Raw genomic sequence first — 57,671 nt, 5'->3', positions numbered from 1 at the left:
CAGCCACCGCACGGAAATCCCCCGGGCAGCCGTGCGCCGTTGCCTGCACACCCTCATGAAGCTGGGCTACGCCACCACCAATGGGCGTACCTACTCGTTGTTGCCCAAGGTGCTCACCTTGGGCCATGCCTACCTGTCGTCCACGCCGTTGGCGATTTCTGCTCAGCCCTACCTTGACCGGATCAGCGATCAACTGCATGAAGCCGCGAACATGGCCACCCTTGAAGGTGACGACATCCTCTACATCGCGCGGTCAGCCACGGTGGAGCGGCTGATTTCGGTCGACCTGTCCGTGGGCGGTCGCTTGCCAGCCTACTGCACGTCGATGGGGCGTATTCTGCTGGCAGCAATGGACGACACCAGCCTTCGTGAGTACCTGGAGCGCGCTGACCTCAAGCCCCGCACCACGCGCACCTTGCATGATGCCGAATCGCTGTTCGCCTGCATCCAGCAGGTGCGTGCCCAGGGGTGGTGCGTGGTCGATCAGGAGCTTGAGCAGGGCCTGCGTTCGATAGCCGTGCCGGTCTACGACGCTTCCGGGCAGGTGCTCGCGGCATTGAACGTAAGTACCCATGTGGGGCGGGTCACGCGCAGTGAACTGGAGCAGCGCTTTCTGCCGATTCTACTAGGGGCAAGCCGTGACCTCTGCCATCAGTTGTTTGGCTGAGCCTGCGTTTGTTGTGCGATAAACGCACAATCTCGCCGGCAGTGAATTGCGCCACCCCGGTTTGCTGATTAATGTCTCTCGCAACGGTCGGCTAAGCCGACCGAACAACAAAAATACAAGAGGCACCTCCCATGCACACTGCCCCCAGGCTGCAACGGGCCTACCCGTACGCAGTGCCGTTGTCCCCAGGCTGACACAGCGCCCTCCTTTCGCAACTAACGCACTCTGCGCCGAATGCTCGCGTGCAGTGGCCTGGCTGTGCCTCCTTCTGGATAACAACAATGAATCAAGCGCAAACCGGTGTCGGTAAAAGCCTCGACGTCCAGTCACTGATCAATGAGCAACCCCTGTCCCGCTACCAGTGGCGGGTCGTGTTGCTGTGTTTCCTCATCGTCTTCCTTGATGGCCTGGACACCGCTGCCATGGGCTTTATCGCCCCGGCGCTGTCCCAGGACTGGGGTATCGACCGCGCCAGCCTCGGGCCAGTGATGAGTGCCGCGTTGATCGGCATGGTATTTGGCGCCCTGGGTTCCGGGCCGTTGGCCGACCGCTTTGGCCGCAAGGGCGTGCTGGTGGGTGCCGTGCTGCTGTTCGGCGGTTTCAGCCTGGCTTCGGCCTATGCCACCGACGTCAATCAACTGCTGGTGCTGCGCTTCCTGACTGGCCTGGGGTTGGGTGCAGGCATGCCGAACGCCACAACGCTGCTGTCTGAATACACCCCTGAGCGGCTCAAGTCGCTGTTGGTGACCAGCATGTTCTGTGGTTTCAACCTGGGCATGGCGGGGGGCGGTTTCATCTCCGCCAAGCTGATCCCGGCCTATGGGTGGCACAGCTTGCTGGTCATCGGCGGTGTACTGCCGCTACTGCTGGCCGTGGTGCTGATGGTGTGGTTGCCGGAATCGGCGCGTTTTCTGGTGGTGCGCAACCGCGGTACGGAGAAGGTGCGCAAAACCCTGGCCCCCATCGCGCCGCGCATCGTGGCCGAAGCGGGCAGTTTCAGCGTGCCGGAGCAGAAGGCCGTGGCGGCGCGCAACGTGTTTGCCGTGATCTTTTCCGGTAGCTACGGGCTGGGTACTGTCCTGCTGTGGATGACCTACTTCATGGGCCTGGTAATCGTGTACCTGCTGACCAGTTGGTTGCCCACACTGATGCGCGACAGTGGTGCCAGCATGGAGCAGGCCGCGTTCATCGGCGCGCTGTTCCAGTTTGGCGGTGTGCTGAGCGCAGTGGCGGTGGGCTGGGCCATGGACCGCTTCAACCCGCACAAGGTGATTGGCCTCTTCTACCTGCTGGCAGGGGTGTTTGCCTACGCCGTGGGTCAGAGCCTGGGCAATATCACGCTGCTGGCCGTACTGGTGCTGGTTGCCGGTATGTGCGTCAACGGTGCGCAGTCGGCGATGCCATCCCTGGCGGCACGCTTCTACCCGACCCAGGGCCGTGCCACGGGGGTGTCGTGGATGCTGGGTATCGGCCGTCTCGGAGCGATTCTGGGGGCGTGGAGCGGGGCGACCCTGTTGGGCCTCGGCTGGACGTTCGAGCAAGTGCTGACTGCACTGCTGGTGCCTGCGGCACTGGCAGCCGTTGCCGTCGTCATCAAAGGCATCGTCAGCCACGCCGACGCCACCTGACAGGCCCAGGGCGGCATCGCAGCCGCCTTTTGGGAGAGATGAACAGAAAGTTAACAAATGGTTCGATAACCGCCCCAATAGTCGATTATCGGATTGTAAGCCCCGGGTCATTCTCCCTAATCTGAACCCCATAGAAACACCCTGACCAGGAGCCTCCAATGGCTACAATTCTCTCGCTCAACGAGGCCGTGAAGCAGTTCGTCCGCGACCTTGAAGCCCGTACCGCTGCGGCCCACGGCCAAGCAGCAGGAGCAGTCTGATGCGCGACGTATACATCTGCGATGCCATTCGCACCCCTATTGGCCGTTTTGGCGGCGCTCTGGCCGCCGTGCGTGCGGACGACCTGGCTGCTGTGCCCCTCAAGGCGCTGATCGAGCGCAACCCTGGCGTGCAGTGGGACCAGTTGGACGAAGTGTTTTTCGGCTGTGCCAACCAGGCCGGTGAAGACAACCGCAACGTGGCGCGCATGGCGCTGCTGCTGGCCGGCCTGCCCGAGAGCATTCCCGGCGTCACCCTGAACCGCCTGTGCGCTTCGGGCATGGATGCCATCGGTACAGCGTTCCGTGCCATTGCCAGCGGCGAGATGGAACTGGCCATTGCCGGCGGCGTGGAGTCGATGTCGCGCGCCCCCTTCGTAATGGGCAAGGCCGAGAGCGGCTACTCGCGCAGCATGAAGCTTGAAGACACCACCATCGGCTGGCGCTTCGTCAACCCGCTGATGAAAAGCCAGTACGGGGTGGACGCCATGCCCGAAACGGCCGACAACGTGGCAGACGATTACCAGGTTTCCCGCGCTGACCAGGATGCCTTCGCCGTGCGCAGCCAGCAGAAGGCTGCAGCTGCCCAGGCCGCCGGGTTCTTCGCCGAAGAGATTGTGCCGGTGCGCATTGCTGGCAGAAAGGGTGAAACCGTGGTCGAGCAGGACGAGCACCTGCGCCCGGACACCACCCTGGAAACCCTGGCCCGCTTGAAACCGGTCAACGGCCCGGACAAAACCGTCACGGCAGGCAACGCTTCGGGGGTCAACGATGGTGCGGCGGCGTTGATCCTGGCATCGGCAGAGGCGGTCGAGAAGCATGGCCTTACCCCACGTGCCCGGGTACTGGGCATGGCCAGTGCCGGTGTGGCGCCGCGTGTCATGGGTATCGGCCCGGTGCCTGCAGTTCGCAAGCTGACCGAGCGGCTGGGTGTGGCGGTGAGCGATTTCGACGTCATTGAGCTCAATGAAGCCTTTGCCAGCCAGGGCCTGGCGGTGTTGCGCGAGTTGGGGGTAGCGGACGATGCCCCGCAGGTAAACCCCAACGGTGGCGCGATTGCCCTGGGCCACCCGCTGGGCATGAGTGGTGCACGGCTGGTACTCACGGCATTGCACCAGCTGGAGAAAAGCGGCGGGCGCAAGGGCCTGGCGACCATGTGCGTAGGCGTAGGGCAAGGCCTGGCGTTGGCCATCGAGCGCGTGTGAACGGTAGGGGCCTGCTCGCGCACTGTGCGCTGACAGGCCCTTGCTGTTAGACACAACGCCTATTGGCGGCCACTTGGTGGAACATGTGTGTTACTAGGTATGTCTAGACTTACCTTGTACCCTCCAGGAGCAAAACCCTCATGACCTCAAGCTATTACACCGGTGAAGAGCGCAGCAAGCGCATCTTTGCCATCGTCGGTGCCTCATCAGGCAACCTGGTGGAATGGTTCGACTTCTATGTCTACGCCTTCTGTGCGATCTATTTTGCTCCGGCCTTCTTCCCCTCTGACGACCCTACCGTGCAGTTGCTGAACACTGCTGGTGTATTCGCCGCCGGGTTCCTGATGCGCCCGATCGGCGGCTGGATTTTCGGCCGCCTGGCCGACCGGCATGGCCGCAAGAACTCCCTGATGATCTCGGTGCTGATGATGTGCTTCGGTTCCCTGATGATCGCCTGCCTGCCCACCTACGCCAGCATCGGCACATGGGCGCCGGCGCTGCTGTTGCTGGCGCGGCTTATCCAGGGGCTTTCGGTGGGTGGCGAATATGGCACCACGGCCACCTACATGAGCGAGGTGGCCTTGCGCGGGCAGCGTGGTTTCTTCGCCTCGTTCCAGTACGTGACCCTGATCGGCGGCCAGTTGCTGGCTGTGCTGGTGGTGGTGGTCCTGCAGCAGGTGCTGACCGAGGACGAACTGCGCGCCTGGGGCTGGCGCATCCCCTTCGTGGTGGGCTCCATCGCCGCGGTGATTTCGTTGATGCTGCGCCGCTCGCTGCATGAAACCAGCAGCGCCGAAACCCGGCAGGACAAGGACGCAGGCAGTATTCGCGGCCTGTTTGGCAACCACCTGGCGGCATTCATTACCGTGCTGGGCTACACCGCCGGTGGCTCGCTGATCTTCTATACCTTCACCACCTACATGCAGAAATACCTGGTGAACACGGCCGGCATGACCGCGAAGAACGCCAGCTACGTGATGACCGGCGCGCTGTTCCTGTTCATGGTGCTGCAGCCGTTCTTCGGCATGCTTTCCGACCGTATCGGGCGGCGCAATTCCATGCTGCTGTTCGGCGCGTTGGGCACGCTGTTCACGGTGCCGTTGCTGATGGCACTGAAAACCGTGAGCAGCCCGTTCATGGCCTTCGTATTGGTCAGCCTGGCGCTGTGCATCGTCAGTTTCTACACCTCGATCAGCGGCCTGGTTAAGGCCGAGATGTTCCCGCCACAGGTGCGGGCATTGGGTGTGGGGCTGGCCTATGCGGTGGCCAACGCTGCCTTTGGCGGGTCGGCTGAATACGTGGCCCTGGGCCTGAAGACCCTGGGCATGGAAAACACCTTCTACTGGTATGTCACGGCCATGATGGCAATCGCCTTCCTGTTCAGCCTGCGCCTGCCCAAGCAAGCGGAATACTTGCACCACGATCATTAAGGACGTTGCATGACCAACCAGTTGTTCGATGCCTACTTCACCGCGCCGGCCATGCGCGAGGTGTTCTCCGACCGCGGTCGCCTGCAGGGCATGCTCGACTTCGAAGCCGCCCTGGCGCGGGCCGAGGCGGCGGCAGGGCTGGTGCCGCAAAGTGCGGTGGCTGCGATTGAGGCGGCCTGCAAGGCCGAACGCTATGACGTGGGGGCGCTTGCCGAGGCGATCGCCACGGCTGGCAATTCGGCCATCCCACTTGTGAAGGCGCTGGGCAAGGTGATCGCCACGGGTGTACCGGAAGCTGAACGCTACGTGCACCTTGGCGCCACCAGCCAGGACGCCATGGACACTGGCCTGGTGCTGCAGCTGCGCGATGCGTTGGCGCTTGTCGAGGCTGACCTGGCTGCACTGGCCGACACGCTGGCCCGCCAGGCGCTGCTGCACGCCGATACGCCGCTGGTGGGCCGCACCTGGTTGCAGCATGCAACCCCGGTTACCCTCGGCATGAAACTGGCTGGCGTGCTGGGTGCGCTCACACGCCACCGCCAGCGCCTGCAACAGTTACGGCCGCGGTTGCTGGTGCTGCAGTTAGGGGGTGCCTCTGGCAGCCTGGCGGCGTTGGGCAGCAAGGCACTGCCGGTGGCCGAAGGCCTGGCCGAACAGTTGCAGCTGACGCTGCCGGAGCAGCCCTGGCACACCCAGCGTGACCGCCTGGTGGAGTTCGCCTCGGTGCTGGGGCTGATCGCCGGTAGCCTGGGCAAGTTCGGGCGTGACGTCAGCCTGCTGATGCAGACCGAGGCGGGGGAGGTGTTCGAGCCTTCCGCACCGGGCAAGGGCGGCTCGTCGACCATGCCGCACAAACGTAACCCGGTGGGCGCCGCTGTGCTGATTGGCGCGGCTACGCGGGTACCGGGCCTGGTTTCGACGCTGTTTGCGGCCATGCCGCAGGAGCACGAACGCAGCTTGGGGCTGTGGCATGCAGAATGGGAAACCCTGCCTGAGATCTGCTGTTTGGTTTCCGGGGCGCTGCGCCAGGCCCAGATCATTGCCCAGGGCATGGAAGTGGACGCCCCGCGCATGCGCCGTAACCTGGACCTGACCCAAGGGCTGGTACTGGCCGAGGCTGTAAGCATCGTGCTGGCCCAGCGGCTTGGCCGCGACAGTGCCCACCATTTGCTGGAGCAGTGCTGCCGCCGTGCGGTCGCCGAGCAGCGCCATTTGCGCGCGGTGCTGGGCGATGAACCGCAGGTCACGGCGCAGTTGTCTGCCGAAGAACTGGACCGCCTGCTCGACCCCGCGCATTACCTGGGCCAGGCCCGGGTGTGGGTAGCGCGTGCTGTGTCCGAACATCAACATTTCACTGCCTGAAGGAGACCGCTGTGGCGCACGTGCAACTGGCCGATGGCGTTTTGAATTACCAGATCGATGGCCCCGAAGCGGCGCCGGTGCTGGTCTTGTCCAACTCGTTGGGTACCGACCTCGGCATGTGGGAGACCCAATTGCCGCTGTGGAGCCAACACTTTCGTGTGCTGCGCTACGACACCCGGGGGCATGGCGCATCGTTGGTCACGGCCGGCCCGTACAGTATCGAGCAACTGGGCCGTGACGTACTGGCTCTGCTGGATGCCCTGGATATCCAGCAAGCGCATTTTGTCGGCCTTTCGATGGGCGGCCTGATCGGGCAGTGGCTGGGCATCAATGCCGGCCAGCGCCTGCGCAGCCTCACCTTGTGCAACACCGCCGCCCAGATCGGCACTGCCGAGGTGTGGAACAGCCGCATCGACACCGTGCTCAAGGGCGGGCAACAGGCGATGGTCGAGTTGCGTGATGCCTCCATCGCCCGCTGGTTCACCCCGGGCTTTGCCCAGGCCCAGCCACAACAGGCGCAGCGCATCTGCCAGATGCTGGCGCAGACCAGCCCGCAAGGCTACGCAGCCAACTGTGCGGCGGTACGTGATGCGGACTTCCGCGAGCAAGTAGGCGGTATTCAGGTGCCTACCCTGATTGTTGCCGGTACCGAGGACGTGGTGACCACGCCGGTTCACGGCCGCTTTATGCAGGCTGCCATCCAGGGTGCCGACTATGCCGAGTTCCCGGCGGCGCACTTGTCCAACGTGGAGATCGGCGAAGCGTTCAGCCGCCGCGTGCTCGACTTTCTGCAGGCTCACTGAGTACTTGACCATGGACGAGAAACAACGTTACGACGCCGGCATGCAGGTACGCCGTGCGGTACTGGGTGATGCCCACGTGGACCGCAGCCTGGAGAAGCTGAACGACTTCAATGGCGAGTTCCAGGAAATGATCACCCGCCATGCCTGGGGCGACATCTGGACCCGCCCGGGCCTGCCACGCCACACCCGCAGCCTGATCACCATCGCCATGCTGATCGGCATGAACCGCAACGACGAGCTGAAACTGCACTTGCGCGCGGCTGCCAACAATGGCGTAACCCGTGAAGAAATCAAGGAGGTGCTGATGCAGAGCGCTATCTACTGCGGCATCCCGGCAGCCAATGCCACGTTCCACCTAGCTGAGTCGGTGTGGGATGAGCTGGGCGTCGAATCGCGCGGCTGACCCTTCGGCCGAACGCCGCAGCATGCGATATGCCATGTGGGGCTGAAGGGTGTTCGCCGTAACAGTGATTGCGCCTGTGAGGTCAAGCGCCGCCCGCGCGGCGCTCGATCTCACAGGCGAAAAAACCCTCAAGGCAGGCCCCTGGCGGCCCTCACGCTATCTCAATCCGTATCAATGCTGCGCTTTAGGGATGACCGCAGGCCCAGCAGGAACGCCGCTTCAGCCACCACGAACAGCGGGCCGATGATCAGGCCGCTGACGTCATCGACGAATGCCGGTTTACGCCCCTCGTAGTAATGCCCCACGAACTGGATCACCCAACCCACCACGAATGCACCCAGGCCGGCCATAAGCCACACTGCGGTAGCCTGCACCGCCAGCGCCTGGCCTACCCACAGGCACAGCCCCAGCAACAACCCCATCACCAGGCCGAACGGGATATCGAGCCGCAGGTAAAACCAGACAGCAGCCACCACCGCGAGCAGGGCAGGGGACAGCCATACACCGGCTACCTCCCAGCCAGGGCGCGACAGCAGGATGGCCACGGCCAGCACGATCATGGGGATGCCGATGAAATGGGTGGCGATGTTGCGCGGGTCGCGGTGGTAGCTGGCGTACTGGCTCAGGTGCTCGGCGAGGGTTTTCATTGTTGTGCCTCCTGTCGTGCCTGATCGGGATGTTGCTCCCGATATAGCTCAGGATAGCCCCAGGCTCCACCATCATCAGCCAGACGAATGGCGAGCCCGCACCCGGCAAGCGGGGCGGGCCTTATGCAGCCAGGCGCTTACAGCAGGTTGAGGGGGTAACTCACGATCAGCCGGTTCTCATCGAACGCGTTGGTGCTGAAGTCACGGCGCATGGTCGAATTTCGCCATTTAAGCGATAGGTCCTTGAAGGTGCCGGCCTGGATCACGTAGGCGAGTTCCGTCTCACGGGCCCATTCCTTGCCGTCATCCACACGGCCCGCTGTGACGTTGTCACCCTTGATGTAGCGGTTCATCAGGGTCAGCCCCGGTACGCCGACAGTGGCGAAGTTGAAGTCATGGCGAACCTGCCACGAGCGCTCCTTGGCATTGTCGAAGCTTGAGTTGTAGCTGTCGTTGGCCAGTGTGCCGCCGCTGGTGCCGTTGACCCGCATCCAGGCGTTGTCGCCGCTGACCTTCTGCAGGCCGACGTAGAAGGTATGGCCTTGGTAGCGTGCCGAGAGCATGGCCGAGGCGGTGCGGTTGTCCAGCTTGCCGGCCCGCTCGGAGCCATCTTCCTTGCCGATGAAGTAGCCCAGGTTGGCACCCAGGGTCCAGTCGCCCAGCGGCTGGCTGTGCACCAGGTTGAGGTACTGCTGGCGGTAGATGTCCTTGAGCTGGGCATCCCACAGGCCGATCATGGTGCGCTTGTCGTTGAAGGTGTACTCACCACCGGCGAAGTTGAAGCGGTCGGAGGTGATGGCGGCGCGGCCGGTGAGCGACATGTCGTCCATGCTCGCATCGTTGCGCGGGCTGTTGCCGCGGAACTGCCCGGCGTACAGGGTCAGCCCGGCGATTTCCTTCGAGGTGAGCTGGCCGCCACGGAAGGTCTGGGGCAACGAGCGACCATCGTCCGAGCGCAGGATCGGCAGCACCGGCATCCACTCACCGACTTTCAGTTCCGTCTGGGACAGCTTGGCCTTCAGCGCTACCCCAAGCCTGCCGAAGTCGTCGGCCGGACGACCGTCATCGTGCACCGGCAGCAGTTGAGTGTTGGTGGTACCCCTACCACCGTCGAGCTTGACCGAGTACAGCCCCAGTACATCCACACCGAAGCCGACGGTGCCCTGAGTGAAACCGGAGCGGGCATCCAGAATGAAGCTTTGCGTCCATTCCTCGGCCTTGCCCTGAGCATGTGCCGGGTCGACGAAATTGCGGTTTATGTAGAAGTTGCGCAGGTTGAGAGTCGCCTTGGCGTCCTCCATGAACCCCCCTTCGGCGGCGTACAGAGGGAAAGCGCAGGACATGGCCAACAGGCCGGGCAGCAGCTGGCGTGCGGGTGGCAAAGTGCTCATGTGTCGTGGATCTCTTGTTTTTATGGGCGAATCGGTGCCTTGCAGGCGCAGGCCGGCTGAGGCGGTCGGTATTCCGTAAACCGGGGCAACGTTGCGTGGGGAAGATGGTGCGGGGTGGTGCGGGGGAGAGGCAATTCGCCGTAGACGGAATGGGGCGATAATCGAACGGAATGTTCCAGTTAGTTAATTGTTGTATGCAAGCGCGGCGGGCGCCACGCCTGCGTACAACAATGGCGTCAGCCTTGGGGCGTTTGCACCGCGGCTTGCTGGTTGGCCTGGCCGGTGCGCTCATACCAACCGCCGCCCAGGGCCTTGTACAGGTTGACCTCGCTGGTCAGCTGCGAAAGGCGGTCACCGATCAGCGCTTGCTGGGCACTGAACAGGTTGCGTTGGGCATCGAGGTAGGTCAGGTTGCTGTCGATGCCGATGCGGTAGCGGCGCTCGGCCAGGCGGTAGTAATCCTGGTTGGCCTGCACCAGGTCACGTTGCGCCTGCAACTGCTCTTCGAAGGTCTTGCGCGCCGCCAGGCCATCAGAGACTTCCTGGAAAGCGGTCTGGATGGTCTTTTCGTACTTGGCGACGTTGATGTCCTTCTGGATCTTCGAGTAATCCAGGCTGGCCCGGAGGCTGCCGGCGTTGAAGATCGGCAGGTTGATCTGTGGCTGGAACAACCAGGTGCCCGAACCGCCCTTGAACAGCCCGCCCATGTCAGGGCTGAGCGTGCCCGCGTTGGCGGTCAGGCTGATGCTCGGGAAGAACGCAGCCCGCGCGGCGCCGATGTTGGCGTTGGCGGCCTTGAGCAGGTGCTCGGCCTCCTGGATGTCCGGGCGCCGCTGCAGCAGGTCTGAAGGCAGGCCAGCCGGCACGTCGGCCAACTGATCGGCATCCAGCTTGAGCGGCTCAGGCAGGTTGTTCGGGATACCGGTGCCCAGCAGCACGGTGAGGCTGTTCACATCCTGGGCAACCAGGCGCTGGTACTGGGAATACTTCACCCGCGCGCCCTCGACGGCGGTGCGTGCCTGGCTCAGGTCCAGTGCTGATGCCACGCCCACTTCGTTGCTGCGACGCGTGAGGTTGAAGCTTTCCTGGTAGTTCTTGAGGGTATCCTCAGTCAGCTTGAACAGGGCCTGGTCGGCCTGCCAGGTGTAGTAGGCATTGGCCACGCTGGCCACCAGGCTGATCTGCGTGGAGCGGCGTGCCTGCTCGCTGGACAAGTACGTTTCCAGAGCCTGTTCGGAAAGGCTGCGAACACGGCCGAACAGGTCCAGTTCGTAGGCGCTCACACCCAGCGTGGCCGAGTACTGGCTGGTGATGGCCGACTGACCCGTCTGCGACATGTTGGCCGGCACGCGCTGGCGGTTACCGCTGCCGGTGGCCGACACCGCCGGGAACAGGTCGGCGCGCTGGATGCGGTATTGCGCACGGTAGGCGTCGATGTTCAGGGCTGCCACACGCAGGTCGCGGTTGTTCACCAGCGCGGTCTGGATCAACTGCTGCAGCGCTGGGTCGTTGAAGAACTGACGCCAGCCTTGTTCGGCGGCGGCAACGTTGGCCGACTGGGTTGGCGAGTACGCCGGACCTTGTGGCCACTGGGCAGCCACCGGCGCTTCCGGGGTTTTGTAATCGGGGATAAGCGAGCAGCCGCCAAGCACGAGAGCGGTAACTGCCAGGGACAACAAAGACTTGGTCATTGCCCAGCCTCATAACGTGGGGTTTCAGGGGTATCGTCCTTTTTCGGCTCTTTGCTGCCGAACAGCGACGACACTGCGACGAAGAATAGCGGTACCCAGAAGATTGCCAGTACGGTGGCGCTGATCATGCCGCCGATCACGCCAGTACCGATGGCGTGCTGGCTGCCGGCCCCGGCGCCGCTGGCGATGGTCAACGGTACCACGCCCAGAATGAACGCCAGCGAGGTCATGATGATCGGGCGCAGACGCATGCGGCAGGCCTCGATGGCTGCGTCATACAGGCTGCGGCCCTGTTCGTGCAGTTCCTTGGCGAACTCGACGATCAGAATGGCGTTTTTCGCCGCCAGACCGATGGTGGTCAACAGGCCCACCAGGAAGTACACGTCGTTGGACAGCCCGCGCAGGCTGGTGGCGATCAGCGCACCGATGATACCCAGCGGCACTACCAGCACCACCGCGATAGGGATCGACCAGCTTTCGTACAGCGCTGCCAGGCACAGGAACACGAACAGTACCGAGAGGGCGAACAAGGCCGGCATCTGCGAACCGGACAGTTTTTCCTCGTAGGACATGCCGGTCCAGGCGAAGCCGACACCGCTTGGCAGCTCGCCGGCAATCCGCTCGACCTCGGCCATGGCCTCACCCGTGCTGTAGCCAGGGGCCGGGGCACCGAGGATCTCCATGGCCTCTACACCGTTGTAGCGCGACAGCTTGGGCGAACCGTAGGTCCATTCACCCTTGGCGAACGAGGAGAACGGCACCATTTCGCCTGCGCCATTGCGCACGTACCACTTCTGCAGGTCTTCCGGGCTCATGCGGGCATTCGCCTCACCCTGGATGTACACCTTCTTGACCCGGCCGCGGTCGATGAAGTCGTTGACGTAGCTGGCGCCCAAGGCAATCGACAGGGTGTTGTTGATGTCGGAGATGGTCACGCCCAGGGCACTGGCACGTTCGTCATCGATGGTCAGCTGGTACTGCGGCTCATCGTTCAGGCCGTTGGGGCGCACGCCGGCGAGGATCTTGCTTTGCGACGCCTTGGCCAGGAACTGGTTACGCGCCTCCATCAGCTTGGCGTGGCCGACGCCACCACGGTCCTGCAGGAACACGTCGAAGCCGGTGGCGTTACCCAGCTCGAGCACGGCAGGCGGGGCGAAGGCGAACACCATCGCGTCACGGAAGCTGAAGAAGTGCTGCTGGGCACGCTGGGCCAGGCCGAACACGCTGTTTTCGGCCGAACGCTCACCCCACGGCTTGAGCATGATGAACGCCATGCCCGAGCTCTGGCCACGGCCGGCGAAGTTGAAGCCGTTGACGGTGAACACCGACGATACCGTGTCCGCTTCGTCCTTGAGCAGGTACTCGCGCATCTGGTCGACCACCGCCTGGGTGCGCTCGGCACTGGAACCGGCCGGGGTCTGTACCTGGGCAAACAGTACACCCTGGTCTTCTTCAGGCAGGAACGCCGTTGGAATGCGCGTGAACAGCCAGATCATGCCCACCACGATGAGTGCATAGGCCAGCAGGAACGGAATCTTGTTGCGCAGGATGGCGCCCACGCTGCGCTCGTAGCCGTTCACGCTACGGTCGAAGTTGCGGTTGAACCAGCCGAAGAAACCACCTTTGGCCACGTGGTGCTCGCCCTTTTTCAGCGGCTTGAGCATGGTGGCGCACAGGGCCGGGGTGAACACCAGCGCCACCAGCACCGACAGGCCCATGGCCGAGACGATGGTGATGGAGAACTGCCGGTAGATTACCCCGGTGGAGCCACCGAAGAAGGCCATGGGCAGCAGTACCGCCGACAGCACCAGGGCGATACCCACCAGGGCCCCCTGGATCTGCTCCATCGAGCGCTTGGTCGCCTCCTTGGGCGGCAAGCCTTCCTCGGACATGACCCGCTCGACGTTCTCGACCACGACGATGGCGTCGTCCACCAGCAGGCCGATAGCCAGCACCATGGCGAACATGGTCAGGGTGTTGATGCTGAAGCCCGCTGCTGCAAGGATGCCGAAGGTGCCCAGCAACACCACCGGTACCGTCATGGTGGTGATGATGGTGGCGCGGAAGTTCTGCAGGAACAGGTACATCACCAGGAACACCAGGACCACGGCTTCGATCAGGGTGTGGATAACCCCGCTGATCGATTCGGTGACCACCGGCGTGGTGTCATAGGGGAATACGGCCTTGACCCCCGGCGGGAAGAACGGCTCCAGGTCGGCAATGGTCTGGCGCAGTGCCTTGGCAGTGTCCAGGGCGTTGGCACCGGTGGCCAGCTTGACCGCAAGGCCCGACGCCGGCTTGCCGTTGAACTGGGCACTGACGGCGTAGTTTTCACCACCCAGGCCAACGTCTGCGACGTCGCCCAGGCGTACCTGAGAGCCGTCGCTGTTGACCTTGAGCAGAATCTTCTTGAACTGCTCGGCGGTTTGCAGGCGGGTCTTGCCGATGATGGTGGCGTTGAGCTGGGTACCCGGCATGGCCGGCAGGCCGCCGAGCTGGCCCGAGGAAACCTGCACGTTCTGTGCGGCCACGGCAGTTTTCACGTCCACCGGGGTCAGCTGGAACTTGTTCAGCTTGGCCGGATCCAGCCAGATACGCATGGCGTACTGCGCGCCGAACACCTGGAAGTCGCCCACACCTGCGGTACGCGAGATCGGGTCCTGCATGTTGGAGACGATGTAGTTGGCCAGGTCGTCCTTGGTCATGCTGCCGTCTTCGGACACCAGGCCGATCACCAGCAGGAAGTTCTTCACTGCCTTGGTGACGCGGATACCCTGCTGCTGCACTTCCTGCGGCAACAGGGGCGTGGCCAGGTTGAGCTTGTTCTGAACCTGAACCTGCGCGGTGTCAGCGTTGGTGCCCTGTTCGAAGGTGGCCGTGATGGTCATGCTGCCGTCTGAGTTGCTTTCAGACGACACGTACCGCAGGTTGTCGATACCGTTGAGCTGCTGCTCGATCACCTGCACCACGGTGTCCTGCACGGTCTGCGCCGAGGCGCCCGGGTAGGTCACGGCGATGGCGATGGCCGGTGGCGCGATACTGGGGTACTGGTTGATCGGCAGCTTCAGGATCGACAGGGCGCCGACCAGCATGATCACCAAGGCGATCACCCAGGCGAAGATCGGGCGATCAATAAAGAACTTCGACATGGTTTACTCCGCTTTGGCGTCAGCTGGCGCTGCGTTGCCCTGTTCAGGGCTACCCGGCTTCTTGACGTTGGTGGCGTCGCTGACCTTGACCTCGACGCCAGGGCGCACGTACTGCAGGCCTTCGGTGATCAGGCGGTCGCCCGGGTTCAGGCCTTCCTCGATCAGCCAGTCGCTGCCCAGGGTACGGTTGGCCTTGAGCTGGCGCAGCTCGACCTTATTGTCCTTGCCTACCACCAGCGCTGTGGGTGCGCCTTTGAGGTCGCGGGTTACACCCTGCTGCGGGGCAAGGATGGCATTGGCGTTGACGCCGGCCTTGAGCCGCGCGTGCACGAACATGCCTGGCAGCAGCGTGTGGTCAGGGTTGGCGAAGATGGCGCGCAGGGTCACCGAGCCGGTGGTTTCGTCCACGGCCACTTCCGAGAATTCCAGGCGGCCTTCCTGCTTGAACAGGCTGCCGTCCTCCAGCACCAGTTGCACCGAGGCGGCGTTGTCGCCGGCCTTCTGCAGTTGGCCGCTTTCAAGGTCACGGCGCAGCTTGAGCAGTTCGGCAGTGGACTGGGTGACGTCGACGTAGATCGGGTCCAGTTGCTGGATGGTGGCCATGGCGCTGGTCTGGCCATTGTTCACCAGCGCGCCCTCGGTTACCGCAGAACGGCCGATCCGGCCGCTGATCGGTGCCATGACCTTGGTGTAGCGCAAGTCGATCTGGGCGCTCTTGAGCGACGCTTCTGCCTGCAGGCGCTTGGCATTGGCGTCATCGTATTCCTGCCGGGAAACCGCCTGTTCATCGATCAGCTGCTTGTAGCGATCGGCCAGCGAGCGGGTCGCCTGAAGGTCGGCCTGGGCATTGGCCAGGTTCGCCTCGTAGACCGCAGGGTCGATCTGGTACAGCTGCTGGCCCTGCTTCACCTCGCTGCCTTCCTTGAACAGGCGCTTGAGGATGATGCCATTGACCTGCGGGCGCACTTCGGCAACCCGGTAGGCGGTGGTGCGCCCCGGCAGCTCGGTGGTCAAGGTGAAAGCCTGGGGCTGAAGGGTGACGACGCCGACCTGAGGAGCCTGCGCCGCGGGCGCTGACGCTTCTTCTTTCTTGCAGCCACTGAGCAGGGTTGCCAGGGCGACGGCGGAAACCAGAGCGGTAACGGCTGGCTTGAATTGCATGAGTATCCTCGGGGCGCTGGAGCAGGGAGACGCTCAAGAGTAGTGGAAGAGTCTTGATCCGGATAACAGGTTACCCGGTGGATAAATAGCTTGCTAAGGAATATACTTACATTCATGGTTGTTTGTAAATACCGCTGAGTTGTACTCCGTTACCACTACAGCCCTTGATTAGCTTGATCCGTGAGGCCCCCAGCAGAGGTGCCCCGGAGCCCCGCACGCAGTCTCACGTGTGGGCCAGATGAGGTTGTACTGCCATGGTCCGTCGAACCAAAGAGGAAGCCCAGGAAACTCGCGCCCAGATCATCGAGGCAGCGGAAAAGGCTTTCTACAAGCGCGGGGTCGCGCGAACCACCCTGGCTGACATCGCCGAACTGGCGGGTGTGACGCGCGGGGCGATCTACTGGCACTTCAATAATAAAGCCGAACTGGTGCAGGCGTTGCTCGATAGCCTGCACGAAACCCATGACCATCTTGCACGCGCCAGTGAGAGCGAAGACGAAATGGACCCGCTCGACTGCATGCGCAAGCTGTTGCTGCAGGTGTTCAACGAGCTCGTGCTCGACGCCAGAACCCGGCGTATCAATGAGATTCTGCATCACAAGTGCGAGTTCACCGATGATATGTGCGAAATCCGCCAGCAGCGCCAGGCGGCGGTACTGGATTGCCATAAAGGCATCACCCTGGCCCTTGCCAATGCCGTGCGCCGTGGCCAACTGCCCGAAAGGTTGGACGTCGCCCTCGGCCGAGTTCGTCGAAGGCGAACGTAGCGGGCACTATGTGCTCGGCAAGGACCACTTGCTGATCGGGGCCGACGGCAAAAGCTGGATTACCTTTGCCGATTATGCAATTGCCTTGCTCGATGAACTGGACACCCCCCGGCATTCGCGTCAGCGCTTCACGGCCGGGTACTGATCCGCAGGGTCAGTGCTGGCACAGGCCTGCAGCCACGCCAGCAACTCGACCAACCCAGGTGCCAGGCCCTTGGCCTGGCTGACCAGGTAGTAGCCCTTGCCGGTCATCACCCTCAAGGCGAACGGCGTACACAGGCGCCCTGCGCGCAGGTCTTCGCCGATCAGCGCCCAGTCACCGATGGCAACCCCCGTGCCTTGCGCAGCCATGGCCATGGCCATGTCCAGCGTCTCGAAATGCTGTTTGTGCCCTCGACCGCTCAGGGTCAGCCCGGCGGCCTGAAGCCAGGCATGCCAGTCCCGCTCGTCCCGCGACGGATGCAGCAGCATGTGCTCGCCCAGGTCCTGGGGCTGCAACAAAGGGGGTAGGCCTTCGCGTAGTGACGGCGCGCAGACCGGGGTGAGTTGCTCATCGAACAGCTTGTACGCCCGCAGCCCCTGGGGCGGTGCAGCGCCATAGACCACTGCGGCATCGAAGCCTTCCCGGTGCAGGTCCACGCCATGCTGCACGGTGGTGGTCAGTTCCACCGGCACCTCCGGGCGCAGGGCCTGCCATTGCATCAGGCGCGGCAGCAGCCAGCGCATCACACAGGTCGGCGCCTTGAGTTGCAGGGTGCTGCTGTGCCCAGCCACCTCACGTACACCCTGCTCGATGAGGGTAAACACCTGCTGTACCCGAGGCAGCCAGTCGAGGCCTTCGCGGGTCAGGCTCAGGCCTCTGGCCTGGCGCTGGAACAGCGGGTAACCCAGGTGTGCTTCCAGGGCCGCGATCTGGCGGCTCACAGCCCCTTGGGTGATATGCAGCTGCTGGCCAGCGCGGGTGAAATTGCAGTGCTGGGCAGTGACCAGAAACGTGTGCAGTGCAGGCAGGGGAGGTAAGCGATTCATTGGAAGCAGTCATGATCTCAGGACATGGCAAGTATGTGTATTTTTGCATTGTGCGGGTAGGCCATCGTTGCGTCCAATAAGCCCTTGTCCGATGCATGAACAGGGTGGAAGCGCATGGCAACTTGTGGCGAAGTGTTGGTGAAGTGGCTTGAGGCTTATGGCGTGGACCATGTCTTCGGCATTCCCGGTGTGCATACCGTCGAGCTATACCGTGGCCTGGCGGGTTCTGCCATCACGCACATTACGCCACGCCATGAGCAAGGCGCAGGCTTCATGGCCGACGGGTATGCACGTACCCGGGGTCAACCTGGGGTGTGTTTCATCATCACCGGGCCAGGCATGACCAATATCACCACGGCCATGGGCCAGGCCTATGCGGACTCCATTCCGATGCTGGTCATTTCCAGTGTGCAGGCCCAAAACCAACTGGGCGGTGGCCGTGGCAAGCTGCACGAGTTGCCCGATCAGGGCGCACTGGTCGCGGGCGTGGCTGCGTTTTCCCACACCTTGATGAGCGCGGGCGAGCTGCCCGCGGTGCTGGCGCGGGCGTTTGCGGTGTTCGAGGGCGCGCGGCCACGGCCTGTTCACATCGAGATCCCCTTGGACGTGCTGGTGGAGCCTGCCGACCACTTGCTGCCGGCAAGGCCGGTGCGTACCCACAGGGCGGGGCCCGCGCTACAACCCTTGCACCAGATGGCCGAGCGCCTGGCAGTGGCCAAGCGGCCACTGCTGCTGGTCGGCGGCGGTGCCCTGGCGGCGGGCGAAGCGCTGGCGCAGTTGGCCGAGCATCTGCAGGCGCCCGTGGCCTTGACCATCAACGCCAAGGGCCTGTTACCTGCGGCCCATCCGCTGCTGATCGGTTCGACACAGTCGCTGCAGGCGACCCGTGCACTGGTGGCGGAGGCCGATGTTGTGCTTGCCATCGGTACAGAGCTTGGCGAAACCGATTACGATGTGACCTTCCAGGGAGGCTTCGAGATCCCAGGCAGTCTGCTGCGCATTGATATCGACCCTGACCAGACCGTGCGTAACTACGTGCCAGCGCTTGCCCTGGTGGCAGACGCCAGGTTGGCCCTGGAGGGGCTGCTCGCTGCCCTGCGTGGCCGGCAGACTGTGCACCAGGCGGGGTGGGGTGCTGGCCGGGTGGCAGCACTGCGCCTGGCCGTGGCTCGGCAATGGGACCAGGCTACCCTGAGCCAGACGCGCTTGCTGACAGCCACGCTGCAAAGCCTGACGGATGCCATTCTGGTGGGCGATTCGACCCAGCCGGTGTACACCGGCAATTTCACCTTGGACATGGACCGACCACGGCGCTGGTTCAATGCATCGACCGGCTACGGCACCCTGGGTTATGCACTGCCTGCCGCGATGGGGGCGTGGCTGGGTAGTGCGGTCAAAAGCGAAGACCGCGCGCCAGCGGTGTGCCTGATTGGCGACGGCGGGTTGCAGTTCACGTTGCCGGAGCTGGCCAGTGCGGTGCAGGCGCAGGTGCCGCTGATCGTGCTGTTGTGGAATAACCAGGGCTATGAAGAGATCAAGAAGTACATGGTCAACCGGGCCATCGAGCCGGTCGGGGTAGACATTCATACCCCCGACTTCGTCGCCGTGGCTCAGGCGCTGGGTGCGGCGGCTGAACACGTGGCCGATGTGCCGCAATTGCACACAGCGCTGGCCCAGGCGGCCAGACGCAGCGGCCCGACCCTGCTGCACATCGACCAGCAGCAGTGGCAGCAGGCTGTGCCGGGCTGAAGGCCGGCCTAGCCGGCACTGGAGCGCAGGCGTGCCACGTCGCGGATCGGTGGCGCGCCATACAACCGGCTGTATTCGCGGCTGAACTGCGAGGGGCTTTCATAACCCACCCGATAGGCCGCCACGGCGGCTTCCAGCCCGTCATTGAGCATGAGCCTGCGGGCCTCCTGCAGGCGCAGCTGCTTCTGGTACTGCAGCGGGCTCATGGAGGTCACTGCCTTGAAGCGGTGGTGCAATGTAGAGGTGCTGAGGTTGACCTCGCGGGCCAGGTCCTCGATGCGCAGCGGCAGCTGGAAGTTTTCATTGAGCCAGCTGATTGCCTGGCACACCCGGTGGGTCTGGCTGTTGGCCAGGGCGATTTCGTACAGCCGATAGCCCTGGGGCCCACGCAGTAAACGGTAGAGGATTTCCCGCCGAAACAGCGGCGCCAGCATGCCGATGTCCCGTGGGCTGTCCAACAGGCGGATCAGCCGCAATAAGGCATCGAGCAATGCAGCGTCGGTCTTTTCCACGTACAAACCCCGCCCCGAAGGCCGGTTAGGCACCAGCATCGGCCCGCTTTCGGCGATCAGCTGGCTGATCTCGGCAGGGTCCAGGTCCATGCGCAGGCCCAGGCTGGGGTTCTGCGGGCTGGCATCGAGCTTTACCGCACTGAGCGGCAAGGTCACCGACACCACCATGTAGTGCAGCGGGTCGTAGGCATATTGCTCGTCGCCCAGAAACAGGCTTTTGCTGCCTTGCGCCAGGATGCACAGCGCAGGTTGGGCCAGCGTGGGCACCGAGCGGACGTTCTCGGTGTAGCGCACCAGGTACAGGTTGTCGATGGCCGAGGCGGGCCCGTGGGGATCGCCGGCATGGCGGCCGATCAGCGCGGCCAGCTCCTGGCGATGGGTTTCCAGATGCGGGTCTAGGGGCGGGGCGGTGGTCATGGTGGCATTCCTCTGCTGACCGACGCAGCATAGGTTTGGGCAACACATGAAGCTAGTCGAATACTGCACGCCGATTGCCTGATCCTGCAGCGCGGCAGGATCAGGCAATCGGCGTGCAGTATTGGCCTAACGTGAACGGCCGGTGGCGCTCTAACCTTGCCAGCCTGGCTTACCCGACCGCCGCTTCAGGGAGATGGTGCAATGACGCTCAAACAACCGGTCACCCACCTTGCTTTCATCCGCGCCAGTAACGGCCGCTCGGCCGAGCTGGGCGCCCGCTTGCGTGACTTGCTCGAACCTTCGCTGGGCGCCCCGGGTTGCCTGAGCTTTACCGTGCAGCGTTCCCAGGCCGATGCCGACCTGTGGTTGCTCAGCGGCAGCTGGCAGGACCAGCAGGCGATGAACGGCTACTTCGCCTCGCCTACCCTGCAGGTGTTCGGTGAGCTGGTGCAGGCCGAAGTGGTCAGCAGCCTCGACCTGCACACCTTTGGCTGACCGGTGGCACGCGACAGCCGCGTTGCCGGGCTGCTTGGCGTAACATGACGGCTCTTTCAACCACGCGGAAAGCACTATGGCACGTAGGGAGTTTGCACAATTCGAGGCAGTTTCGGCGATGGTGCCGGTGGACGGCGGGGGCTACCACGCGGCCATCGCGGTGAAGGCGCTGGGCATGGGCGGCGCACCGCGCTTCCACAAGGTGCTGGAGGGGCAGGTGTTCAAGGGCGCCGTGGCTGCCGATGAAGCGGCCACGGCCGAGTTGCAGCGCCTGCAAGGTGTAAGCGAAGCAGGCGAGCTGATCTGGTGATCAGGCCTGCGGCCTGGCCATCTTGAACAGGTTGCCCAGTTCGAAATAGTCCGCCGGGCCGCCGCCACGCAGGATGGGTTCGGCGGCAGCGGTGTCGTAGATGCCGTCCTTGAGCAGGTGCTCGGCAATATGCACGGCCACCACCTCGCCCAGGATCAGCCAGCTGGGCACCGGCTGCTGGTCAGCACGCTGCAGTTGCACGATCTGGGTTACCTTGCACTCGAAGGCCACCGGCGTTTCGCCTACCCGCGGCACCTTGACGATGCGCGACGGGGCGGCCGTGAGCCCGCTCAGTTCGAACTCGTTCACTTCCGGCAGTACTGCCGCACAGCTCTGGTTCATCTGCTCGGCCAACGGCCGGGTTGCCAGGTTCCAGACAAACTCCCCAGTCTGCTCGATGTTGTTCAGGCTGTCTTTACGCCCCACGCTACAGAAACCGATGATCGGCGGGATGTAGTTGAAGGCGTTGAAGAAGCTGTAGGGCGCCAGGTTCAGGCGGCCCTGGCGGTCCTGGGAGGAGATCCAGCCGATCGGGCGGGGGCCAACGATGGCGTTGAACGGGTCATGCGGCAGGCCGTGGCCTTGTGCGGGTTCGTAGTAGTACATCGGTGCTGGGCTTGCCGGCCCACCTCCTGGGTTGACGGGCCCCTAGTGTGCCAAGGCTGCGGCCGCCTGCAAATCATCAGGCAGCGCTGTAGCGTCAGCTGATGCGATGGCCATGGGTGCGATCGAAGCCATCTTCCGCGAAGCGCTGGGCACCGGTGCGGTCAAAGCCGTCTTCTGCGTAGCCGGACGCCTGTGCGTGGGGCGCTGCAAAACCGTGCGCCTTGGTACGGTCGAAACCGTCTTCGGCATAAGCGCCAGCAGCAGACAACGACAGAACGAGGGCAAGAAGGGTGTGGATTTTCATAAGGGTTACTCCAATGAACGGGTGACTGTGTAGGTATGCATCACATTTTACGCCCACAATATTGATTGTTAAGCGCATAAATCTGCGTTAAATAATCGTATAATTCGATATGTTGGTGTACTCAAGTGCCTGCCATCGCGTGAGCGGCGGCGATTCGCAAGATGCTGGGGCAAATGATTATTCAGCCTGGGCAGTATCTGGCTGTGGAATTAATCGAGTATTAAGGGGTAGGCACAACAAAAAGGGCGCTCCATCACTGGAGCGCCCTTTTTCGTTGTTACCGGCAGCGATCAGTCGGTGGTGATCCGGGAGTGCTGCTTGGTGTCCTTCATGGTGGCGTACACCAGCAGGGAGCAGGCGATGCACCCTGTGACGTACCAGTAGAACCCGCTTTCCATACCCGCGCTCTTGAACCACAGCGCCACGTATTCAGCGGTACCACCAAAGATCGACACCGTCAGGGCGTAGGGCAGGCCGACCCCCAGGGCGCGGATTTCGGTGGGGAACAGTTCGGCTTTTACCACCGCGTTGATCGAGGTGTAGCCGCTGACGATGATCAGCGCCGCCATGATCAGGAAGAACGCGCCCCACCAGGTCTGGATAGTGTGCAGGGTGCTGAGGATCGGTACGGTGAACAGCGTGCCCAGTACACCGAAGGCAATCAGGATGGGGCGGCGGCCGATCTTGTCGGACAACCCGCCAATCACCGGTTGCAGGCACATGAACAGGAACAGCGTGGCGGCCGAGATGGTGGTGGAGTCACTGATGCTCATGCCCACCGTATTCACCAGGTACTTCTGCATGTAGGTGGTGTAGGTGTAGAACGCCAGGGTGCCGCCCATGGTCAGGCCGACCACGGTCAGCAGTTCCTTGGGGTGGCGCATCAGGGTGCGCATCAGGCTTTCCTTGGCCTTTTCCTTCTTGGTGAAAGAGGCGGTTTCTTCCATGCCGCGACGCAGGTACAGGGCCACCACGGCGCACAGGGCACCGATCACGAACGGTACGCGCCAGCCCCAGGCATACAGCTGCTCGGTGGTCAGGGTTTGTTGCAGGATGATCAGCACAGCCAGGGCGATGAGCTGGCCGGAGATCAGCGTGACGTACTGGAAGCTCGAGAAGAAGCCACGGCGGTCCTTGCTGGCCATTTCACTGAGGTAGGTGGCCGAGGTGCCGTATTCGCCACCCACCGACAAGCCCTGCATCAGGCGCGCAATCACCAGCAGAACGGGGGCAGCAACGCCTATGGTTTCGTAACCGGGGGTAAGGGCGATGACCAGCGAGCCGGCGCACATCAGCAGTACCGACGCCATCAGCGCCGCCTTGCGGCCCTTGCGGTCGGCGTACAAGCCCATCAACCAGCCACCGATGGGGCGCATCAGGAAGCCTACGGCGAAGATCGCCGCGGTGTTGAGCAATTGTGCAGTGGAGTCGCCCGCCGGGAAGAATGCCTTGGCGAAGTACAGCGAGAATGCTGCGTAGACGTACCAGTCATACCATTCGACCATGTTGCCGATGGAACCGCTGAAGATCGATTTGAGGCGACTGGCGGTGGTTTTTTCTGCGGCCGGCGCGTTGGCCGCCCCGGCTGGCAGGGAGGTGGCGTTATCCATCAGGGATACCTTCTCGTTGTTTTTGTGAAGCGCGCCTGGGCGCAGCTGGCACTAGTGATTGCAGAAGGTGTGCCAAATGGGGGCGCAGTGACCCGTCTTTGGGCATTTGAGGGGCGGTAGCCCTTACCAGCACTGCGCCTGGGGTGTGGCCAGTGGCGCAGGCCAACAGCCAGAAGTGGGTGGCCCTACACCTTGTGCAAGCAAAAATCCGCTTATAGGGCTGGCTGAGTAGGCGGATTTCCGCTTATTGGCTCGACAGGAAATCTTCTCGTAGCAAGCCGTGGCGCTGCATCTTTTCGTTGAGGGTGCGCCTGGGAAGCTGCAGGTCGTCCATCACGGCCTTGATCTCGCCCCCATGCTGGCGCAGCGCTGCGCGCAGGCACTGCGCTTCGTAGGCTTCCATACGCTCGCTCAGGGATTGACCTGCCGGCACAGGGTCAAGGGTGGGTGAGCCAAGCCCTAGCGCATGACGCTCTGCCGCGTTGGCCAGTTCGCGCACGTTGCCCGGCCAGTCATGGGTGAGCAGCTGGGCCAACTGTGCGCCAGACAGGGGCACGGCATTGCGGCCCAGCTTGTTGGCAGCGGCGGTGGCAAAGTGCTCGAACAGTACGGCGATGTCTTCGCGCCGTTCGCGCAAAGGCGCCAGGCGCAACTCGGCAACATTCAGCCGGTAGGCAAGGTCTTCGCGAAAGCGCCCGGCCCGTGCCTCTTCGAGCAGGTCGGGTTTGGTGGCCGCGATGATGCGCAGGTCCACACTGATGCTCTGGTTGGCGCCCAGGCGTTCGATTTTCTGCTCTTGTATCACCCGAAGCAGCTTGGCCTGCTGCGCCAGCGGCATGCTTTCGATCTCGTCGAGAAACACCGTGCCGCCGCTGGCGTACTCCAGCTTGCCGATGCGCTTGCCCTGGGCGCCCGTGAAGGCACCGCTTTCATGGCCGAACAGCTCAGCCTCGAACAACGCTTCCGGAATGGCCGCGCAGTTGAGTGCCACAAAAGGCTTGTCGCCCCGTGGGCCAAAGTCATGCAGGCAGCGCGCCACCCGCTCTTTGCCACTGCCCGTCTCGCCACGGATCAGCACATTGACGGGCAGACCTGCCAGGTCGAGCAACTGGCGGCGCAGCAACTGCGTGCTTTGGGCCACGCCAAGCAAGCTCGCCTCCAGCCGGGTCTTGAGGTCGGCCTGTTCGTGCAGGCGGCGGTTTTCCAGTACCAGCTGGCGTTTCTCCAGGGCGCGGCGCAGGCTGCCCAGCAGGTGTTGCGGGGTGAATGGCTTTTCCAGGAAGTCATAAGCACCGCTGCGCATGGCGTCCACGGCCATTGGCACATCGCCATGGCCGGTCAGCAGGATCACAGGCAGGTCGGGGTCGGCTGCCTGCAGGCGTTCCAGCAACTGCAGGCCATCCATGCCCGGCATGCGGACGTCGCTGATGACCACCCCGGGGAAGTGCGCTGGCAGCTGCGCCAGGCACTCGTCGGCACGGGCGAACAGCTGCACATTGAAACCGGACAGGCTCAGCCACTGCTCCACAGCGCTACGGATGCTGGCCTCATCGTCGATGACGATCACTGAATTCATCATGCGGGCTCCAGGTCACGGGGCAGGGTCAGGCTAAGGCAGGCGCCGCCGGGCACGTTCTCTGCCTGTAGCCGGCCACCTGCGTCATGCACGATGCCATACGATATCGCCAGGCCAAGCCCCAGGCCTTCGCCTACGGGTTTGGTGGTGAAGAACGGCTCAAAGATTCTGGCCAGGTCGGCCTCGGCGATACCACCGCCCGAGTCCAGAATACTCAGGCGCCACAGCCCGGCTTGCGGTTCTATGCGGATTTCAAGGCGGCGGTAGCCTTTGTTGGCCATGGCGTCCAGGGCATTGCGCAACAGGTTGATCAACACCTGTTCCAGGCGGATGGCATCGCCCCGCACCCAGGCCGGGCGCGCCAGGTACAGGGCCAGCTGGATGCCTTCACTGTGGATGCGGGTTTCCAGCAGGTGCAGGGCCTGGTCGACCACGGTGGCCAGGTCTAGCCGCTCGCGTAGGCCACCCGGGCTGTTGCGGGCGAAGGTTTTCAGGTGGCTGGTGAGGGACGCCATGCGGGTCAGCATCTGCTCCAGGGGTTCGAGGGCCTGGCGCGCTTCATCGTAGCGCCCATGGTCCAGCAGCAGGCGCAGGGTTTCCAGCTGCATGCGCTGGGTTGTCAGCGGCTGGTTGATCTCATGGGCCATGGCCGCAGACATCTGCCCCAGTGCCGCCAGTTTTGCCGTTTGTACCAACCCTTCCTGGGCGGTGCGCAGCTCCCGGGTGCGCTCCTCGACCTGGCGCTCAAGCTCGGCGCGGCTGCGCTGGCGCAGGCGGGCAATACGCAGGCGCTGGCTGACGAACAGCGCCGCGAACACCAGGCTGAGCCACACGGCAGCTGCGCCCAATGCCGCATTGCGGGCATCCGGGCCTACCTGGGGCTTGCGCAGCAGGTGCAGGGCCCAGCGCTCGCTGTCCAGCGGCAGGGTTTCCCACAGGTAATCGGCACTGCCCTGGGGGCCCTGCACGCGGCTGAGGGTGCTGTTGGCGGCAAACCGGGTGAGCACCTGATGGGGCAGGGGCACAAGGGGTTGCTTGTCGTACTGACGGGTTTCAGCCAGTTCGGCACGGTCGGCACCGCTCAGCGGCTGCAGCTCCCGGTAGCGCCAGCCGTCCTGGTTGGCAATGAAGGTGATGCCGCGGGCATCGCTGACCAACAGAATGTCGCTGCCTTGGCGCCACTCACGCTCAAGCTCTGGAAACTCCAGTTTTACAACCATGGCGCCGAGAAAGCGGCCCTGTTCGTCGAGCACCGCGCTCGACAGAAAATACCCCGGTACGCCACTGGTCACACCCACGGCGTAGAAGCGACCGTTACCCTGGTTGCGGGTCTGGGTGAAATAGGGCCTGAAGCCATAGTTGGAGCCCACGTAGCTGGTGGGTAGCCGCCAATTGCTGGCAGCGATGGCCAGCCCGGTGTGGTCGAGCAGTTCGAGGGTGGACGAGTTGGCCGCGCCGTTGATCCTTTCAAGCTTCCGGTTCAGGGCGTCTTGCACCTGGTCGTCGACAGGGCCGCGCAAGGCGGCGATCAGTTCCGGGTCCAGTGCCAGCACCGCAGGCAGCGCCCTGTAACGGTCGATCAGGGTGTGCAGGGTATTGGCGTACAGGCCCAACTGCTGGCTGGCAAGCCGGGCGTCGGCCTCCATGGCCTGGCGCTTGGCGTGGTGCATGGCCCAGCCCGCGCTCAGCACGGTGCCCAGCACGATCAGCAAGGTGATCAGCCCCAGACGCAGGGCGCGGAAGGTGAAGGGCATCGGGTCAGGTCCGGTGGTTGGCTATCGGGGCGGCCTACTCAGTCAAAGCAACTCGAAGCCCTGTTGCTGCACTGCCTCGGCGTCCAGCCCCACCTGCACGTTGAACTCACCCGGCTCGGCAACCCGCTGCAGTTGGCCATTATAGAACTTCAGGTCGTCTTCGCGGATGGCGAAGGTTAACTGCCGCGTTTCGCCGGGCTGCAACATCACCTTCTGGAAATGCTTCAGCTCCTTGACTGGCCGGCTCATCGACGCGGTTACATCCTGCAGGTACAGCTGCACCACGGTCTCGCCGGCAACCTTGCCGGTGTTTTTCACCGTCACCTTGGCCTGCAGGGTATCGCCGCGCTTGAACTGCTTGTGCGAAAGGTCAAGCCCCGACAGTTCGAAGCGGGTGTAGCTCAAGCCGTAACCGAATGGGTACAGCGGGCCGTTGGGTTCCTCGAAGTACTGCGAGGTGTAGTTGCCCGGCTTGCCCGGCGTGAACGGCCGGCCGATACGGGTGTGGTTGTAGTACATCGGGATCTGCCCGACAGACCGCGGGAAGGTGATGGGGAGCCTGCCGGACGGGTTGTAGTCACCGAACAGCACATCGGCGATGGCGTTACCCCCTTCGGTGCCGGCAAACCAGGTTTCCAGAATGGCGTCAGCCTGCTCCCGCTCCCAGCTGATGGACAGCGGGCGGCCATTCATCAACACCAGTACCAGCGGTTTACCGGTGGCCTTCAGCGCCTTGATCAGTTCACGCTGGCTGGCCGGGATCTCGAGGGTGGTGCGGCTGGACGACTCGTGGGACATACCACGCCTTCTGCGATAAAGTCTGGTAGTAGATTTCCAACAACAGCTAAAAATAAAAATGAGGCAGTCATATCGCCAAGCCTGGACAGTATCAAGGGTACAGCGAGCTGCGCTATCTTCATAAAATTTTTACTTCGTTGATTATTGATGCATAAGTAATCTCTTCCCAACTATGTGATTGAGGAAGTCCAAGAGAGCTCAGAAATACTGAGAATATTTTCCCAAAAATGAAGTGCAATGAAAGATTTCTCGGATCAAAAGCCGCATAGGTCGATAGATTAATTGGCCTGCCGCCATTAACAACATTAAATATTTTCCCCTTCCAATTTAATTGGTTTCTGTCTCCTTTTTCAAATAGGCGTCTTGTGGATTCATCAAATTCATCGTCATAAGATGTAACTACCACGATGTAGGAGTTGTGTTTAAGTGTTGTTAGTATTTTCTTGGTTGTTCCTCTGTTTCCAGACATTGAAAAGCAATAATGAAAATGATCAACTCTTCCTTCGAGTTGTTCTGAAGACCTGGCTTCGAACCCCTCTGTCGAAGCCATGAAAAGTCTTGATTTATCAGTATCTACTACGACAATGTTCTGTACTCCTCTGCTGCGTAGGCCGAAGCAAAGTGATCTGCCAATCTTTCCATATCCAATGACTAGAGTTGCTTTGGCGGGGGACCAATCCTCAATAAAGGAATGAAGATAGCCCAAGGTTATATTGGCCACCATTACATTTTCAGCCATCTTATGAGAATCATAAGCTACGGATCGAAACCTGTGTAATGTGCTATAGCCAAGTTCCTTATATCTGATGTGGCCATTGGTAGTGTCCTCTAGGATAAGAGTAAGACGATTGCCGTAACGCTCTAGCAGATCACCTATGTGAGGAGCGAAGTAACCACCAATGTCGAAAAGAATAATAGGAAGATCTGATTGCGCTGCTATTCGGTTTATTTCTTCAATAGTTTTGTAGAATTCCACGCGCTCGCGTGACTTCAGTAGTCGTGTTGGATTGTTTATAAACTTAAGTAGGTCGGTGTTAAGTGAGGATTTTTTTGGTATCAAGTAAATGTTGTCAAAGGTTTCCATCCAGATGTTGCATATACTTAAATTGACAGTGGTTGATAAATGGTAAAGGCTGAATATCAAGCATCGTCTAAGTTGGCTTTTGTCGCATGTGCCATGTGCGGTCATGACTTGGCTGTAAAATAAATACGCAATCCGATGGGCGTTGCTGTAGTCGAGGCGGTGTGATGGGGCCGAACTGCTCACTGTGTGCTTAATGTTTTTCATCATGGCTCCTTGCCGTACGTGGAATTTAGTAGTGATCCTGAATCAGGCTTAATAGCGAGGTGTAGGTTGCCGATAGCAAGGCCAGTGGAAAGTCAGGTGTTTGCCTATGCGCTAATCCGACCTGGTGGCTTTTTGCATAAATCGATTCAAGGCGCGGCAGTAGTCCTTCAAGGCTGTTGGTCATTCTAGCTTGATGAGCACTTTCCTCTGTGCTGAATTTCATAGAATTAGCTGCCTCGCCTGGTAGCATCAAAGCGACGCTAACGTCTATTTCAAGCGAGTTACCAGAGGGGGTTTGCCGTAGGCAAATACATAAGTCGGATATGTGCTTGGTAAGGTACAGGCAACCTATGAGTGCTCTTATTTTGGCTTCACGAATTTCGTTCAACGCGAGCTGGGTTACTATCGTTTTCAAAAGCTGAATTAGGTCGGACTCAGAAGCGATATGGATATTCATAAGGTAGCTATCCCATTCAGGCATCGCCAAGATGAGTCTAACGTTAGGTAGGTGTTTAAGTTCGTCTAGTGCTGTCATGTACCCGTTCCTCATAGAATTACTGCTGTTCGAGTTGGGGTGTCGAGAAAGATTTTATTGCCCAGGCATAAGTCATGTTCAATAAGGTGAGCGCTGAGGAATATGGTAGGGATGCCCAGGCTTCTCGCAAATGAAGCTCTTAAAAAAAAGTCACTCCTTTGGTTCCCTGCCATAATGAAGGCCTCTGGGAGATTGTCAGTTACATAGGGAAACTTAGAATGAGAAAAGCACAGGCTAATTTTACCTGGCCCCCAACCCTGTTCTCCTTCTAGAATCCGGCCGATGGCTGATCCTGGAACCTCACAGATACCTTTACTGAAGTCGAGAGATGTTAACGTGTCAGCGGAGTTATCAAGTTCGTTGAGGATGCACATCTGTTCGTCGATTTCTGCTAAGTGCAAGGTGATTCCATCAGCTTCGACCGTGCGGGCCGAAGTGTCGGTTAATTGTTCAACCATTTTTTCCATTGTGGATATGGAAATCGCTTTTGCGCTGAGCAGTAGTGCGGGGCTTAGCCAGCGATGTTTTGTTACTAAACCGCCGGAAAAAATGAAGTTTGAAGCGCTTGGTGCTTCTGCTATAGCTCTAAATAACTCCACACCATTCGCTTTAAGATAAGATTGCTTTGCCTCGGCAAATTCAGGTAATGACAAAATATCTTCTACAGTAGTCGTGCTATTTGAAGGGATGCCGGCGAGACCATAGATGCCACTCATCCTATTAAATAAATTACTTAATGATGAAGGAGGCAGGCCATACCTTAGAAAGCGTAAAGACATCCCAGTGGGCAAACTGCCGGATCGATTATGCATTATGGGCCCGTCGCAGGCGGCGTACTGCATGGTGTTGTATATCAATTTCCCATTTTCAACGGCTGAAAAGCTAACCCCTGAACCAACCTGGCAAATGACTCCGCTAAAATTTTCGATATGATCATGTTGTCTTAGTAAGTCAAGGCTTGCTTTAATTGCTAGCCCATGATAACCATGGCCTATTAGCCCGAATCTTTTTACGATGAAATGGTCAAAAGGAATTTTGTGTTCTTTCTGAAGGGACAAGTCGTTAATGGCTTGATCCCTTACTAGTTTCTGCTTTGCATGGGGAAAAGCCATTTTGCATTGCTTTAAAACTTCTAGGCAAAGTGTATTATGTCGTGAGCTTAGGTAGTCATTGAATCTCATGATCTCTTCAATGGATTCTGTGAAATCATCGACAGTTTTACCAAATCCTGCGAACTTTACCCGATGCCCAATCACGCTTGGCTTCGGCCAGTTAAGATGTTCTAGGGATTCACTTACATTCTGTATCGTGATGGAAGCTGCTTTACATAAATCGTCTTTGATACTGAGGTTAAAGGCTTTATCCACCATTCCCGGTATGCCATGGAATTTCACCTTGATTCTCTGATTTACAAGTCCGATGAAATTTATGCTAACGTCCACTCGTAGTGAGTTAAAAAAAACTGATGTCTTGATAGACGAGCTACCCACATTGATGGCCATTTTGCTTTCTGGAGTTTTCAGCAGAGTCATGAAACTAATCCCATTCCTTTAGTAGACTTTCCAGAGAAGGTGTGTCATCAGCCGCGAAGAATTTTTTCCTGAAGTAATATTCGCACGTTGATATTTTGTGGCTTGTCTGCTTCCTACTGTTAAATTCAAAATTCAGAGCTTCAAGAGATTGTTCTTGTGATGGGAAAGCTGGGTTTGCTTTCAGCAAATGTCCTATGGCTGTAAAAATGTTATCCATATATCTCAAACTGTCTTCAATGTACTTCCGACACTCGAGCTCTGTTGCAGCACCGCGCCTAGATAATTCGAAGAAAGCACTCTTTAATTCGTCAGGAGCTTCAGCCCTTTCCATGTTTGAATACACCCACTTTGGATGCTTGTTTGTAATTCCTGTGAGGTATGTAAAGCTCATTGTGGTTTTGAGCATCATCTCCCTAGTAATTTCGCAACCCATCCACAAGTTCCCTGACTGCCAGCAGCCTTGGACGTCTTGGAATGCGTAGAAGACGGGAAGCTTCTCGCGATGGGCAACGTAGATAAATTTGTCTCTGGGGATTTTATTTTTCAGCTCAAGGAATCGTAGATCGTTAGTCAGCGCGTGCCCGGTTAGTGATCGATGTATAACGTTATTTTCTCTTTCAAGTAAGGCAGGGGTGTACAGGAATCTTTGGTCTAGAGAAATGGCCTCGAAGGCCTTCTCTATTTTCGAAATTATTCCAGCGACTTCGTCGAACGTTACGTAGTCAGTATCGATGTGCAGGCCGCTTTCACCATAAAAATCGGTTGTGTTATGGACCTCTTCATTGCTCGTCAGGAAATGATAATCGATGTCGGTAACGAGAGCGTGTTCTTGGTCTTTGATCTCATCAGCCTTGGGCCTTTCATGACACAGAACAATACAGTCAATGTCGGAATGTGCGGTCCCAATTCCCTCTATTAATGTGCCTGAGACAATCAGTACACTATCTTGTTTTAATCTTGCTCTTCGTCGCAGATAAACCATGGGAATGCTCAATGCGCCATCAAGTACGGAGATATCACCCTCAGTGATTCGCGATGTAGATAGCTTTATAAGCTTAGGGTTCATAGCGGTACTCCTGTAAATAGGACAGCATGTCCTACATTTCAGTTAGGGTATAAATATTTGATTTCATCGTGTTCAGTATGGGGCGCACCACGGCATTATAGTTGTCAAGTGGTTAGCGAACGTGCCTAGCATTTAATAAGATGGAAGCTCAGTAACTTGAGGGCGTCAACATCTTTTGGATTGGGAGCGTCAATTTAGGAAGTAGACTAAAGATCTTTCCTAAAACGTTGTAGGAAATTTCTTCGGTAACAGATTTCAGGGCTTAGGGTCATTCGAAAGCGTCGATCAGTAATGCTCCATAGGTCATAACTGTTGCGACGCACGCATCTGCTAAGAGGTCCAAGCAAAGGGTTAGAAATCCGTAGTGGGTGGTAGGGCTGCATGACCATCAAATGCAGTATGCTATAGACCTTTGTGATGTCGCGTGGTAGCTGAACTACCCGGTAGAAAGTGGTAAAAAATCGTTGGCATATGGCGCTCAGAGTGCCGGGCAGGAGCAAGCGCAATGGATACTATTAAATATGAATTAAACATACAGCCTCGAGGCACTGCTCCGGGCGGACTCGCTCGTTCAGTTATTTCGATCGTAGGTGCGGTGAGTTCTGTATCACCAGCATCTGGAGCACGCCCAAAAACCCCGGTAATTTTGCCCGTCAGATTACACGTACAGTCGATAACTGTTCAGGCCGCTGCGCAGTCAATAACACTGTGGACTCGGAGATAGAGTGATGAGTATGGAGTATGAATTCACACTCAAGTACCAATTGAGTAAGCCATACGATGCTGACGCTCTTCTTGAGCGCCTTGCTGAAAACGGGTGCGACGATGCTTTGATCGGTGTGGGCCAGCCGGGGCGATTGGCATTGGCCTTCATTCGCGAATCGGGCTCTGCCGATGAAGCCCTGCAAAGCGCGTTACAGGATGTCTATCGTGCAATACCGTCTGCTCGCCTGATCGAAGCGACCCCGGACTTGGTCGGGCTTACTGACGTCGCTGACCTGATAGGCGTTTCTCGTCAGAACATGCGGAAATTGATGCTGGCCCATTACAGTGATTTTCCTGCGCCCGTGCACGAGGGCCGGACCTCACTCTGGCACCTTGCGGATATTCTGGTCTGGCTCAGAAAGCGAGAGACCTATGCCATAGGACAAGGGGTTTTCGAGTTGGCGCATACGGCAATGGCGGTCAATATCTCAAGCGCCTACGACCGCCTTTTCGGTGCAGCCCATTCGGCCCGCTGATCACGAATTGAAACCCCGGGGCACATCAATCGCCAGCGCCGCCTGCCCCAATGGATGCGTAGCGGCATCAAAGAAGTAAATCGGTGTGTATGCCAAGCCCTCCAGGCGGCTCATGAAGTGCTGCTTCTGGTTGATCACCGACGCCTCCCCCAATGGCCGTATGGCGATGGCCAGGTGCTTGGGCCTGGCCTGGCGGATGGCGTCCAGCAGGTGCTGGTCGCTGCTGTCCAGGTGTTGCCCGAACAGGCAGACCCCATCCTGTTCCCCAGCCAGTTGCCCCAGGCACCAACTGAGGTAATCCGAGTTGCGGATGGCCCGCAGTTTTTCGTCGCTGCGGTCTTCGTTGACGAACAGGGGCACCTCACCGGGGGTATTCACGGCGAAGCCTTGGAGCAGCTCCGCGCTGCTGGCACTGCGCTGCCGGGTGGTGCCGTCGGGCAGCTTGAGCAAGTGCATGCCGCCGTGCAGGTGCAGTACCCGGGTGCCTTCGCAGGCTGTGCGGCGTACATCGAAGAAGCCTTGTTCGTCGAACAGTTCGGCGAAGCCCTGCTGCGCGTGCTGCAGGGCCCATGGCAACAGCAAGTCGTAGTTGCTGGTGTACACGCTGCGATAGCTGCGCAGGGCCTGGTTCAGGGTTTCCAATGTGGCAGCGGGTACCAGCGGCCATGGCAGGTGCACGGTACGCACCGCGTGGATCAGCGCTTCCTTGATCGAATAGTAACGGTTCAGCGGCGCTGTTGAATTGATGGCCAGTGCAGCGTTGGTGCGCACGGTGGCATTAAGCGCGCTGAGCACGGGTTCGAACAGCTCCGTGCCCAAGGACTTGAACAGTGCCTGGTCGCTGATCGCCAGGCCTTTCTTGCGGCCGGCGCGCTGGGCTTGCTCGTAGAGCGAGAAATAGCTGAATGGCTTCCACAGCGCACGGCTGGCGCCGTTGCCCACCAGCAAGGCAGTGCAAGGGTGCTGGGCGGCAAGGTCTGGCCAGGGTAGGAGGGTGGCGTCGAGTGCGGGCATGCTGAAGTCCGTTGGGCGAAGCGGGAACGGCAGGACTTTAACATGCCACGCCCTAGCCGAGCGGCTGGGGGCCTGCTGCTGGTGCTTCCTCGTGGCGGGTTCTGTTGCGCCATACCCGGTAGGCGCGGATGCCTGCCCGCACTGAACCGAACAGCAGCCGGTCTTCCATTTCCCTTGCCAGGCCCGAGCGCACCAGCATGCGCAGGAACGTGCCACGGGCCCGGGCGATGGCAAACAGGATGCCTTGTGCGGCGAGGGTATCGCGGGCTTCGCGCAGCGCTGCGATGCCGCTCACATCAATGCTGGTGACCGCTTCGGCATCGAACAGCACAGCCTTGGGCTGCGGTTGGCTGTGAACCGCCTCCAGCAGGCGCATCTTGAAGTAGTCAGCATTGAAAAACAGAATCGCGTCATCAAAGCGGTACACCACCAGCCCGGGCACCGTGCGCGCTTGCTTGTGTTTGCGAATGTCCACCTGGCCTTCTGTGCCTGGCAGCCAGCCGAGCACGGCATCGGTGGGTTGGTAGATGGTGTAGAGCAGGCGCAAGATGGCCAGGGTCACGGCGAACACGATGCCGGGCAACACGCCCAGGCCCAGCACGCCGGCTGTGGTCAGCAGGCACAGCCAGAACTCGAAGCGGCTCAGCTTGCGGATATGCTTCAGCGACTTGATATCGATCAGCCCCCAGCCGGCCATCAGCAGCACGGCGCCTAGCGCGGCTTGGGGGATCCACGCCATGGGCGCGGTGAAGAACAGCAGGATCGTGGCAATGACCAGGGCAGCCACAACCCCTACCAACTGGCTTTTGCCACCCACCATGTCGTTGACTGCGGTGCGCGAGTCGGCGCCGCTGATGGCAAAGCCTTGCGAAACACCGGCTGCCAGGTTGCTGACGCCCAATGCCACGAACTCGTGGTTGGCATTGATGGCATACCCATGCCGGGCAGCAAAGCTGCGGGCGGTGAGCATGGCACTGCAGAAACTCACGGTGGCGATACCCAGGGCATCACGCAGCAGGCTTTTCATCTCGGCCAGGTTGCTGTGCGGCCAGGCCAGTTGTGGAATGCCTGCAGGCACCGGGCCCAGAATGGCAACGCCGAAGCGGTCCAGCCCGAACAGCCCCACCAGCAGCATGAACAGCGCCACCACTGTGAGTGCGGCGGGCAGGCGAGGGTAGCGGCGCGGCAGCCAGATCAGCAACCCCAGTGCGGCCAGCCCGATGATCAGCGTGAGCCAGTGGATTTCGCCCAGCCGCTGCAGGAAGTTGATCAGGCTCAGGATGAAGCCGTCACCCTCGATGCTGAACCCCACGACCTTGGACAGCTGCCCGGCGATCAGGCTCAGGCCGATACCATTGAGGTAACCGATCAGGATGGGCCGTGAAAAGAAGCTGGCAATGAAACCCGCCCGTGCCAGCCCAGCGGCGATCAGCATCACCCCGACCAGCAAGGTGATGATGACCGACAGCTCAGCCAGCCGTTGCGGGTTGCCCATGGCCAGCGGCGCCACTGCGCCAGCGATCATCGCGCAGGTGGCCGCATCCGGGCCCACCATCAACTGCCGCGAACTGCCAATCAGCGCATACACCATCATGGGCAGTACGCAGGCATACAAGCCGTACTGCGGCGGCAGGCCGACGATCTGCGCATAGGCAATGGCAATGGGAATCTGGATGGCCGCCACCGAGAGCCCGGCTTGCAGGTCAGCGTGAAACCATTCGCGGCGGTAATACAGCAGGTTGGCGAGGCCAGGCAGCCAACGGGAAAGCGCCATGGGGAGTCCTTTCAGAGTGTGTCACAGACCAGTTGCGCATTGAAGCGGATTGGCAGGTAAGTGGCCATGGGCCACATCAACGAAAGGCAGATACGAAAAAAGGAGCCGAAGCTCCTTTTAACAGCGATGACGTTGTTGGAACGTCATGCATGACACGCTATTTGGAGCGGGCGATGGGAATCACCCAAGGCAGCCAACCCATTGATTAATAAAGATTTTTTCTGGTTATTAAAACCAGAAGTGGCCTCTGAATGTACCACATCACCCCTCTTGGCGAAAGGCATAAATCCACCGCCTTCTGCTGGCAGCTACCGACAGCCACTGCGATCAGGAAGGGAGCGCTTTTGCGATCTGCAGTGCCCTGCGCTCGAACCGTTCGGAAACAGGGTTCGCTTGCCCCTGGGGCCTATGCAGGTGCGCCACGATTTCGTAGGGGCCGTCGTCCAGTGGTCGCATGCTGACTCCCCATCCAGGGGCGTGCTTGATACGCGATTGTGCGGATACCCCGACACCGTAGCCGGCAGAAACCCATAGCGCCATCATCTCGAAGGAAGTCACGTACTGAAGGTTCTGCGGGTCAGCAGGCAGACGCGCGAGCAGCCGACGATCCAGCGAAGAACAGGTCTCAGCCTCCCAGCGAAAGATCGGATAGTTCTGGAGGTCGGCGATGGTGAGCGATGCCTGCTCAAGCAAGGGAAGCCTCAGCGGTATCGCAACGGCCATGTGCTCAATCCACAAGGGCTGGGTTTCCAGGGCCGGATCGCTCGCTCCTTGAAGCGACATTCCCACGTCGTAGCGGCCTTCACGAAGCCCATCAAGCAGCTCGTCACCTGCCACTTCAAAGAACGTGATGCTGACCTCGGGTTCTTCCGCTCGTTGCAGCGCGAGCAGCGCCGAGAGCTGAGATGACGATACGCCTGGCGCAATCGCAAGCCTGAGGTGGGCGGGTTGGCTGGTGATGTTGTCCACGGAGAACCTACAGAAGCGACGAAGCAGGTCAAGGGCAAACCAGCATCATAGTAAAGAGAGAAGTTTAACGTCTATATGTTTAACGTGGTTAATTTAAGAGGATTGTTTGACGCTTCTGTTGATGCAGAAGCTTACTATTCAGCCAGGTCGTCCACCTGGCACACCCACATATGAATCCGAACCAGCATTAGCTTTCGGGCGGGCCGTGCGTGCCGCTCGCGTCGCGCAGGGGGTCGCTCAAGACGATTTTGCGTATCAGGCGGGAATATCGCGTTCGCACATGGGCAAGATCGAACGCGGGGAGCATGTGCCGACGCTGCCTTTGATACTGAAAATCGCTGCCGCACTCGGGATAAGCGCCAGCGAATTGATGGCCGCGACTGAAAAGAACCTCAGCGCGGGCAGTGAGCCGCAAGATTCGGCATAGCGGTCGTAAGTGTCTTTTCGGATATTGGCAGCGCAAGCTGTCGCAGCCAACGGCGCCGGGCGGGTGCTTAGCCCGACAGCGGAACACTGGAATGCCTCTTACGTATCGACAACCACAACATTAGCCACAGGGATTTTCTGGGAAATAGCAGCGTAAAGATCAACGTCCGTCTGCTGGGTCTGAATGGATACCACCAAGCTATATCGCGCCGGCAGGCCATAACGTTCCAGCGCAGGCCGTGTCCGCCACCACCCAGCCGAAGGATACACAGCAATGAAGCCACGGCTGGCCAAGTCAGCCGCCGTACCTTTCCAGACATCCTGATGCAGCGAACCACGATGCCGCTGCCGTTCGCCCAACAGCCAATTGGGATCTGAGGGGTTCACAGGGTCACCCTCATCCTCGCGCTGCGCTGCCGCATTCACCCGTGCGACAAAATGCTCGGTGGATGCATCCAGCGGACGCTGCACATCGAATCGCAGGCGATGCGAAGGGTAGTGATACTTCGAGGCCACACCACGTGCCGAAGGATTGGGTTCGATGAAGTAGGAGAGCGTGACACGCATCTCGACGGGCGTGTCCTGCAATGCCTCCAACTCATCCTTCGGCCAAGGCAAGGAATGCAAATTCATGTCGCGCGTCACGACCTTGCCTGAAACCTTCGCGTAAGGCTGTACCACGTCCTCAACCAGCAAGGTCAGCGAGTCTCCCGCGCTCCATAGTGCCCGGTTCAAATCCGGGACTCCCCAGCCGCAATGGCGAATCAAGTGAACGTAATCGTCCTTGTTCGGCACCACGGGCAGGAACATCCCGCGCATGGCCTCGCTCCATTGCGCAGAATGCACCAGCAACGCACGCACGGTTTCCGGCCGGAGGTGCGGATAGGCCGCCATGATCTGAGCCACCATTCCCGCACACAATGCCGACGCGGCACTGGTGGCGTTGCTGGTGGTGAACAGGCGATCCAGCGGCTGGTTGTGGGTCGTCAGCAAGTTCAGGCTGGCCATACCGACCGCACCCAGTTCATCCTTGGCCGTATTGCCTCCTTCCAGCACAACCTCGGGCTTCAACGGCCATGCCCGATCCCACGTTCTGGTTGTCGTCGTGAAGGGGCTGAGGCCGCCGGCTTCGGCGACGGGGCTCAAGGAAGGATGACCTTCCGTGTCGATCTTGTCAGTACAAGCACCCACCGTGATTGCGTTCCATGCCTGGCCGGGGTCATGCACGAGATTGGTGGAAAGGCTATCGGGATATCCAGCCCACGCATTGGGGTCGCGCGTGTTGCCGGCGGACAGCACGAACAGGCGCGGACTTTCACCAGCCCCATCGGTATCCGCAGCAAGGCCATCGACAGCAGCAGACCACGAGGAAGGACGGCCACGGTCACGGTAGTCCGAAGCCGTCACCGCCGAAGCAAACACGCGCGACCGATTCGGCGCAGAGATTTCAGGCCGCGCGACGCCTTCCGTGAAAAGATAAGCGTGGTGGCGCGCATCACCTTCATTCGCACCTTCCGCCGGTATCAGCTTCACCGACTCCAGTCGATGAGGGACATTGATTGAATCAGCAGAGGCCAGAGCATCCGTGAGATCGCCATAGGCAGCCAAGCCCGCCAGGCCGGTGCCATGATCAGCCTCATCATCCACGCCCCAGGCCGGCTCCACGGTATGCAAATCGCTCGCATCCATCAAAGGCGCCAAGAGCGGATGCGCACGAGTCACTCCGGAATCCAACAGGCAGACGCGGGGAGCCGTATCGTCCGACGGCTGCAACCGGGCACGACGCAGCAAGTCGTCCGCCCACGCCTGCTGCTCGCGTACGCCCATGCCATCGAAGAACTCAGCAGTCTCCTTGGCATAGCGAAGTTCAGCCACACAGTTCAGCGTCATCACCGACCGCGAGAACTGCTGCTGCGATCCATACATCAACAGCACCGTGCGTTCGGGGAAATTGACCTGCTTGTCACTGACGACACATTCCGCCAATCGAGCAAGTTTCTTGAAGTCCTCTACAACGATTTGCCGCTGTCCCGCCCCTCGAACCGGAAGCCAGACCTCCCACCAGAAGGCGGTCGCGAGATCGTCAGGCAGCAATTCGGGGGCGTCAGTCCACAGAGCCCTGATTTCTGCTGCCCGGATGGATTCGATGGCATCGATCAGCTTGCGGTGATCTCGCGCCTTGCCGTTACGATCCTTTTTCTCTTCGAGGTAGTCGGAAATGTATTTCTCGAAATGCGCCAGCTTTCCATCAGGGACAAAGACATTGGCGAAGGTCCGGTTGCCCTCGTGACGAACACTGAGAAGCTCAATCCTCTTGCGAGCATCCGCCAAGCTCTCGAACGCCAGCTCAACATCCGGTTGACTGGAAAACTGGATTTGCAAGCCAAGGCCACTTTCCAGTTGCAGTTCCCCTTGAACTCGCACCGCCTCTGCCACAGCAGGCTTCAAGATCTCGATTTGTGCTCGGAGGGACGCACTCTGTTGCGGCCGAGGCAAGGCCGGTACGTTTTGCGTTGGGCCACCGCCCGGAGAATGTGCGGTAAACCCGACGGTCTTTGATGTATTTCGAAGAATGAAGTGTGGGCGTTTAGCTTGTGGCTGATCCGGCATGGTTCGGTACGGCCTTCTTGTGATTCATTCTGAAGCTTAATTTGCGGCGCTCATCGAGAGCGCGTGTCAGCATATCCACCTTCACACACGCCTCGTCGTGCATCACCGCTTCCTTGATGGACTCATCCACTGCACGTTTAATCTCTGCGTAGCTCAAACCCTCCGCTCTGCTTGTAAGCGCCTTGAGTGGAAAAGGTTTGGGCGCGAACTTCCCAAGCCGCGACTGGATCAGCCTGGCGGCTTGCGGCGCACCTGGAAACCGATACTCGATCACATCATCAAACCGGCGGAAAAGTGCGTAGTCAAGGATCTCCACATGGTTCGTCGCTGCGACGATCAGGCTATGGGATTGATCGCTTTCAATCATTTGCAGAAAGCTGTTCAGTACCCGCCGAATCTCACCCACGTCATTGGCCAGCCCTCTTTGCGAGCCGATGGCATCGAACTCATCAAAGAAGTAAACACCCCGCACATCATTGATGGCATCGAATATTTGACGCAGCTTGGCGGCGGTCTCTCCCATGAACTTGGTAATCAGGGCATCCAGCCGAACAGAAAACAGCGGGATACCCAGTTCACCGGCCAGCACAGAGGCCGTCATCGTTTTGCCGGTGCCAGGCGGGCCGACCAGCAACAATTTACGTCTCGGCGACAGGCCATGCTCGCGGATACGCGAATGGTGCTTCTGTTCCTTCATGATGCGGCCAAGCTGTTCGGCCATCTCCGCATCGAGCACCATGTCCGACAGTCGATTCTTTGGGTAGGACACCGTCAGCAAGTTCGCCAGTTCACCGCGTGGACGGGCCAATGGCACCAGTTTGCCCTCGGTGCCATGCGATGAGACACGGGCTTTCGCCGCGTCGATCATGTCGCGCAGTTCTTCGGCAAGCTTGCCATGCCCCACCTTGGCTTCACGAGCCGCGACCTGCATGGCGACGGAATAGAAGTGCTGGTCATCCCGCTCGATATGGGATTTCACCAACGCCTTGAGTTGTTCGGCATTAGCCATAGTGGCCTCCCACCTGCGCTGTCATGTTGGCCGATGCTCCCAGTGATGCCAGCGCAGACTGCATTAACTGATCGGCGACGTGCTCGTCTATCGCACCCAGTTCGCTTTGGTCGGCAGCCAGAACGAACAGCAGGCCGACAGGCACATGCAATGCCTCGGCAATTCTTGTAACCGTCGAAAGTGTCGGGTCGCGCTTATTGTTCTCAAGCATCGACAAGTACGACACGGAGCAATTGGCTCGGTTCGCAATGGTGCTTTGAGAGACGCCCCGTTGCGTTCGGCACAGTCGAATGGCTTGTCCAACATTCATGGCGCTTGCTTTCTCACGGGTTGCGACGAGCGTAAGTACCCTGGAATTTTACCACCAGTGAACATTATTGACGAGACTTCTCCTCCGGATACCGCACTGGCAGGCTTCAGGCAGCCAGTCCTGGCCGCTGCGGATCAATCGTCCGAGTGCGCGCGCAGGCGCGCGATGAATCGTTCCACCGACACCGGCGAGTCCTCGCCGGCGGGCCGTAGCAAGTAGGTCGTGATGACTGCGGAATCCATGGCCAGAGGGCGGATCACCACGTCGGGGCGCAGGCTCGCCGCGATCCTGGTTTCGGTGATGAAGCCTACCCCGTAGCCGGCACCGACCAGGGTGAGCATCATGTCCAATGACGACACGTGCTCGGCGACGTCGGGTGGACGCTCCAAAGGCCGCAGCAGCCGCGCCAGTTCACGATGGTAGCCTTCGCATGCCTGCGGGTCACATAAGACCAGTGGGTAGATCGCAAGCTGATGCAGCGGAACAGCCTTGTGTGAAAGTAAAGGATGCCGGGCGCGCACGGCTACCACCAGCGGATCGTGCCAGAGTGGCTCGGTAACGATGTCGTCGCCGACTTCCGCCGTGTGCGCAAACCCGATCGAGAAGTCACCTGAGCGCAAACCACGCAACTGATCGGCCAACGGCACTTCGGACAGGCGAATCTCGATCTCCGGCTCTTCCTCGCGGCAGCGGGCCAGGAGGGCCGACAGCCTGGGATCGATTGCACCGTCGGATACGGCAATGCGAAGGCTTCCGCTCAGGCCCGCAGCGACCGCCTGTACGTTCTCCTGAGCCTGTTTGAGGACGGCGAACACTCTGCGCACATCTTGCAGGAACGTTGCTCCCGCCTCGGTCAGTACCGTGCCTCGGCGGTTGCGCTCGAAGAGCACCACACCCAGATCATCCTCAAGCTCTTTGATGGCGCGGGACAAGGGTGGCTGTTCGATATGCAGGCGCTCTGCGGCCCGTGTGAAGTGCAGCTCTTCTGCGAGAGCCACAAAGCAGCGAAGGTGTCGCAGTTCCATGGGTCGTGCTCCTGTTCCGTATCAGCGATCTATTCGCACCAGCTCTCGTCCGCAGTGACCTGCTGGATGCACGTCCAGTCCACGTCACTCCTGGCGCGCTGCGCTGGACTGAAGCGCCTGCCAGTCCACGCCGGATCACTCATTTGCGCCTCAAAAATGGTTATCATAATACAGCTAACTAGTGAATCAACTTAGATTTATAGACGTCTTTCCACACAGACCATATACTTTCTGCAGAAATTTACACGAGCATTCGCTAACCCGAACGAGCCAGTCAGGATGCCCCACCAACAGCTTGCCGATCTCACCCAGCCACAGCGTGACCGCCTCGCGTTCGTGGAATTGCGTCTGCGCTTCATTGGGGAGATGCGCCGCCAGGACTTGGTCGCGCGTTTTGGTATCCAGTCCGCTGCCGCGTCCAGGGATCTGGCGCTGTACAAGGACTTGGCTCCGGGCAATATCGACTACGACGGCAAAGGCAAGTTCTACGTCCTGGGTTCGAGCTTCCAGCCGATCTTCGATTTCCCACCCGAGCGGGTGTTGTCGTGGCTGACCCAGGGGTTTGGCGACGGTGAACCGATGCACATCAAGGCGTGGGTGGCCAGCGAGAGCCCGTCCCGGCTCACTCACCCTGACCTGGCAATCTTGGCGAGCGTCACTCGGGCCATTCATTACGAGTGCCCGCTCGGCATCGAGTACCACTCCATCTCAAGCGGTCGCACGGAGCGCGAGATCGTTCCGTTTGCGCTGATCGACAACGGTCTGCGCTGGCACGTTCGCGCGTTCGACCGCAAATCCCAGGATTTCCGGGATTTCGTCATCACCCGGATCAGACGCCCTGTCGTGCTCAAGGGCCAGCCAGTGGCGGCTCACGAGATGAGCGATCAGGACATTCAGTGGACACGGATCGTCGAGCTGGAACTGGTTCCCCATCCGGACCAGCCCCGGCCAGAGATCACCGAAATGGACTACGGCATGCAGGGCGGCGTGCTGCGGATGAAGCTGCGTGCAGCCACGGCCGGGTACATCCTGCGCAAATGGAGTGTCGATTGTTCCCCCGACCATAGCCTGCGCGGCCCCGAGTACCGGCTTTGGTTGAAAGACCACCTTGCCATCTACGGTGTGCGCAATGCTGTGCTGGCGCCGGGATATGCATCGCCAAGTACAGAGGCGTCGATAGACGACTGAACGGGAACGACCATGAAGCTGATCCACAACACCGGTTCGCAGCGCGTCATCGATTTGATCCGCCCTCATCTCAAGCGTGGCAATCAGCTCGGTTGCGTGACGCCTTCGTTCTCTCTTTACGCCTTCGCTGAAGTCCGAGAGGCTCTGTCCACCCTGGAACGGGTCCAATTGATTGTGCCTCCCGACGATGCGGTGCTTGAACTCCTTGGTTCGGAAGGTGACCGTGCCGCGCGCAATCGTCTGCAGGCACGCTGGTTGGCCAATCAGTGCGCGAAGTGGATCAGTGAGAAGGTTGATCTGCGGCGGGCATCAAGATCAGTGCCTCAAGGTGCAGCAGTCATGCGCAGGCTCGATGGAACGCCTGAACAAGTGGTGCTGGGGTCGTTCGCCTTCAGCACATCAGGCCTTGGCCTGACGCCAGGCAACCCATTGAGCTTGATTCAGGCATCGGAATCTGCTGACGAGGCCGCGCAGCTTGCCCAATGGTTCGATCACCAGTGGGCAAATCTGCAAAGCGTTTCTGCCACCGATTCGGAGGACAAGAGCAAAGGGCGTGATGCCGTTCTCGAAGCGCTGCGAGCCCTTGGTGAGCACCGCGACCCGTTCACCATCTACACATTGATGTTGCATCACCTGTTTCGTGACAGTGGCGACGAGATGGATGAAGAGCGCATCGTCAAGTCCGCCACCGGCATTCGCAATACCGTGGTGTGGAAGAAGCTCTTCAAGTTCCAGCGCGACGGCGTGGTGGGCGCGATCGACAAACTCAACCGCTTTGGCGGCTGCATCATTGCCGACAGTGTCGGCTTAGGCAAAACCTTCGAAGCCCTGGCCATCATCAAGTACCACGAACTGCGCAACGACCGCGTGCTGGTGCTGGCGCCCAAGCGCCTGCGCGATAACTGGACGCTTTACAAGGCCAACGACAAGCGCAACGTCCTTGCAGGCGACCGTTTCAACTACGACGTCCTCAACCACACCGACCTGTCACGCGATGGCGGCACATCCGGCGATATCGATCTGTCGCATGTGAATTGGGGCAACTACGACCTGGTGGTGATCGACGAATCGCACAACTTCCGCAACAAGGCCACCCACAAAGGCAAGGAGTCGCGCTACGACCGCCTGATGCGGCGGATCATCCGCGAAGGCGTCAAGACCCGCGTGCTGATGCTCTCGGCCACACCGGTCAACAACCGCCTGGCCGACCTGCGCAACCAGATTGCCTTTGCCACCGAAGGCGATGACACCGCCCTGATGGAGCACGGCATCGCCAGCATCGAGGCCACGACCCGCAAGGCGCAGGCGCAGTTCAACCGCTGGCTGGCGCTGGACGAAGCTGAAAAAACACCGACCCGGCTGGTGGAGATGCTGGGTTTCGACTACTTCACCTTGCTGGACCATCTCACCATCGCCCGCTCTCGGCGGCACGTGGAGAAATACTACGGCACCAGCGAGACAGGCCGCTTCCCGGATCGCCTGCCACCGATCAACATCAAGGCCGACGTTGACCTTGCGGGCGAGTTCCGCGCCATCCGCGACATCAATCAGGAAATCCGCCGACTCACCTTGGCCAGTTATGCGCCGCTGCGCTATGTCCTGCCCCACAAACAGGAAGCCTACGACGCCAAGTACAGCACGCAGATTCGCGGCGGAGAAAGCTTCTTCCGCCAAGCGGACCGCGAAGAAAGCCTGATTCATCTCCTGCGTGTGAACGTGCTCAAACGCATGGAAAGCGCCGTTTCTTCCTTCACCCTGACACTGCAAAGGCAGCTCAAGGACGTGGAGGCCACGCTGGGCCGCATTGAGTCGCATGCCGATGCACTGGAGGAAATCGACATTGCCGACGTCGATATCGACGACCCCGCGTTCGAGTCCTTGTTGGTCGGGCGCAAAGTCAAGGTGCTGCTGGATGACGTGGATCTGATCCGCTGGAAGCAGGATCTGCTGGAAGACCGCAACCGCCTGGCAACCCTGCTGGCGGCTGCCAAACAAATCGATGCCGCCCGCGACGCCAAGCTGACCGCACTGCGCGACTTGATCCAACGCAAGTGCCACGATCCGATCAACCCCGGCAACCGCAAGATCATCGTGTTCACTGCTTTTTCCGATACGGCGCACTATCTCTATGCGCAGCTCGCTCCCTGGGCCAAAAGCACGTTGGGTGTCGATGCTGCGCTGGTCACCGGGAGCGCCGGCATACAGACCACCTTGCCCGGTCTGCGCAAAGGCATGAGCGATGTGCTGTCGGCATTTGCGCCGCGCGCCAAGGAGCGCCCGGCCGAACTGGCCGCTGAAGGCGAGATTGACTTGTTGATCGCCACCGACTGCATTTCCGAAGGGCAGAACCTGCAAGACTGCGACTGGCTGATCAACTACGACATCCACTGGAACCCGGTGCGCATCATCCAGCGCTTCGGACGCATCGACCGCATCGGCTCGCCCAACCAGCGCATCCAGCTCGTGAACTTCTGGCCCAACATGGAGTTGGAGGAATACATCAACCTGGAACAGCGCGTCAGCGGTCGCATGGTGCTGCTCGATGTCTCGGCCACAGGGGAAGAAAACCTGATCGAGCAACAATCCGGCAACGCCATGAACGATCTGGAATACCGGCGCAAGCAGTTGCTCAAATTGCAGGACACCGTCATCGACATGGAAGACCTGTCCACCGGCGTGTCGATCACCGACCTCACCCTGACCGACTTCCGCATCGATCTGGCGCAATATCTGAAGGCGCACCCCGGCAAGCTCGACACCCAGCCCCTTGGAGCCTATGCGGTGACCACGACACTGGATGCCGATATTCCCCCCGGCGTGATCTTCTGCTTGCAAGCCTGCGGCCCGGCAGCAAAGCCCGCCGCATCGTCCGACTACCCGCTCGCGCCGCACTACCTGGTGCATGTCGGCGATGACGGAACCGTATTGCTGCCTTACCCCCAGGCCAAACGCATCCTGGACCGCCTCAAGCGCCTTTCGCTGGGGCGCGAACGACCTGATGAAAGTGCCTGCGCGCGGTTCGACAAGGCCACCAAAGGGGGCGAAGACATGCGCCATGCCCAGAAGCTGCTCGCGGCGGCAGTGGCATCCGTCGCCGGCAAGCACGAGGAACGGGCCGTGGCCAGTCTATTCACGCCCGGCGGCACGCACGCCATGAAAGGCGAATTCGCCGGCAGCGGTGATTTTGAGGTGGTGGCATTCCTGGTGGTGCTGCCGGAAAGGGAGGCAGCATGACGGTCATCGACGCGCACGCCGTTATCCAGGCATTGGGCCTGCCCGACAGTTGCCGGGTAGAGCAGCGCGTCCCCAAGAAACTGCTGTTGGAGAATGGTGTGCCTACGGCGTCCGACAAACGCTTGATCACCGATGCCATTGAAGAAATCCAGTGGTTCGCCGCGCTCAAGCCCAACACCATCGGCGTGCCTGACTACCGGGACGCGCAGCGCGAGTACCTTGAGATCGCAGTGCTGGTTGTGACCTTGCGGGGTACCGTCAAACCCGCCAGTTGCTCGCGGCTGGCTGAACTGGTGCACCGTGCGGTGCCTTATCCGGTGCTGTTGCTGTTGGTTGAAGGACAAACGGTGGCCTTGTCCCTGGCCCACAAGCGCTGGGCGCAGAACGAGGCCAGCAAAGTGGTGCTCGACGGCAGCCTTACGTTGGCCTTGCTATCCCACGCAACCGCCAATGCCACGGCGACCGATGCCGCAGCACGCTCCGAAGCCGAGCATGCCTTCGTGCAATCCCTGTCGATTGCACACCAGCCCCAGACCTCGTTGCACGCCCTCTATCAAGGCTGGATGGATTGCGTGCAGGCCCTGCAGGCTGCGCGGCGGACAGGAAACTACCGAACCACGGCAACGCCGGAGCAGGCGGCGGCGCGTCGGCAGGCGCTGGCCGATTGCGAGCGGCTTGAAGGCGAGATCAGCCGCCTGCGGGCACAAGGCGCGAAGGAAAAGCAGATGGCACGCCAAGTCGAAATCAATCTCCAATTAAAAGCACTGTTGGCCGAGCGTCAGCAGATCGCTCAATATCTCTGAGGAATAGAAGTGAAGGCCACAGAAACCAACCTGCTCAAGTTCTTGAAGAAATCTCCGCAGTTCGTCATTCCCATCTATCAGCGCAATTACTCCTGGACGGAAGCCCAGTGCCAACAGCTGTGGTCAGATTTGCTGAGGTCGGGTCGTGACGAGCAGATTAATGGCCATTTCATCGGTTCCATCGTTTATGTGGAGCGTGGTCTGTCCACCGTCACCACCCAGGAAGCACTGCTGGTCATCGACGGACAACAACGTCTTACCACGTGCACCTTGTTGATTGCAGCACTGGCCAAGCACTTTGAAGCCAATCAGCTGCCTGAATTGCTGGACAGTTTCTCCGCGCGAAAGCTGCACAATTACTACCTGCTCAATCCTGAAGAGGACGGCGAGCGCCACTACAAACTCATTCTGTCGGAAACTGATAAGAAGACGTTGTTGGCCATCATCAAATCCGCACCGATGCCTGCGGAGATCAGTACCCGCATAGAGCAGAACTACACGCTCTTTCAGGCGCTGATAAACAAGCATCAGGACGAGCTCAAAGCCATCTGCCAAGGGTTGGCCAAATTGCTCATCGTCGAGGTGTCGCTCGATCGCACTCAGGACAATCCTCAGCTCATCTTCGAGAGCATGAATTCCACCGGCCTTGAGCTCAGCCAGGCCGATCTGATTCGCAACTACATCCTGATGGGATTGGAGCCAAAGCTCCAGACTGAGCTTTACCAGAGTTACTGGCGGCCGATGGAAAAATCGTTCGGCCAGAAGGCCTACGTGACGCACTTCGATCCCTTTATGCGTCACTATCTCACTGCCAAAACAGGTGAGATTCCCAACGTGCGCGAAGTGTATGCTGCCTTCAAGGCTTTCGCTCGCGCCAGCCAGCTTGATACCACTGCGCTTGTTGCTGATATCCACGCCTATGCCAGCTACTACTGCGCCATGGCGCTTGGTGCGGAAACGGAGTCGAAACCAAAAGAAGCTTTTCACGATCTGCGTGAGCTGAAGGTAGACGTAGCCTATCCCTTCCTGCTTGATGTCTATCACGACTACAAGCAAGCACGGTTGGCTGCGGACGAATTGGTGAGCATCGTTCGCTTGGTTGAAAGCTACGTGTTTCGCCGCGCCATCTGCGCCATTCCCACCAACTCGCTGAACAAGACCTTCCCAGGCCTGAGCCGGACACTGAAAAAAGACCGTTATCTGGAGAGTGTGCGGGCGGCGTTCCTGTTGTTGCCGTCCTATCGCCGCTTCCCAGGCGATGAGGAGTTCCAGCGCGAGCTCAAACAACGCGACCTGTACAACTTCCGCAGCCGTAGCTATTGGTTGCGTCGTCTCGAAAACCATGGACGCAAGGAACGCATCGTGGTTGAGGACTACACCATCGAGCACATCCTGCCGCAGAACGAAGTACTTTCATCAGCGTGGCAGGCGGAACTCGGCCCCGATTGGCAACAGACTCAGCAGAAGTATCTGCATACCTTGGGCAATCTCACCTTGACGGGATACAACAGCGAGTACAGCGACTATCCATTCGCCTACAAGCGCGATCAGGTCATCAATGCCGATGGCAAGAAAATCGGCTTCAAATACAGCGCCCTCAACATCAACGAAGGATTGGGTGAGGTAGAAAAGTGGGATGAAAGTGCCATCAAAACACGTGCCGAGCGCCTTGCTAGAGAAGCCGCCAAAGTATGGGCTGCACCGCAGCTGGATAGCAGCGTCCTTGATGCCTATCGCCCTTCAGCAACCAACGCAGGGCAACACTACGGCATCGACGATCATCCGCACCTGACCAGCGGCACCATTCGCACACTGTTTGATGCCTTGCGCAAAGAAATTTTGGAGTTGGACCCGTGCATCTACGAGGAATACCTCAAGCTCTATGTCGCCTATAAGGCAGAGACAAATTTCGTGGATGTTGTCCCTCAGGCCAGACGCTTGCGCCTGTCGCTGAATATGCCATTCAGCGAGATCGATGACCCCAAAGGGCTGTGCACCGATGTCACCAACCTTGGCCGCTGGGGCAATGGCGATGTAGAAGTCGGCTTGTCCAGCCTGGATGAGCTTCCCTACGTCATGGGCCTGATTCGCCAGTCTTTTGATCGCCAGATGGGCGACCTGCAGGATGCCTGATGCCAAAGAATACCGAGTTTGAGGAGAGTCTCACCATGACCATTAAAAAAATCGATACCACCAGCCCAGAAGCCCAATCCGCCGATCTGGTGGCGGGAAATATCGAACAGCTCAAAGCGCTGTTCCCGGAGCTGATCACCGAGGGCGCGGGCGGCGTGGCCGTGAATGTGGACGTACTCAAGGCGCTGGTGGGCGATGCCACCGTCACCGATGCCGACGAGAAATACGGCCTCAACTGGCATGGCAAGCGCCGCGCCCGGCAATTGGCGCTCACGCCCAGCACGGGCACCCTGCGCCCCTGCCCGGAAGACAGCGTGGACTGGGATACCACCCAGAACCTGATGATCGAGGGCGACAACCTTGAAGTGCTCAAGCTGCTGCAAAAAAGCTATGCCAGCAAGGTCAAGCTGATCTATATCGACCCGCCGTACAACACCGGCAAGGATTTTGTGTATCCGGACAATTTTCAGGACAACATCAAGAACTATCTGGAGCTGACCGGGCAGATCGAGGGTGGAGAGAAGATTAGCAGCAATACCGAGGCCAGCGGGCGCTTTCATACCGACTGGTTGAACATGATGTATCCAAGGTTGAAGCTGGCGAGGAATTTACTGCGAGAGGATGGGGTAATCCTGCTCAGTATCGACGAGCATGAGATCACGAACCTGCGCTCCGTGATGGATGAAGCCTTCGGTGAAGAAAATTTTCTATCCTGCCTTACATGGGAAAAAGGCAGAAAAAATGATGCCAAGTTTTTTTCCAATGGACATGAGTACGTTCTTGTCTACGCAAAATCGCAGAGCTACCTTCGAGAGCAGAAAACGCTGTGGCGTGAAGAAAAGCCGGGTGCCCGAGATATCTGGAATAAATACCTCGAACTGCGCGTTCAGCATGGAATCCAAGACAACCTGATCGAAGAGGGGCTGCAAGCTTGGTATTCCGACTTGCCCAAAGCACACCCCGCTAAAAAGTGGAGCCGCTACAAGCGAGTGGATCAAAACGGGCCGTGGCGGGATCGTGACATCTCCTGGCCGGGCGGTGGTGGGCCGCGCTATGACGTCCTTCATCCCGTTACAAATCAACCGTGCGTTGTGCCGGAGGCCGGTTGGAGATACTCATCTTCCGATGAAATGCAACGCCAGATAAAACTTGGGCTTGTTGAGTTTCGCCAAGACCACACGGAGCCGCCCTTCCGAAAGGCACATATCCGCCCGATTCCTCAGGAGCTTGATTCGGACAGTTCGACTGATGTTGATGCGCCTGAGGAACCAGCCGATATCGAGGATGAAGAAGAATTCGCAACTCAGGTTAGGGGTAGCTACTTCTACAAGCAATCCCAGGTTTCGGTGAAATATCTCCGGACCCTATTGGGGAAGAAAGTCTTCAACAATCCAAAGGATCTGGACGAGATTGCGAAACTGATCCGCTACACCACGTCTGATGACCCTCACGCCGTTGTGCTGGATTTTTTTGCGGGCAGCGGCACGACGGGCGAGGCGACGATGCAGTTGAACAGTCAGGATAACGGGAGCAGACGTTACATTCTTGTCCAACTTCCAGAGTCGCTTGACGCAAGCGACAAGCAGCAAAAGATTGCTGCAAAGTACTGTGGAGACCTTGGACGGCCGCTGAATATCGCTGAGCTCACTAAAGAACGCCTACGCCGTTCCGGAACCAAGATCAAAGCCGATAACCTCGACTGGCAGGGCGACACCGGCTTCCGCGTATTCAAGCTCGACACCTCTAATATCCGAGCCTGGAATCCCAAACCACACGATCTGGAAGCCACACTGTTCGACCATCAGGATCACCTGCTCGAAGGCCGCAGCGAGGCCGATGTGTTGTACGAACTGCTGCTCAAGCTCGGCCTTGATCTTTGCGTACCCATCGAAAAGCGCGGCATTGAAGGGCTAGATGTACATGCCGTAGGCGGCGGCGTGCTGTTGGCTTGCCTGGCCGAAAAAATCACCCGTGAGCAGGTGGAGCCACTGGCCCAAGGCATCATCGCCTGGCACAAGGAGCTGGCACCCGCTGGCCCTGCTGGAAAAGAAAGCACCTGCGTGTTCCGCGACAGCGCCTTTGCCGACGACGTTGCCAAAACCAACCTCGCCGCGATTCTGGAGCAGCACGGCATCCAGAACGTGCGTAGCTTGTAAGGGAGGTTCGCAATGAAACTCCACTTCGAGCCCAACCTCGACTATCAGATGCAGGCCATCGAGGCCGTGTGCGATCTTTTCCGTGGTCAGGAGGTCTGCCGCACCGAATTTACGGTGACCATGAAACTGCCCGATGAGGTGCAGATGTCACTGGGTGTGGCGCAGTCCGACCTTGGCGTTGGCAACCGCTTGACCCTGCTGGACGATGAACTGCTCAAGAACCTCGCGGACATCCAGTTGCGCGGTGGCCTGCCGCCTTCCGGCTCGCTGACTTCCGGCGACTTCACGGTGGAAATGGAGACCGGCACCGGTAAGACCTATGTATACCTGCGCTCGATCTTCGAGCTGAACAAGCGCTACGGTTTCAGCAAGTTCGTGATCGTGGTGCCCTCGGTGGCGATCAAGGAAGGCGTCTACAAGACCCTGCAAATCACCGAGGAACACTTCAAGGGGCTCTACGCGGGCGTGCCCTTCGATTACTTCCTGTACGACTCGGGCAAGCCCGGGCCGGTGCGCAATTTCGCCACTAGTTCCAACATCCAGATCATGGTGGTGACGGTGGGCGCCATCAACAAGAAGGATGTGAACAACCTCTACAAAGAGACCGAGAAGACGGGCGGCGAGAAGCCCATCGACCTGATCAAGGCCACCCGGCCGATCATCATCGTGGATGAACCGCAAAGTGTGGACGGCGGCCTTGAAGGACGCGGCAAGGAAGCGCTGGATGCCATGAACCCGCTCTGCACGCTGCGCTATTCCGCTACCCATGTGGACAAGCACCACATGGTGTTCCGCCTGGATGCCGTGGATGCTTATGAGCGCAAGCTGGTCAAGCAGATCGAGGTGGCGTCGGCCACGGTGGAGGATGCGCACAACAAGCCTTTCGTGCGCCTGGTGAAGGTGGAAAACAAGCGCGGCCGCATCAGCGCCAAGGTCGAGCTGGATAAACAGACCGCCACTGGCGTGCAAAGGACTGAGGTGACGGTCAGCGATGGCGACGACCTTCAGCAGAGCGCCGATGGCCGTGCGATCTACGCCGATTTTCGGGTGGGCGAGATCAATACGGCCAAGGGCGAAGCGTTCATGGAGCTGCGCTACCCCGGCGGCGAAGTGTTTTTGCAGCCGGGTCAGGCCCACGGTGATGTGGATGCGCTGGCCGTGCAACGCGAGATGATCCGCCGCACGATCAAGGAGCATCTGGACAAGGAAAAGCACCTGCGTCCATTGGGGATCAAGGTGTTGAGCCTGTTCTTCATCGACGCGGTGGACAAGTACCGTCAGTACGATGCGGACGGCCAGCCGGTCAAGGGCGTGTATGCGCAGATGTTCGAGGAAGAATATCGCCGTGCCGCCAAGTTGCCGGCCTACCAGAGTTTGTTTGCCGAGATCGACCTGGAGTCCGCCGCCGAAGAAGTGCACAACGGCTATTTCTCCATCGACAAGAAGGGCGGCTGGCTTGATACCGCCGAGAACAATGCGGGTAACCGGGAGAATGCCGAACGCGCCTACAACCTGATCATGAAAGAGAAGGAGAAGCTGCTGTCCTTCAGCACGCCGCTGAAGTTCATCTTCTCCCACTCCGCCCTCAAGGAAGGCTGGGACAACCCCAACGTGTTCCAGATTTGCACCTTGCGCGACATCCAGACCGAGCGCGAGCGCCGCCAGACCATTGGTCGCGGCCTGCGCCTGTGCGTCAACCAGGATGGCGAGCGGGTACGGGGCTTCGAGGTCAACACCCTGACCGTGGTGGCCACGGAAAACTACGAACAGTTTGCCGAAAACCTGCAGAAGGAAATCGAGAAAGACACAGGCATCCGCTTTGGCATTGTGGAGCAGCATCAATTTGCCGCCATTGCCGTGACTGGCGCTGATGGGCACGCCGCACCGCTGGGCATCGAGCAATCAAAGGCACTGTGGGAGCACCTGAAAGCCGCCGGCCATATAGATGCCAAAGGCAAGGTGCAGGATTCACTGAAAACGGCGCTGAAGAACGGCACCTTGGAACTGCCGGCCGAGTTTGATGCGCAGAAAGCCCAGATTGCTGAAGTGCTGCGCAAGGTGTCGGGCCGGCTGGACATCAAGAATGCCGATGAGCGCAGGCAAGTGCCGCTGCGCAAGGGTAAGGATGGCAAGGTCGTTTATCTGAGCGACGAGTTCAAGGCACTGTGGGACCGCATCAAGCACCAGACAACGTACCGCGTGCAGTTCGATAACGCCAAGCTGGTGACGGATTGCATCGCAGCGTTGCAGAAGGCCCCGGTGATTGCCAAAGCACGGCTGCAATGGCGCAAGGCCGACATCTCTATCGGCAAGGCGGGTGTCGCCGCGACGGAGAAAGCGGGCGCGGCGACCGTGGTGCTGGACGAGGCGGATATTGAGCTGCCGGATTTGCTGACCGACCTGCAGGATCGCACCCAGCTCACCCGACGCACCATCGTCAGCATCCTGACGGGAAGCGGCCGCCTGGACGACTTCAAGCGCAATCCGCAGCAGTTCATCGAATTGACCGCCGAAACCATCAACCGTTGCAAGCGCTTGGCCCTGGTCGATGGCATCAAGTACCAGAAGCTCGGCGACCAGCATGTCTATGCGCAGGAGCTGTTCGAGAAGGAGGAACTGACCGGTTATCTGAAGAACATGCTGTTGGATACCCAGAAGTCGATCTACGAGCACGTGGTGTACGACTCGACCCCAGAGCGGGATTTTGCCAACGGGCTGGAGAAGAACGAGGCCATCAAGCTCTACGCCAAGCTGCCGGGCTGGTTCAAGGTGCCCACCCCACTGGGCAGCTACAACCCCGACTGGGCCGTGCTGGTGGAAGAAGACGGTGCTCAGCGCCTGTACTTCGTGGTGGAAACCAAGAGCAGCCTGTTCACCGACGACCTGCGCGACAAGGAAAGCGCCAAGATCGAATGCGGCAAGGCGCATTTCACTGCGCTGGCGGTTGGTGAGAACCCCGCCCGGTATGTGGTTGCGCGCTCCGTTGACGATCTTTTGACCGAGGCGGCAAAAGGATAGGTTCTGTCGCTGTCACGGCGAGAGACGACACAAAACACAAGGAGCAGAGACCCGAAATGAAGATCCAATCCGTTCGCATCCGAAACTTTCGCACGTTGAAAGACGTGACGATTCCGTTCGATTCCGTCACGACCTTCATCGGGCCGAACGGTGCCGGCAAGTCAACGGTGCTTCGTGCGCTCGACTGGTTCTTCAACGGCAAACCCGGCTCGCTGACGGAGAAGGATTGCTCTTTTGGGGCGACTGACGAAGACATCGAGGTTCAGGTCACCTTCGCAGACCTCACCGAAAAGGATCGCGAGGCACTTGGCAAGTACGCGCCGGAAGGAGTTGCCACGTTCACCGCATGGAAGCGCCGATCTCCCGATGGCACCGATGTGCTCTCCGCCAATGCAAAGGGATTTCCGGCTTTAAATGCCATCAAGGCAGCAGGCGGTGCGACTGCGAAGAAAGAGCTGTATGCCACTCTCCGGCGCGAGCGCCCGGAGCTTGACCTTCCTGCGGCGAATACTGGTCCAGCCGTCGAGCAGGCGATGACAACTTGGGAGGCGGCTCACACTGATCAACTGCTCGATGCGCCCGAGGCTTTGCAAACCAATTTCTTCGGTTTCAACAGCGGCGGCAAGATGAGCGGGCTCTTCGACTTCGTCCTGGTTACGGCAGACCTTCGGGCAAGTGAAGAGTCCATCGACGGCAAGGCAAGCATCATTGGGCGAATCCTTGAGCGCTCGATTGACCGAACTGCCGCTGATGAGGCAATCGCGGAAATCGTTGCGGAGTCACGGGCAAAGCAGCAACAAGTCTACGAAGAGAAGTTCAAGGAGCAACTTGGGGCCATCACAACGCAGCTCAACGAGGTCGTCACAACCTATGCGCCAGGCCGGGCAATCACGGTTTCTCCGGCTGAGGTGGAACTCAAGGCACCTCGCACGACGTTCGACGTGGCCGTGCTCGACGGCACCACCGAGACTGCGGTGGAGCGGCAGGGACACGGCTTTCAGCGCACGCTGCTGATCTCGGCTCTGCAACTCTTGGCGCAGTCGGGCGCAGCCTCGGCCGAGGGAGTCATCTGCCTGGCGATCGAGGAGCCGGAACTTTTCCAGCACCCGATCCAGGCGCAGACCTTTGCGAAGGTGCTCAGGTCGCTCGCCGAAGATGCTGGCAAGCGCATCCAGGTGACCTATGCGACGCATAGCCCCTACTTCCTGGAGGCTCGACATTTCCATCAAGTCAGACGGCTGACGAGATCCGCTGACGAAGTCCCGGTGGTGACGGTCCACTTTGCCACGGTTGAGGATGTGAAGGCCAGGCTGAATGGAACAGTGGATGGCGATGTGGTCGATCGCAGGCTCGACCATAACGTGGCCGACCAGCTTGCCATAGCACTCTTCGCGAATCGCGCATTTCTTGTGGAGGGGACAACCGAATCTGCTGTGTTCTACGGTATTGGAGATAGAACTTCCCCCGGCGCCCTTGAGGCAGCAGGAATTTCTATCGTTTCTGTGGGCAGCAAGACATCGATACCCCTCGCGCATGCGATTTTGAAATCTATTGGTGTGCCAGTCTACGCACTGTTTGATGCAGACGGTGGATTTGAAGCGCGAGCCAAAGCCAAAAACAAAAAGCAAGATGACATAGATCGGGAGCGCAACAATCATGCGGTAGAGAACTGCAGATTAATGCGGTACTTCGGCTTGCCTGAAGAAGATTTTCCATCCGCCACCATTTCCGACGTCGCGGCCATTTTTGATGATCATCTTGAAGCGTTTCTGTCTGCGAACTGGGGTGAGTGGATAACTGCCTGCAATAGTGTTGAGGCTGATACCGGAATAAATCTATCGAAAAACCAACTCGCATACCGGACTGCAACACTCCGGTCGGGAGGAGTGGTGCCAGAAATGCTTAAGCAGATTCTTGTCAAGGTGGAGGGTAAGTAATCATGCATGAAATCATCTGCCCTCACTGCGGGAAGGCATTCAAGATCGATGAAGTTGGGTACGCGGACATTCTGAAGCAGGTTCGAGATAGCGATTTCGAGAAGCAGTTGCATGAGCGGCTAGAGTTGGCCGAGCAGGGAAAGCGCAATGCGGTCGAACTAGCTGAAGCCAAGATTGCCAACGAATTGCAGAAGACCTCGTCTGCCAAGGACGCCGAGATCCAGGAGCTGAAGGCCAGGCTTGATGCTGGCGAAGTTGCGCGGCAACTTGCCGTGGCCGAGGCTTTGAGCGCGGTGGAAAAAGAGCGTGACACGCTTGCAAATGAATTGGAACAAGCGAAGCGTGACAAGCAAGCCGTATCCAAGTTGGCAGAGGTCACGCTCATGAGCGAAGTGCAAAAAGCCGCTGCAGCGAAGGAGTCGGAGATACAGGAACTCAAGGCGAAGCTTGACGCTGTTGTCATCGAGAAGAAGCTCGCGATTACCGAAGCAGTCGGCGCGGTCGAGAAAGAACGTGACGAATTGAAGAGCGGCTTGCAGCGGGTAGAACTTGAAAAGCATCTCGCCGAGAAATCTTTGAAAGAAAAGTACGAGACGCAGATCAAGGATCGTGATGACGCAATCGAGCGCCTACGGGACATGAAGGCGCGACTATCGACCAAGATGGTGGGCGAAACTCTTGA

42 protein-coding genes and 4 pseudogenes (1 of these 46 running past the window's edge) are annotated in these 57,671 nt (G+C 59.6%); 22 read left to right on the top strand and 24 right to left on the bottom strand.

Features of this window, described 5'->3' with window-relative positions:
- The 7 genes from pcaR to pcaC all read left to right on the top strand — a co-directional run.
- Positions 1-667, top strand: the 3' portion of a protein-coding gene (gene pcaR / locus APH25_RS15055) for a pca regulon transcriptional regulator PcaR (protein ID WP_028635117.1). Its footprint begins 209 nt before the window's first position; the window shows 667 of its 876 coding nt (coding positions 210-876); its start codon lies beyond the left edge, outside the window; it ends in the stop codon at positions 665-667.
- A 281-nt stretch (positions 668-948) separates the two neighbouring features.
- Positions 949-2,295: an MFS transporter gene (locus APH25_RS15050; protein WP_060482469.1), complete on the top strand. Its 1,347-nt coding sequence runs from the start codon at positions 949-951 to the stop codon at positions 2,293-2,295.
- A 256-nt stretch (positions 2,296-2,551) separates the two neighbouring features.
- Positions 2,552-3,757: a 3-oxoadipyl-CoA thiolase gene (gene pcaF / locus APH25_RS15045; RefSeq protein ID WP_174435885.1), complete on the top strand. Its 1,206-nt coding sequence runs from the start codon at positions 2,552-2,554 to the stop codon at positions 3,755-3,757.
- Between the two features lie 140 nt (positions 3,758-3,897).
- Entirely contained in the window at positions 3,898-5,187 is a 1,290-nt protein-coding gene (locus tag APH25_RS15040) for an MFS family transporter (protein WP_028635114.1), read from the top strand.
- Between the two features lie 9 nt (positions 5,188-5,196).
- The gene (locus APH25_RS15035) at positions 5,197-6,549 is read left to right on the top strand and encodes a 3-carboxy-cis,cis-muconate cycloisomerase (protein WP_060482468.1); all 1,353 of its coding nucleotides are present in this window, start codon (positions 5,197-5,199) and stop codon (positions 6,547-6,549) included.
- A gap of 11 nt (positions 6,550-6,560) precedes the next feature.
- Positions 6,561-7,352: a 3-oxoadipate enol-lactonase gene (pcaD, locus tag APH25_RS15030; protein WP_060482467.1), complete on the top strand. Its 792-nt coding sequence runs from the start codon at positions 6,561-6,563 to the stop codon at positions 7,350-7,352.
- Between the two features lie 10 nt (positions 7,353-7,362).
- Positions 7,363-7,755 (top strand): 4-carboxymuconolactone decarboxylase, encoded by a 393-nt coding sequence (gene pcaC, locus APH25_RS15025; protein ID WP_060482466.1) that lies wholly within the window; start codon positions 7,363-7,365, stop codon positions 7,753-7,755.
- A 161-nt stretch (positions 7,756-7,916) separates the two neighbouring features.
- On the opposite strand, the gene APH25_RS15020 is transcribed toward pcaC, so the two are convergent.
- The 5 genes from APH25_RS15020 to APH25_RS15000 all read right to left on the bottom strand — a co-directional run bounded on the left by APH25_RS15020 (position 7,917) and on the right by APH25_RS15000 (position 15,794).
- Entirely contained in the window at positions 7,917-8,402 is a 486-nt protein-coding gene (locus tag APH25_RS15020) for a DUF962 domain-containing protein (protein WP_060482465.1), read from the bottom strand.
- Between the two features lie 137 nt (positions 8,403-8,539).
- Positions 8,540-9,793, bottom strand: a complete 1,254-nt coding sequence (locus APH25_RS15015) for an OprD family porin (protein WP_060482464.1) — start codon at positions 9,791-9,793, stop codon at positions 8,540-8,542.
- Positions 9,794-10,029: 236 nt separating this feature from the next.
- Positions 10,030-11,484 (bottom strand): AdeC/AdeK/OprM family multidrug efflux complex outer membrane factor, encoded by a 1,455-nt coding sequence (locus APH25_RS15010; RefSeq protein WP_060482463.1) that lies wholly within the window; start codon positions 11,482-11,484, stop codon positions 10,030-10,032.
- A complete protein-coding gene (ttgB, locus tag APH25_RS15005) occupies positions 11,481-14,633 on the bottom strand; it encodes a multidrug efflux RND transporter permease subunit TtgB (RefSeq protein WP_060482462.1) in 3,153 nt (1,050 codons plus the stop codon). Before ttgB ends, APH25_RS15010 begins: the two co-directional genes overlap by 4 nt.
- Before the next feature lie 3 nt (positions 14,634-14,636).
- Positions 14,637-15,794, bottom strand: coding sequence for an efflux RND transporter periplasmic adaptor subunit (locus tag APH25_RS15000; RefSeq protein WP_060482461.1), 1,158 nt, complete (start codon positions 15,792-15,794; stop codon positions 14,637-14,639).
- Between the two features lie 254 nt (positions 15,795-16,048).
- Here APH25_RS15000 and ttgR point away from each other — a divergent pair.
- Positions 16,049-16,525: pseudogene (gene ttgR / locus APH25_RS14995) on the top strand (efflux transport transcriptional regulator TtgR); the annotation flags it as partial.
- A pseudogene (locus tag APH25_RS25005) lies at positions 16,521-16,706 on the top strand (NAD(P)-dependent oxidoreductase); the annotation flags it as partial. The pseudogenes ttgR and APH25_RS25005, both read left to right, overlap by 5 nt.
- Here APH25_RS25005 and APH25_RS14990 read toward each other — a convergent pair.
- Entirely contained in the window at positions 16,682-17,590 is a 909-nt protein-coding gene (locus tag APH25_RS14990; RefSeq protein WP_060482460.1) for a LysR substrate-binding domain-containing protein, read from the bottom strand. The pseudogene APH25_RS25005 and the gene APH25_RS14990 overlap by 25 nt on opposite strands.
- Before the next feature lie 114 nt (positions 17,591-17,704).
- On the opposite strand from APH25_RS14990, the gene APH25_RS14985 reads away from it, so the two are divergent.
- Positions 17,705-19,339: a 5-guanidino-2-oxopentanoate decarboxylase gene (locus APH25_RS14985; RefSeq protein WP_060482459.1), complete on the top strand. Its 1,635-nt coding sequence runs from the start codon at positions 17,705-17,707 to the stop codon at positions 19,337-19,339.
- Positions 19,340-19,347: 8 nt separating this feature from the next.
- Here APH25_RS14985 and APH25_RS14980 read toward each other — a convergent pair whose 3' ends face one another.
- Positions 19,348-20,268, bottom strand: coding sequence for an AraC family transcriptional regulator (locus tag APH25_RS14980; RefSeq protein WP_028635097.1), 921 nt, complete (start codon positions 20,266-20,268; stop codon positions 19,348-19,350).
- 201 nt (positions 20,269-20,469) lie between these two features.
- Between APH25_RS14980 and APH25_RS14975 the strand changes: the two genes are divergently transcribed.
- Entirely contained in the window at positions 20,470-20,763 is a 294-nt protein-coding gene (locus APH25_RS14975) for a putative quinol monooxygenase (protein WP_028635096.1), read from the top strand.
- A 76-nt stretch (positions 20,764-20,839) separates the two neighbouring features.
- Complete coding sequence (locus APH25_RS14970) at positions 20,840-21,073, top strand: hypothetical protein (protein ID WP_060482458.1); 234 nt, start codon at positions 20,840-20,842, stop codon at positions 21,071-21,073.
- Here the strand turns inward: APH25_RS14970 and APH25_RS14965 are convergent, their stop codons facing one another.
- The 10 genes and pseudogenes from APH25_RS14965 to APH25_RS14925 all read right to left on the bottom strand — a co-directional run bounded on the left by APH25_RS14965 (position 21,074) and on the right by APH25_RS14925 (position 32,142).
- The gene (locus tag APH25_RS14965) at positions 21,074-21,679 is read right to left on the bottom strand and encodes a flavin reductase family protein (RefSeq protein WP_028635094.1); all 606 of its coding nucleotides are present in this window, start codon (positions 21,677-21,679) and stop codon (positions 21,074-21,076) included. It abuts the gene before it with no gap.
- 97 nt (positions 21,680-21,776) lie between these two features.
- A pseudogene (locus APH25_RS14960) lies at positions 21,777-21,983 on the bottom strand (heme utilization protein); the annotation flags it as partial.
- Between the two features lie 290 nt (positions 21,984-22,273).
- Positions 22,274-23,593, bottom strand: coding sequence for an MFS transporter (locus APH25_RS14955; RefSeq protein ID WP_028635093.1), 1,320 nt, complete (start codon positions 23,591-23,593; stop codon positions 22,274-22,276).
- 244 nt (positions 23,594-23,837) lie between these two features.
- A complete protein-coding gene (locus tag APH25_RS14950) occupies positions 23,838-25,172 on the bottom strand; it encodes a sigma-54 dependent transcriptional regulator (RefSeq protein ID WP_060482456.1) in 1,335 nt (444 codons plus the stop codon).
- A complete protein-coding gene (locus APH25_RS14945; protein ID WP_060482455.1) occupies positions 25,169-26,923 on the bottom strand; it encodes an ATP-binding protein in 1,755 nt (584 codons plus the stop codon). The genes APH25_RS14950 and APH25_RS14945 overlap by 4 nt, the downstream gene beginning before the upstream one ends.
- A gap of 42 nt (positions 26,924-26,965) precedes the next feature.
- Positions 26,966-27,727, bottom strand: a pseudogene (locus APH25_RS14940) (glycoside hydrolase family 3 C-terminal domain-containing protein); the annotation flags it as partial.
- Positions 27,728-27,839: 112 nt separating this feature from the next.
- Positions 27,840-28,697, bottom strand: a complete 858-nt coding sequence (locus tag APH25_RS25475; protein ID WP_177331187.1) for an NAD-binding protein — start codon at positions 28,695-28,697, stop codon at positions 27,840-27,842.
- A gap of 337 nt (positions 28,698-29,034) precedes the next feature.
- Positions 29,035-29,544 (bottom strand): hypothetical protein, encoded by a 510-nt coding sequence (locus APH25_RS14935; protein WP_156333173.1) that lies wholly within the window; start codon positions 29,542-29,544, stop codon positions 29,035-29,037.
- A gap of 11 nt (positions 29,545-29,555) precedes the next feature.
- Positions 29,556-31,076, bottom strand: a complete 1,521-nt coding sequence (locus APH25_RS25000; protein ID WP_082428320.1) for an acetate/propionate family kinase — start codon at positions 31,074-31,076, stop codon at positions 29,556-29,558.
- 4 nt (positions 31,077-31,080) lie between these two features.
- Positions 31,081-32,142 (bottom strand): hypothetical protein, encoded by a 1,062-nt coding sequence (locus tag APH25_RS14925; protein ID WP_060482451.1) that lies wholly within the window; start codon positions 32,140-32,142, stop codon positions 31,081-31,083.
- Between the two features lie 734 nt (positions 32,143-32,876).
- Between APH25_RS14925 and APH25_RS14920 the strand changes: the two genes are divergently transcribed.
- Positions 32,877-33,383, top strand: a complete 507-nt coding sequence (locus APH25_RS14920) for an AlpA family transcriptional regulator (protein ID WP_060482450.1) — start codon at positions 32,877-32,879, stop codon at positions 33,381-33,383.
- On the opposite strand, the gene APH25_RS14915 is transcribed toward APH25_RS14920, so the two are convergent.
- The 3 genes from APH25_RS14915 to APH25_RS14905 form a co-directional block, all read right to left on the bottom strand.
- Entirely contained in the window at positions 33,384-34,397 is a 1,014-nt protein-coding gene (locus APH25_RS14915) for a DUF4917 family protein (protein ID WP_060482449.1), read from the bottom strand.
- Between the two features lie 52 nt (positions 34,398-34,449).
- Complete coding sequence (locus APH25_RS14910) at positions 34,450-36,171, bottom strand: SulP family inorganic anion transporter (RefSeq protein WP_060482448.1); 1,722 nt, start codon at positions 36,169-36,171, stop codon at positions 34,450-34,452.
- A gap of 327 nt (positions 36,172-36,498) precedes the next feature.
- Positions 36,499-37,140 (bottom strand): substrate-binding domain-containing protein, encoded by a 642-nt coding sequence (locus APH25_RS14905; RefSeq protein WP_003158902.1) that lies wholly within the window; start codon positions 37,138-37,140, stop codon positions 36,499-36,501.
- A 121-nt stretch (positions 37,141-37,261) separates the two neighbouring features.
- Between APH25_RS14905 and APH25_RS14900 the strand changes: the two genes are divergently transcribed.
- Entirely contained in the window at positions 37,262-37,567 is a 306-nt protein-coding gene (locus tag APH25_RS14900) for a helix-turn-helix domain-containing protein (protein ID WP_003158903.1), read from the top strand.
- A 98-nt stretch (positions 37,568-37,665) separates the two neighbouring features.
- Here the strand turns inward: APH25_RS14900 and APH25_RS14895 are convergent, their stop codons facing one another.
- From APH25_RS14895 to APH25_RS14880, 4 genes are all read right to left on the bottom strand, one after another.
- The gene (locus APH25_RS14895) at positions 37,666-40,176 is read right to left on the bottom strand and encodes a S8 family peptidase (protein ID WP_003160813.1); all 2,511 of its coding nucleotides are present in this window, start codon (positions 40,174-40,176) and stop codon (positions 37,666-37,668) included.
- Positions 40,154-41,185, bottom strand: coding sequence for an AAA family ATPase (locus APH25_RS14890; protein WP_003158906.1), 1,032 nt, complete (start codon positions 41,183-41,185; stop codon positions 40,154-40,156). Before APH25_RS14890 ends, APH25_RS14895 begins: the two co-directional genes overlap by 23 nt.
- The gene (locus tag APH25_RS14885) at positions 41,178-41,495 is read right to left on the bottom strand and encodes a helix-turn-helix domain-containing protein (protein WP_023464296.1); all 318 of its coding nucleotides are present in this window, start codon (positions 41,493-41,495) and stop codon (positions 41,178-41,180) included. The genes APH25_RS14890 and APH25_RS14885 overlap by 8 nt, the downstream gene beginning before the upstream one ends.
- 134 nt (positions 41,496-41,629) lie before the next feature.
- Positions 41,630-42,520 carry a LysR family transcriptional regulator gene (locus tag APH25_RS14880; RefSeq protein ID WP_060482447.1) on the bottom strand — a complete coding sequence of 297 codons (891 nt, stop codon included), beginning with the start codon at positions 42,518-42,520 and terminating at the stop codon, positions 41,630-41,632.
- A 279-nt stretch (positions 42,521-42,799) separates the two neighbouring features.
- On the opposite strand from APH25_RS14880, the gene APH25_RS14875 reads away from it, so the two are divergent.
- From APH25_RS14875 to APH25_RS14840, 8 genes are all read left to right on the top strand, one after another.
- Positions 42,800-43,708, top strand: coding sequence for a WYL domain-containing protein (locus APH25_RS14875; protein ID WP_003158909.1), 909 nt, complete (start codon positions 42,800-42,802; stop codon positions 43,706-43,708).
- 12 nt (positions 43,709-43,720) lie between these two features.
- On the top strand, positions 43,721-46,942 hold the full coding sequence (locus APH25_RS14870; protein WP_003160812.1) for a helicase-related protein: 3,222 nt from the start codon (positions 43,721-43,723) through the stop codon (positions 46,940-46,942).
- Positions 46,939-47,745: a DUF4391 domain-containing protein gene (locus tag APH25_RS14865; RefSeq protein WP_003158911.1), complete on the top strand. Its 807-nt coding sequence runs from the start codon at positions 46,939-46,941 to the stop codon at positions 47,743-47,745. The genes APH25_RS14870 and APH25_RS14865 overlap by 4 nt, the downstream gene beginning before the upstream one ends.
- Before the next feature lie 9 nt (positions 47,746-47,754).
- Complete coding sequence (locus APH25_RS14860; protein WP_003160811.1) at positions 47,755-49,878, top strand: DUF262 domain-containing protein; 2,124 nt, start codon at positions 47,755-47,757, stop codon at positions 49,876-49,878.
- The gene (locus APH25_RS14855; RefSeq protein WP_003158913.1) at positions 49,878-52,034 is read left to right on the top strand and encodes a site-specific DNA-methyltransferase; all 2,157 of its coding nucleotides are present in this window, start codon (positions 49,878-49,880) and stop codon (positions 52,032-52,034) included. The genes APH25_RS14860 and APH25_RS14855 overlap by 1 nt, the downstream gene beginning before the upstream one ends.
- A gap of 12 nt (positions 52,035-52,046) precedes the next feature.
- On the top strand, positions 52,047-55,052 hold the full coding sequence (locus APH25_RS14850; RefSeq protein WP_003160810.1) for a type III restriction-modification system endonuclease: 3,006 nt from the start codon (positions 52,047-52,049) through the stop codon (positions 55,050-55,052).
- Between the two features lie 56 nt (positions 55,053-55,108).
- Positions 55,109-56,989 (top strand): ATP-dependent endonuclease, encoded by a 1,881-nt coding sequence (locus APH25_RS14845; protein WP_003158915.1) that lies wholly within the window; start codon positions 55,109-55,111, stop codon positions 56,987-56,989.
- Between the two features lie 2 nt (positions 56,990-56,991).
- A partial coding sequence (locus APH25_RS14840; protein ID WP_060482446.1) for a DUF2130 domain-containing protein occupies positions 56,992-57,671 on the top strand: 680 nt, incomplete at its 3' end.

This window comes from Pseudomonas sp. NBRC 111119, from assembly GCF_001320125.1.
Classification (GTDB): domain Bacteria; phylum Pseudomonadota; class Gammaproteobacteria; order Pseudomonadales; family Pseudomonadaceae; genus Aquipseudomonas; species Aquipseudomonas parafulva.
The sequence above is the reverse complement of the archived record's forward strand: the minus strand, read 5'-3'. Positions and strand labels throughout refer to the sequence as shown.

Coding starts and splice junctions, on each gene's coding strand:
- APH25_RS15050 (WP_060482469.1), top strand. CDS start 949: ATGAATCAAGCGCAAACCGGTGTCGGTAAAAGCCTCGACGTCCAGTCA.
- APH25_RS15040 (WP_028635114.1), top strand. CDS start 3,898: ATGACCTCAAGCTATTACACCGGTGAAGAGCGCAGCAAGCGCATCTTT.
- APH25_RS15035 (WP_060482468.1), top strand. CDS start 5,197: ATGACCAACCAGTTGTTCGATGCCTACTTCACCGCGCCGGCCATGCGC.
- pcaC (WP_060482466.1), top strand. CDS start 7,363: ATGGACGAGAAACAACGTTACGACGCCGGCATGCAGGTACGCCGTGCG.
- APH25_RS15020 (WP_060482465.1), bottom strand. CDS start 8,402: ATGAAAACCCTCGCCGAGCACCTGAGCCAGTACGCCAGCTACCACCGC.
- APH25_RS15015 (WP_060482464.1), bottom strand. CDS start 9,793: ATGAGCACTTTGCCACCCGCACGCCAGCTGCTGCCCGGCCTGTTGGCC.
- APH25_RS15010 (WP_060482463.1), bottom strand. CDS start 11,484: ATGACCAAGTCTTTGTTGTCCCTGGCAGTTACCGCTCTCGTGCTTGGC.
- ttgB (WP_060482462.1), bottom strand. CDS start 14,633: ATGTCGAAGTTCTTTATTGATCGCCCGATCTTCGCCTGGGTGATCGCC.
- APH25_RS15000 (WP_060482461.1), bottom strand. CDS start 15,794: ATGCAATTCAAGCCAGCCGTTACCGCTCTGGTTTCCGCCGTCGCCCTG.
- APH25_RS14990 (WP_060482460.1), bottom strand. CDS start 17,590: ATGAATCGCTTACCTCCCCTGCCTGCACTGCACACGTTTCTGGTCACT.
- APH25_RS14985 (WP_060482459.1), top strand. CDS start 17,705: ATGGCAACTTGTGGCGAAGTGTTGGTGAAGTGGCTTGAGGCTTATGGC.
- APH25_RS14980 (WP_028635097.1), bottom strand. CDS start 20,268: ATGACCACCGCCCCGCCCCTAGACCCGCATCTGGAAACCCATCGCCAG.
- APH25_RS14975 (WP_028635096.1), top strand. CDS start 20,470: ATGACGCTCAAACAACCGGTCACCCACCTTGCTTTCATCCGCGCCAGT.
- APH25_RS14970 (WP_060482458.1), top strand. CDS start 20,840: ATGGCACGTAGGGAGTTTGCACAATTCGAGGCAGTTTCGGCGATGGTG.
- APH25_RS14965 (WP_028635094.1), bottom strand. CDS start 21,679: ATGTACTACTACGAACCCGCACAAGGCCACGGCCTGCCGCATGACCCG.
- APH25_RS14955 (WP_028635093.1), bottom strand. CDS start 23,593: ATGGATAACGCCACCTCCCTGCCAGCCGGGGCGGCCAACGCGCCGGCC.
- APH25_RS14950 (WP_060482456.1), bottom strand. CDS start 25,172: ATGATGAATTCAGTGATCGTCATCGACGATGAGGCCAGCATCCGTAGC.
- APH25_RS14945 (WP_060482455.1), bottom strand. CDS start 26,923: ATGCCCTTCACCTTCCGCGCCCTGCGTCTGGGGCTGATCACCTTGCTG.
- APH25_RS14935 (WP_156333173.1), bottom strand. CDS start 29,544: ATGACAGCACTAGACGAACTTAAACACCTACCTAACGTTAGACTCATC.
- APH25_RS25000 (WP_082428320.1), bottom strand. CDS start 31,076: ATGACTCTGCTGAAAACTCCAGAAAGCAAAATGGCCATCAATGTGGGT.
- APH25_RS14925 (WP_060482451.1), bottom strand. CDS start 32,142: ATGAACCCTAAGCTTATAAAGCTATCTACATCGCGAATCACTGAGGGT.
- APH25_RS14920 (WP_060482450.1), top strand. CDS start 32,877: ATGGAGTATGAATTCACACTCAAGTACCAATTGAGTAAGCCATACGAT.
- APH25_RS14915 (WP_060482449.1), bottom strand. CDS start 34,397: ATGCCCGCACTCGACGCCACCCTCCTACCCTGGCCAGACCTTGCCGCC.
- APH25_RS14910 (WP_060482448.1), bottom strand. CDS start 36,171: ATGGCGCTTTCCCGTTGGCTGCCTGGCCTCGCCAACCTGCTGTATTAC.
- APH25_RS14900 (WP_003158903.1), top strand. CDS start 37,262: ATGCAGAAGCTTACTATTCAGCCAGGTCGTCCACCTGGCACACCCACA.
- APH25_RS14895 (WP_003160813.1), bottom strand. CDS start 40,176: ATGCCGGATCAGCCACAAGCTAAACGCCCACACTTCATTCTTCGAAAT.
- APH25_RS14890 (WP_003158906.1), bottom strand. CDS start 41,185: ATGGCTAATGCCGAACAACTCAAGGCGTTGGTGAAATCCCATATCGAG.
- APH25_RS14885 (WP_023464296.1), bottom strand. CDS start 41,495: ATGAATGTTGGACAAGCCATTCGACTGTGCCGAACGCAACGGGGCGTC.
- APH25_RS14880 (WP_060482447.1), bottom strand. CDS start 42,520: ATGGAACTGCGACACCTTCGCTGCTTTGTGGCTCTCGCAGAAGAGCTG.
- APH25_RS14875 (WP_003158909.1), top strand. CDS start 42,800: ATGCCCCACCAACAGCTTGCCGATCTCACCCAGCCACAGCGTGACCGC.
- APH25_RS14870 (WP_003160812.1), top strand. CDS start 43,721: ATGAAGCTGATCCACAACACCGGTTCGCAGCGCGTCATCGATTTGATC.
- APH25_RS14865 (WP_003158911.1), top strand. CDS start 46,939: ATGACGGTCATCGACGCGCACGCCGTTATCCAGGCATTGGGCCTGCCC.
- APH25_RS14855 (WP_003158913.1), top strand. CDS start 49,878: ATGCCAAAGAATACCGAGTTTGAGGAGAGTCTCACCATGACCATTAAA.
- APH25_RS14850 (WP_003160810.1), top strand. CDS start 52,047: ATGAAACTCCACTTCGAGCCCAACCTCGACTATCAGATGCAGGCCATC.
- APH25_RS14845 (WP_003158915.1), top strand. CDS start 55,109: ATGAAGATCCAATCCGTTCGCATCCGAAACTTTCGCACGTTGAAAGAC.